The sequence below is a fragment of the Bordetella ansorpii genome, from assembly GCF_900078315.1.
GTDB lineage: Bacteria > Pseudomonadota > Gammaproteobacteria > Burkholderiales > Burkholderiaceae_B > Bordetella > Bordetella ansorpii.
In genome coordinates, this window is the sequence record NZ_FKBS01000013.1 from 283794 (window position 1) to 330129 (window position 46336).

Annotated in this window: 41 protein-coding genes; 29 read left to right on the plus strand and 12 right to left on the minus strand. The window is 67.8% G+C overall.

What is annotated here, in order from left to right:
- The first annotated feature begins 85 nt into the window (after positions 1 to 85).
- Both orn and A7W11_RS07425 read left to right on the plus strand, forming a co-directional pair.
- Positions 86 to 631, plus strand: coding sequence for an oligoribonuclease (gene orn, locus A7W11_RS07420; RefSeq protein WP_066410362.1), 546 nt, complete (start codon positions 86 to 88; stop codon positions 629 to 631).
- Between the two features lie 19 nt (positions 632 to 650).
- The gene (locus A7W11_RS07425; RefSeq protein WP_066410363.1) at positions 651 to 1283 is read left to right on the plus strand and encodes an NAD(P)H-hydrate epimerase; all 633 of its coding nucleotides are present in this window, start codon (positions 651 to 653) and stop codon (positions 1281 to 1283) included.
- Positions 1284 to 1337: 54 nt separating this feature from the next.
- On the opposite strand, the gene A7W11_RS07430 is transcribed toward A7W11_RS07425, so the two are convergent.
- Complete coding sequence (locus A7W11_RS07430) at positions 1338 to 1757, minus strand: GreA/GreB family elongation factor (RefSeq protein ID WP_066410364.1); 420 nt, start codon at positions 1755 to 1757, stop codon at positions 1338 to 1340.
- A gap of 454 nt (positions 1758 to 2211) precedes the next feature.
- The gene (gene paaX, locus A7W11_RS07435) at positions 2212 to 3171 is read right to left on the minus strand and encodes a phenylacetic acid degradation operon negative regulatory protein PaaX (RefSeq protein ID WP_066410365.1); all 960 of its coding nucleotides are present in this window, start codon (positions 3169 to 3171) and stop codon (positions 2212 to 2214) included.
- A 202-nt stretch (positions 3172 to 3373) separates the two neighbouring features.
- On the opposite strand from paaX, the gene paaA reads away from it, so the two are divergent.
- The 10 genes from paaA (at position 3374) to A7W11_RS07485 (ending at position 13861) form a co-directional block, all read left to right on the plus strand.
- Entirely contained in the window at positions 3374 to 4363 is a 990-nt protein-coding gene (paaA, locus tag A7W11_RS07440; RefSeq protein WP_066410366.1) for a 1,2-phenylacetyl-CoA epoxidase subunit PaaA, read from the plus strand.
- Positions 4364 to 4455: 92 nt separating this feature from the next.
- The gene (gene paaB, locus A7W11_RS07445; RefSeq protein ID WP_066126010.1) at positions 4456 to 4740 is read left to right on the plus strand and encodes a 1,2-phenylacetyl-CoA epoxidase subunit PaaB; all 285 of its coding nucleotides are present in this window, start codon (positions 4456 to 4458) and stop codon (positions 4738 to 4740) included.
- A 12-nt stretch (positions 4741 to 4752) separates the two neighbouring features.
- Complete coding sequence (paaC, locus tag A7W11_RS07450) at positions 4753 to 5517, plus strand: 1,2-phenylacetyl-CoA epoxidase subunit PaaC (RefSeq protein ID WP_066410367.1); 765 nt, start codon at positions 4753 to 4755, stop codon at positions 5515 to 5517.
- A 38-nt stretch (positions 5518 to 5555) separates the two neighbouring features.
- The gene (paaD, locus tag A7W11_RS07455; RefSeq protein ID WP_066410423.1) at positions 5556 to 6026 is read left to right on the plus strand and encodes a 1,2-phenylacetyl-CoA epoxidase subunit PaaD; all 471 of its coding nucleotides are present in this window, start codon (positions 5556 to 5558) and stop codon (positions 6024 to 6026) included.
- An 86-nt stretch (positions 6027 to 6112) separates the two neighbouring features.
- The gene (gene paaE, locus A7W11_RS07460; protein ID WP_066410368.1) at positions 6113 to 7201 is read left to right on the plus strand and encodes a 1,2-phenylacetyl-CoA epoxidase subunit PaaE; all 1089 of its coding nucleotides are present in this window, start codon (positions 6113 to 6115) and stop codon (positions 7199 to 7201) included.
- A 59-nt stretch (positions 7202 to 7260) separates the two neighbouring features.
- A complete protein-coding gene (gene paaN, locus A7W11_RS07465; RefSeq protein WP_066410369.1) occupies positions 7261 to 8925 on the plus strand; it encodes a phenylacetic acid degradation protein PaaN in 1665 nt (554 codons plus the stop codon).
- A 55-nt stretch (positions 8926 to 8980) separates the two neighbouring features.
- Positions 8981 to 9769, plus strand: a complete 789-nt coding sequence (gene paaG / locus A7W11_RS07470; protein ID WP_066410370.1) for a 2-(1,2-epoxy-1,2-dihydrophenyl)acetyl-CoA isomerase PaaG — start codon at positions 8981 to 8983, stop codon at positions 9767 to 9769.
- Complete coding sequence (gene paaI / locus A7W11_RS07475) at positions 9769 to 10251, plus strand: hydroxyphenylacetyl-CoA thioesterase PaaI (protein ID WP_066410424.1); 483 nt, start codon at positions 9769 to 9771, stop codon at positions 10249 to 10251. The genes paaG and paaI overlap by 1 nt, the downstream gene beginning before the upstream one ends.
- Before the next feature lie 102 nt (positions 10252 to 10353).
- Entirely contained in the window at positions 10354 to 11667 is a 1314-nt protein-coding gene (gene paaK, locus A7W11_RS07480; protein WP_066410371.1) for a phenylacetate--CoA ligase PaaK, read from the plus strand.
- Positions 11668 to 11869: 202 nt separating this feature from the next.
- Positions 11870 to 13861, plus strand: coding sequence for a phosphatase PAP2 family protein (locus A7W11_RS07485; protein ID WP_082887140.1), 1992 nt, complete (start codon positions 11870 to 11872; stop codon positions 13859 to 13861).
- A 78-nt stretch (positions 13862 to 13939) separates the two neighbouring features.
- Here the strand turns inward: A7W11_RS07485 and A7W11_RS07490 are convergent, their stop codons facing one another.
- The 3 genes from A7W11_RS07490 to A7W11_RS07500 are packed head-to-tail and all read right to left on the minus strand — an operon-like array spanning position 13940 to position 16761.
- Positions 13940 to 15217: a TRAP transporter large permease gene (locus A7W11_RS07490; RefSeq protein WP_066410372.1), complete on the minus strand. Its 1278-nt coding sequence runs from the start codon at positions 15215 to 15217 to the stop codon at positions 13940 to 13942.
- Positions 15218 to 15271: 54 nt separating this feature from the next.
- Positions 15272 to 15772 (minus strand): TRAP transporter small permease, encoded by a 501-nt coding sequence (locus A7W11_RS07495; RefSeq protein WP_066410373.1) that lies wholly within the window; start codon positions 15770 to 15772, stop codon positions 15272 to 15274.
- A gap of 14 nt (positions 15773 to 15786) precedes the next feature.
- Positions 15787 to 16761 carry a TRAP transporter substrate-binding protein gene (locus tag A7W11_RS07500; protein WP_066410374.1) on the minus strand — a complete coding sequence of 325 codons (975 nt, stop codon included), beginning with the start codon at positions 16759 to 16761 and terminating at the stop codon, positions 15787 to 15789.
- Between the two features lie 176 nt (positions 16762 to 16937).
- Between A7W11_RS07500 and A7W11_RS07505 the strand changes: the two genes are divergently transcribed.
- The 13 genes from A7W11_RS07505 to A7W11_RS07565 all read left to right on the plus strand — a co-directional run bounded on the left by A7W11_RS07505 (position 16938) and on the right by A7W11_RS07565 (position 29907).
- A complete protein-coding gene (locus tag A7W11_RS07505) occupies positions 16938 to 18116 on the plus strand; it encodes a CaiB/BaiF CoA transferase family protein (RefSeq protein WP_066410375.1) in 1179 nt (392 codons plus the stop codon).
- 38 nt (positions 18117 to 18154) lie between these two features.
- Positions 18155 to 18907 carry a FadR/GntR family transcriptional regulator gene (locus tag A7W11_RS07510; RefSeq protein ID WP_066410376.1) on the plus strand — a complete coding sequence of 251 codons (753 nt, stop codon included), beginning with the start codon at positions 18155 to 18157 and terminating at the stop codon, positions 18905 to 18907.
- Between the two features lie 20 nt (positions 18908 to 18927).
- Positions 18928 to 19743 (plus strand): enoyl-CoA hydratase, encoded by an 816-nt coding sequence (locus A7W11_RS07515; protein ID WP_066410377.1) that lies wholly within the window; start codon positions 18928 to 18930, stop codon positions 19741 to 19743.
- 130 nt (positions 19744 to 19873) lie between these two features.
- Entirely contained in the window at positions 19874 to 20848 is a 975-nt protein-coding gene (locus tag A7W11_RS07520; RefSeq protein WP_066410378.1) for a Bug family tripartite tricarboxylate transporter substrate binding protein, read from the plus strand.
- Positions 20849 to 20965: 117 nt separating this feature from the next.
- Entirely contained in the window at positions 20966 to 23500 is a 2535-nt protein-coding gene (locus A7W11_RS07525) for an ABC transporter permease (RefSeq protein WP_082887141.1), read from the plus strand.
- The gene (locus A7W11_RS07530) at positions 23500 to 23928 is read left to right on the plus strand and encodes a group II truncated hemoglobin (RefSeq protein WP_066410379.1); all 429 of its coding nucleotides are present in this window, start codon (positions 23500 to 23502) and stop codon (positions 23926 to 23928) included. Before A7W11_RS07525 ends, A7W11_RS07530 begins: the two co-directional genes overlap by 1 nt.
- Entirely contained in the window at positions 23918 to 24646 is a 729-nt protein-coding gene (locus A7W11_RS07535) for a 3-deoxy-D-manno-octulosonic acid kinase (protein ID WP_066410380.1), read from the plus strand. The genes A7W11_RS07530 and A7W11_RS07535 overlap by 11 nt, the downstream gene beginning before the upstream one ends.
- A 162-nt stretch (positions 24647 to 24808) precedes the next feature.
- Positions 24809 to 25933 (plus strand): polyamine ABC transporter substrate-binding protein, encoded by a 1125-nt coding sequence (locus A7W11_RS07540; protein ID WP_066410381.1) that lies wholly within the window; start codon positions 24809 to 24811, stop codon positions 25931 to 25933.
- Between the two features lie 5 nt (positions 25934 to 25938).
- Positions 25939 to 27066: an ABC transporter ATP-binding protein gene (locus A7W11_RS07545; protein WP_066410382.1), complete on the plus strand. Its 1128-nt coding sequence runs from the start codon at positions 25939 to 25941 to the stop codon at positions 27064 to 27066.
- On the plus strand, positions 27063 to 27980 hold the full coding sequence (locus A7W11_RS07550) for an ABC transporter permease subunit (protein ID WP_066410383.1): 918 nt from the start codon (positions 27063 to 27065) through the stop codon (positions 27978 to 27980). Before A7W11_RS07545 ends, A7W11_RS07550 begins: the two co-directional genes overlap by 4 nt.
- Positions 27977 to 28783, plus strand: coding sequence for an ABC transporter permease subunit (locus A7W11_RS07555; protein ID WP_066410384.1), 807 nt, complete (start codon positions 27977 to 27979; stop codon positions 28781 to 28783). Before A7W11_RS07550 ends, A7W11_RS07555 begins: the two co-directional genes overlap by 4 nt.
- Positions 28780 to 29136, plus strand: a complete 357-nt coding sequence (locus A7W11_RS07560) for an arsenate reductase (RefSeq protein WP_066410385.1) — start codon at positions 28780 to 28782, stop codon at positions 29134 to 29136. Before A7W11_RS07555 ends, A7W11_RS07560 begins: the two co-directional genes overlap by 4 nt.
- Before the next feature lie 60 nt (positions 29137 to 29196).
- Entirely contained in the window at positions 29197 to 29907 is a 711-nt protein-coding gene (locus A7W11_RS07565; protein ID WP_066410427.1) for a DNA-3-methyladenine glycosylase, read from the plus strand.
- A gap of 226 nt (positions 29908 to 30133) precedes the next feature.
- Here the strand turns inward: A7W11_RS07565 and A7W11_RS07570 are convergent, their stop codons facing one another.
- A complete protein-coding gene (locus tag A7W11_RS07570) occupies positions 30134 to 32266 on the minus strand; it encodes a bifunctional 2',3'-cyclic-nucleotide 2'-phosphodiesterase/3'-nucleotidase (protein ID WP_066410386.1) in 2133 nt (710 codons plus the stop codon).
- Between the two features lie 238 nt (positions 32267 to 32504).
- On the opposite strand from A7W11_RS07570, the gene A7W11_RS07575 reads away from it, so the two are divergent.
- A complete protein-coding gene (locus A7W11_RS07575; protein ID WP_412778710.1) occupies positions 32505 to 33872 on the plus strand; it encodes a DNA recombination protein RmuC in 1368 nt (455 codons plus the stop codon).
- A gap of 130 nt (positions 33873 to 34002) precedes the next feature.
- Complete coding sequence (locus A7W11_RS07580) at positions 34003 to 34689, plus strand: GntR family transcriptional regulator (RefSeq protein WP_066410388.1); 687 nt, start codon at positions 34003 to 34005, stop codon at positions 34687 to 34689.
- 254 nt (positions 34690 to 34943) lie between these two features.
- On the opposite strand, the gene A7W11_RS07585 is transcribed toward A7W11_RS07580, so the two are convergent.
- From A7W11_RS07585 to acnA, 6 genes are all read right to left on the minus strand, one after another.
- Entirely contained in the window at positions 34944 to 36350 is a 1407-nt protein-coding gene (locus tag A7W11_RS07585) for an FAD-dependent oxidoreductase (protein ID WP_066410389.1), read from the minus strand.
- 3 nt (positions 36351 to 36353) lie between these two features.
- Positions 36354 to 37364 (minus strand): Bug family tripartite tricarboxylate transporter substrate binding protein, encoded by a 1011-nt coding sequence (locus A7W11_RS07590; RefSeq protein ID WP_066410390.1) that lies wholly within the window; start codon positions 37362 to 37364, stop codon positions 36354 to 36356.
- 170 nt (positions 37365 to 37534) lie between these two features.
- Positions 37535 to 38608 (minus strand): CobW family GTP-binding protein, encoded by a 1074-nt coding sequence (locus A7W11_RS07595; protein WP_082887142.1) that lies wholly within the window; start codon positions 38606 to 38608, stop codon positions 37535 to 37537.
- Between the two features lie 12 nt (positions 38609 to 38620).
- Complete coding sequence (locus A7W11_RS07600; RefSeq protein ID WP_066410391.1) at positions 38621 to 39349, minus strand: isochorismatase family protein; 729 nt, start codon at positions 39347 to 39349, stop codon at positions 38621 to 38623.
- A gap of 35 nt (positions 39350 to 39384) precedes the next feature.
- The gene (locus tag A7W11_RS07605) at positions 39385 to 40746 is read right to left on the minus strand and encodes a dihydroorotase (protein WP_066410392.1); all 1362 of its coding nucleotides are present in this window, start codon (positions 40744 to 40746) and stop codon (positions 39385 to 39387) included.
- 40 nt (positions 40747 to 40786) lie between these two features.
- Positions 40787 to 43465: an aconitate hydratase AcnA gene (gene acnA, locus A7W11_RS07610; RefSeq protein ID WP_066410393.1), complete on the minus strand. Its 2679-nt coding sequence runs from the start codon at positions 43463 to 43465 to the stop codon at positions 40787 to 40789.
- 368 nt (positions 43466 to 43833) lie between these two features.
- On the opposite strand from acnA, the gene A7W11_RS07615 reads away from it, so the two are divergent.
- Positions 43834 to 44721, plus strand: a complete 888-nt coding sequence (locus A7W11_RS07615; protein WP_066410394.1) for an isocitrate lyase/PEP mutase family protein — start codon at positions 43834 to 43836, stop codon at positions 44719 to 44721.
- A 94-nt stretch (positions 44722 to 44815) separates the two neighbouring features.
- The coding region (locus tag A7W11_RS07620; RefSeq protein WP_066410395.1) for an acyl-CoA dehydrogenase family protein at positions 44816 to 46336 on the plus strand (1521 nt) is incomplete at its 3' end.

Here is a 46336-nt window from a genome sequence, read left to right on the forward strand (position 1 = left end):
CAGGAAGACGAAAAGCTGGGTAAACAGGGGCAGGGTGCTGGGCACGGCGTGTGAGAAAATGGCGCGTTTTCTAAAGGCAAATTATATGGCTGCGAACGAAAATCGCCTGGTCTGGCTCGACATGGAAATGACCGGGCTCGATCCCGAGAAGGAACGCATCATCGAGGTGGCCGTCGTCGTGACGGAACCCGACTTGACCATCGTGGCCGAGGGTCCGGTGCTGGTGATCCACCAGCCCGACAGCCTGCTGGACGCCATGGACAACTGGAACAAGTCCACCCACGGCAAGAGCGGCCTGATCGACAAGGTCAAGGCATCGACGATCTCCGAGGCGCAGGCCGAGACCGAGCTGATCGCCTTCCTGTCGCAGCACGTGCCGGCGGGCAAGTCGCCGCTGTGCGGCAACACCATCAGCCAGGACCGCCGTTTCATGTTCGCGTACATGCCGAACCTGGAGCGCTTCTTCCACTACCGCAACCTGGACGTCAGCACGCTGAAGGAACTGGCGCGCCGCTGGGCGCCGGCCGTGTACAAGGGTTTCGAGAAGAAGAGCCGCCACGAGGCGCTGGCCGACATCTACGAATCCATCGACGAACTGAAGTACTACCGCGAGCACATGCTCAAGATCTAGGCGCCAGGCGAGGATCGCGATGGAACTGCCTGTCCACGAGATCCGGCGCATCGAGCGCGAGGCGCTGGCCCGAGGCGTCGCCCTGATGCCGCGCGCGGGCCTCGCGGCTGCCCGTTTCGCGGCGGCCCGGTTGGCGCAGATGGGGCAAGCGAACCCGGCAGACCCCGTCCTTTCATTGCCCGTCCTGGCCCTGGCCGGGCCTGGCAACAATGGCGGTGACGCCCTGGTGGCGGCCACCTGGCTGCGCGCCTGGGGCCATCCCGTACAGGTCGTGCTGTATGCCGACCCCGACCGCCTGCCCGCCGATGCGCGCCTGGCCTACGACGGCTGGCGCCAGGCAGGCGGCTCGACGCTGTCCGACCTGCCTGCCAATCACCCCGCCCTGGCGCTGGACGGCCTGTTCGGCATCGGCCTGAACCGTCCCCTGGACGAGATCTGGCAGGCGCGGGTCGACACGATCAACGGCTGGAACATCCCCGTGCTGGCCCTGGACGTTCCAAGCGGGTTGGATGCGTCTTCCGGACGTGAGCTGGGCAGGGCGGTCAGGGCGGCCTGGACCTTGTCCTTCATCGCCTGCGCGCCGGGGCTGGGCAGCCCGGCCGGGCTTGGGGTATGCGGAGAGCGGCATCTCGATACCCTGGGGTTGGCGTGACGGGAAGTGCCGCGCTTTGCGGCGCGCGCTTCCCCGCACCGGCAATCCGAGCGCTCAGGTCCCGTAATCGCCCGCCGCTTCCGGCTGATAGTCGATGCCCGCCAGGATGGCCTCGTGCCGGATCCGGTCCGGACCTTGCCATTGCACGGATTGACCGGTTCGCTGTCCCAGCAGGCTCAAGCCCAGCGGCGACATCACGGAAATCTGCCCCGCGGCGGCATTGCTTTCAGACGGATAGGACAGCACCACGGCCATGTCCTGGCCATCGGCCGTCACCAACCTGACGCGCGTACGCATCGTCACGACGTTGGCGTCGATTTCCTGTGCGGGGACGGTAACGACCGAATCCAGCAGTTCCTGGGCGGTATCTTCCACGCCCGGCGGCAGGCCATCGGCCGACATGCGGGCCAACAGGCCGGTGAGGCGGGCGTGGTCGAGTTCGGTCAGGGTACGTTCCAGATCAGCAGTTTGCATGGGTGTCACTCCGAGGTGGCCGGGCTTGCGCAGGGGGCAAGCCACGGCGGTTGCGCGGGCTGGCCCGACGACCTGGGAAATGCGCTGATTGGGGGAAAAGAGGCGGTCGCCGGGCTCAGCCATGTGCGGCGAAGGCCGCGGCAGGTCCGGTCGTGCCCGGCCGGCTCAGGCGCGCGCGCGCGCCGGTGCGCCGCGGTGGGCGGCAACCGTGCTGCGTGGCCATGCGTCGGACCGAATGGGGCGTCATGAGTTGATTGTAGGCATGTCCCGGCGGATCACCAACCCGAAGGGCGCGCCGGACACGAGAAAACATGAGCCGGTGGCATGACGGAGAAGTCACGCCCGGAGCCCGAGAGGGCGAGGACGAGACTTCGCAGTTGTGCCTCCGGCGCTCAAGAACTCAGATCCCGCCCCAGCAAACCCACCCGTCCCATCCACGGCCGCCAGCCCGGAATCAGGCGGCGTCGCTTTGCGCGGCAGGCAAGGGCCGTCCGCCAAACCGCGCCAGCGCCTCGGGACGCAGCGCCCGATAGCCTTCGTTCTCGCGCCCGGCCAGCGCATCCAGGTGCGCCTCCGAGGCATCGAACAGCTTCCAGTACAGCCGTCCGCACAGTTCGCGCGCGGGATGCCCCGGCCAGTTGTCCGGCAGCATGGGGCCGGGCAATCGCGGGTCATGCAACACGATGCGCCGCCAACTATGCAGCAGCAGCACGCGCGCGGCGAAGGCCTGTTCGGGCGAGGCCGGGGCCTCGTCCAGCAGCTTTTCCAACGGCCCGAAGTTGCGGCTGAACTGGCGGTACTGCTCGGCCACGTCGTCCAGGTTCCAGCATTGGGTGGCCAGGCTGGCGATGGGCAGGCCGCCCGCGCCGGCCAGGTCGCGGGCCGACAGCACCAGCGCCTTGTCGGGGATGCCCAGCCTGTCCAGGATGGCGTGCGCCGCGCTGGCTTCCGTCTGCGGATGGGCGAACAGCCCAGGCGCCACCATGCCGAAGCCTTCCCACAGCAATTCGCGGCGCAGTTCGGCGCGCTCGGCCAGCCCGTTGTTGCCGACCCGGGGCAGGGCCACCAGCGTCCATTCGCCGTTCCATTCGCGCGCCGGCCCTTCGTAGATGCGCTGCGAGGCGCGTGCGGTGTCGCGCAGGCCGCGCTCGGTCATCAGGTACAGGCTGCGCCGGCCGTGGCGCTCGGCGCGCAGCCAGTCCTGCGCCACCAGGCGGAACACACTGGTGCGCAGCAGGCGCTCGTTGATGCCGACCGGCGCCAGCAGCTCGATCAGGTCACCCAGCCAGATGGCGCCGCCGTGCGGGCCCAGCGCATCGCCCAGCAGACTGACGCACAGCGACTTGGCGCGCGGCGGATCCTGCTTGAGCAAGCGGGCGATGAAGCGGTCCAGCGGGGAGGGGGCAGTGGCCATGAAACAGCCGGAAACCGGCGGGTGATGGGGACGGGACGCCGGGCGGGCGGCGCACGGTCCATGACATGATACATAAATCGAACGTGATACGGAATTTTGTTTGACAATCGTTTTTCTGTATTAAATAATGGATTCATCGAGCGGCAATCCGCCCGGGCGTTCCTCGCGCCCCCGCACAGCCGCCCCTCCCAGGAGACAAGCCATGTACGCGCAATTGGTCGAAACCGGCGTCAAGAAAGTCCGCGGCGTCGATGAACTGACCGGTCCCGAGCAGGCCTTCCAGCGCCGTATCGACGACGGCGTGCGCATCGAGGCCAAGGACTGGATGCCCGAGGCCTACCGCAAGACCCTCATCCGCCAGATCTCGCAGCACGCCCATTCCGAGATCGTCGGCATGCTGCCCGAAGGCAACTGGCTGACCCGCGCGCCGTCGCTCAAGCGCAAGGCCATCCTGCTGGCCAAGGTGCAGGACGAGGCCGGCCATGGCCTGTACCTGTACAGCGCCGCCGAAACCCTGGGCGTGTCGCGCGACCAACTGGTCGACGACCTGCATTCGGGCAAGGCTAAGTACTCCAGCATCTTCAACTACCCCACGCTGACCTGGGCCGACATCGGCATGATCGGCTGGCTGGTCGATGGCTCGGCCATCATCAACCAGATCCCGCTGTGCCGCTGTTCCTACGGCCCGTATGCGCGGGCCATGGTGCGCGTCTGTAAGGAAGAGTCCTTCCACCAGCGCCAGGGCTATGACCTGCTGATCGAGATGTGCCGCAACGGCACGCCCGAGCAGAAGGCCATGTGCCAGGAAGCGTTCAACCGCTGGTGGTGGCCCGCCCTGATGATGTTCGGTCCTCCGGACGGCGATTCGCCCAACAGCGCGCAGTCCATGCAATGGAAGATCAAGCTGTTCTCCAACGACGAACTGCGCCAGAAGATGGTCGACCAGAGCGTGCCGCAGGCCGAATACCTGGGCCTGACCGTGCCCGATCCCGACCTGAAGTGGAACGCCGAGCGCGGCCACTACGACTTCGGCGAGATCGACTGGAGCGAGTTCCACGCCGTGTTGAAGGGCAACGGCCCGTGCAACCGCGAGCGCCTGGCTGCGCGCGTCAAGGCGCACGAGGACGGCGCCTGGGTGCGCGACGCGCTGGTCGCCCACGCCGACAAGCAGGCCCGGCGCAAGGCCGCCTGAGCCGCACCGGTCTTTCCGACACGGCCGGCACGCACCTGCCGCCGGCCATCGACCTCCTTACTCGTGGGCGCCGCGCGCCCCAGGAACGCATCATGAGCAAAGAATGGCCCCTGTGGGAAGTCTTCATCCGCAGCCAGCACGGGCTGGCGCACAAGCACGTCGGCAGCCTGCACGCGCCCGACGCCGAGATGGCCATCAACAATGCGCGCGACGTCTATACGCGCCGCAATGAGGGCCTGAGCATCTGGGTGGTGCGCGCCGCCGACATCGTGGCCAGCAGCCCGTCGGATAAAGAACCGCTGTTCGAGCCGGCCAACAACAAGGTCTACCGGCATCCCACGTTCTTCCCGATGCCCGACGAAATCAAGCACATGTAAGGCGGGCGGCACATGGACAAATCCCTGTTCGAAACCCTGCTGCGCCTGGGCGACGGCAATCTGGTGCTGGCGCAGCGCCTGGTGGCGTGGACCGGCCACGGTCCCATCCTGGAAGAAGACCTGGCGCTGACCAATACCGCGCTGGACCTGCTGGGCCAGGCGCGCCTGTGGCTGACGCTGGCGGGCGAGGTCGAAGGCGCGGGCCGCGACGAGGACGCGCTGGCCTATCTGCGCGACGCGCCCGAGTTCCGCAATCCCCTGCTGGCCGAACGCCCCAACGGCAACTATGCCGACACCATGGCGCGCCAATATTTCTACGACGTCTGGCACTACTTCCTGCTGCAGAACCTGCAGCAGTCGAAGGATGAGCGCGTGGCCGCCATCGCTGCCAAGTCCATCAAGGAAGTCACCTACCACGTGCGCCGATCGGCCGACCTGGTGGTGCGCCTGGGGGACGGCACCGACGAAAGCCATGCCCGCATGCAGGCCGCCGTCGACGACGTCTGGCGATTCACCGGCGAGCTGTTCACCGACGACGACATCGATCGCGACGTGGCCGCGCGCGGCATCGGCTGTGAGCTGGCCTCGCTGCGCGAGCCCTGGCTGGCACACGTGCGCGAGGTGCTGGAAGAGGCCACGCTGACGGTTCCCGACGACGCGCAGTCGTTCCATGCCGCGCAGCGCGGCGGCCGGCAGGGCCGCCACACCGAAGAGCTGGGTTATGTGCTGGCCGAGATGCAGCATCTGCATCGCGCCTACCCCGGAGCGACGTGGTGAACACGAACGCCGCCGCCCACGTTCCCGAGGCCGAGGTCATGCATTGGCTGCAAGCCGTGCCCGATCCCGAGATCCCCGTGCTGTCGGTGGTGGATCTGGGCGTGGTGCGGCAGGTCGGCTGGGACGGCGAGACGTGCGTGGTCACCATCACGCCCACGTACTCGGGCTGTCCGGCCATGCGCGAGATCTCGCAGGACATCGAACGCACGCTGGCCGGCCATGGCGTGGCCAGCGTGCGCATCGAGACCCGCCTGGCGCCGGCCTGGACCACCGACTGGATGAGCGAGCGGGGCCGCCAGGCGCTGGCGCAATACGGCATCGCCGCGCCCGCGCAGCGCGCCGTGGACATCTCCGGCATCAGCCGGCGCGTCAGCCAGCCCGCCATTGCGTGCCCGCACTGCGGCTCGTCCAACACCCGGCTGGTCAGCAATTTCGGCTCGACGTCGTGCAAGGCGCTGTACCGCTGCAGCGCCTGCCGCGAACCGTTCGATTACTTCAAGACACACTAGACGGATCCGATGATGAGCACGCCGGACCGCTTCCCGTGTGATTCCTTCCTCGTGAAGGGGGCGCCAGGCGCCAAGAGGGCACAACAATGAACTCGACCGCATTCCATACGTTGAAAGTGGCGTCCGTGGCGCGCAACACGCGCGACGCCGTGGTGGTCACTTTCGACCTGCCGCAAGACCTGTCCGACGACTTCGCCTTTCGGCCCGGCCAATACCTGACGCTGCGCACGCAGTTGTCCGGCGAGGAGGTGCGCCGCTCGTATTCCATCTGTTCGGCGCCCGGCGACGGCGTGCTGCGCGTGGCCATCAAGAAGGTCGACGAGGGCGTGTTCTCCAGCTGGGCCAATCACCAGTTGCAGGCCGGCCAGACGCTGGAAGTGATGCCGCCCGCCGGCAATTTCACCATCGAATTCGACCCCACGCAGGCGCGCCGCTACGTGGCCTTCGCCGTGGGCAGCGGCATCACGCCCGTGCTGTCGCTGGTCAAGACGGCGCTGTCCACCGAACCCGACAGCCGCTTCACGCTGTTCTTCGGCAACCGCGCCTCGTCGTCGGTGCTGTTCCGCGAAGAGATCGAGGACCTGAAGAACCGCTACATGGAGCGCTTCTCGCTGGTCTACATCATGAGCCGCGAGGCGCAGGACATCGACCTGTTCAACGGCCGCCTGGACGGCGACAAGGTCGACCAGCTGCTGCGCGTGTGGATGCCGCCGGCGCAGATCGACTATGCCTTCGTGTGCGGCCCCCAGACCATGATCGAAAGCGTGGTCGAGCACTTGCAGGCGCAGGGCATCGCGAAGGACCGCATCAAGTTCGAGCTGTTCGGCGCGCCCAAGGGCCCGCGCGCCCTGCGTACCGGGCGCGAGGCCCTGGCCGCGCCCGGCAAGGGCCAGTGCGAAGTCACCGTGGTGCAGGACGGCCACAGCCGCACGTTCTTCATCGACAAGAACCAGGACAGCGTGCTCGATTCGGCGCTGGCCCAGGGCATCGAACTGCCGTATTCGTGCAAGGGCGGCGTGTGTTCCACCTGCCGCTGCAAGGTCATCGAGGGCGAGGTGGACATGGACGCCAACTTCGCGCTGGAAGACTATGAGGTGGCGCGCGGCTTCGTGCTCAGTTGCCAGAGTTTCCCGGTCAGCGACCGCCTGGTCATCGATTTCGACCAGGAAACCTGACCCTTATCCCATACACGCGCGGGCCGCGCAGGCGCCGCGCCAACCACTGGAGATTGCCCGTGTCTCAGGATTTCTTCGAACGCCACCAGGGCGTGCTGGAACAGGCGCAGCGCGCCGCCGCCGAACGCGGCTACTGGAGCCCGCACCCCGAATCGCCCAGCCCGCGCAACTATGGCGAAACCGCCGCGGCCGATGGCCAGGCCGCCTTCGAGGCGCTGCGCGGCAAGCCTTTCCCGATCGACCTGCCGCTGGCCGACGGCGCCGTCGGCGGCGAGGTGTCGCCCTTCGGTTTCGCCCTGGACATCACCTATCCCCGCGTGCGGCCCGATGCGCTGATCCAGGCCGCCGGGCGCGCGCTGGAATCCTGGCGCCGCGCCGGCCCGCGCGCGTGGGTGGGCGTGTCGCTGGAGATCCTGCAGCGCCTGAACAAGCTGAGTTTCGAGATCGCCAGCGCGGTGCAGCACACCACCGGCCAGGCCTTCATGATGGCCTTCCAGGCCGGCGGCCCGCACGCACAGGACCGCGGCCTGGAGGCCGTGACCTACGCCTGGCAGGAAATGGCCCGCGTGCCCGGCAGCGTCATCTGGGAAAAGCCGCAGGGCAAGAACGAGCCCATCCGCATGGAGAAGCGCTTCACCGTCGTGCCGCGCGGCGTGGCGCTGGTCATCGGCTGCTCCACGTTTCCCACCTGGAACGGCTATCCCGGCCTGTTCGCCAGCCTGGCGACCGGCAACACCGTCATCGTCAAGCCGCATCCCGGCGCGATCCTGCCGCTGGCCATCACGGTCAAGGTGGCGCGCGAGGTGCTGGCCGAGGCGGGCTTCGATCCCGACGTGGTGCAACTGGCGGCGCATGAAGCCGGCGACGACACCGCGCAAGACCTGGCGCTGCGCCCCGAAGTGAAGATTGTCGATTTCACGGGCAGCACCGCCAACGGCGACTGGCTGGAAGCCAACGCGCGCCAGGCCCTGGTCTACACCGAGAAGGCCGGCGTGAACCAGGTCATCATCGATTCGGCGCCCGACCTGAAGGGCGTGGTGCGCAACCTGGCGTTCTCGCTGTCGCTGTACTCGGGCCAGATGTGCACGGCGCCGCAGAACATCTACGTGCCGCGCGACGGCATCGAGACGGCCGACGGCCATGTCAGCTTCGACGACGTGGCCGCCGCGCTGGGCACCGCGCTGGACAAGCTGCTGGCCGATCCGGCCAAGGCCGTCGAGTTCACCGGCGCCATTCAAAGCGAGGCCACCGCCGCGCGTATCGAAAAGGCGCGCGCGCTGGGCCTGCCCGTGGTGGCCGACAGCCGCGAGCTGGCCCATCCGCAGTTCGAGGGCGCGCGCGTGCGCACGCCGCTGGTGCTGCGCGCCGACGCCGGCAACGACGCGCTGCGCCAGGAGTGGTTCGGCCCGATCGCCTTCGTGGTGGCCACTGACTCGACCGAGCACAGCATCGAGCTGGCGCGCGAGTCCGTGCGCGAGCACGGCGCGCTGACGCTGGCCGCGTACACGCGCGACGACGCCGTCGCCGCGCGCGTGCAGGACGCCGCCGAGGTGGCGGGCGTGTCGCTGTCGCTGAACCTGACCGGCGCGGTGTTCGTGAACCAGACCGCGGCCTTCAGCGATTTCCACGGCACGGGCGCCAACCCGGCCGCCAATGCCGCGCTGTCCGACGCGGCGTTCGTCGCCAACCGCTTCCGCGTCGTGCAGACGCGCTGGCACGTGTAAGCGCGCCGACACACCCGCGATCCGCCCGATAACGAATAACCCGAGACATCGTCGCATGGCCTACGAAGACATCCTGTTCTCCCTGGAAGGCGGCATCGCCCGCCTGACGCTGAACCGTCCCGACAAGCTCAACAGCTTCACCGCGCGCATGCACGGCGAAGTGGCCGACGCGCTGACTCGCGTCGAGACCGAAGGCGCGCGCGTGCTGGTGCTGACCGGCGCGGGCCGCGGCTTCTGCGCGGGCCAGGACCTGAGCGAACGCCGCCCCGCGGCCGACGGCTCGCCGCCCGACCTGGGCGAGACGGTCGAGAAGTATTACGCCCCGCTGGTCAAGCGCCTGCAGGCGCTGCCCATGCCGGTGGTGGTGGGGGTGAACGGGGTGGCGGCTGGCGCCGGCGCCAACCTGGCGTTCGCGGGCGACCTCGTCATCGCGAAAGAGTCGGCCAGCTTCATCCAGTCGTTCTGCAAGCTGGGCCTGATTCCGGACACGGGCGGCACCTACGCGCTGCCGCGTCTGGTGGGCCGCGCGCGCGCGCTGGGCCTGGCCCTGCTGGGCGACAAGCTCAGCGGGCGGCAGGCCGAGCAGTGGGGCCTGATCTGGCAATGCGTGGCCGACGAGGAGTTCGACGCCACGCTGGACAGGCTGGCCACGCACTTTGCGCAGGCGCCCACCAAGGGGCTGGCCTTCACCAAGCGCGCCCTCCAGCAGAGCCTGGGCAATGACCTGGCCACGCAGTTGGACCTGGAGCGCGACATGATGCGCGAACTGGGCAGAAGCGCCGACTACGCCGAAGGCGTGGCGGCCTTCCTGGACAAGCGCGCGCCGCAGTTCAAGGGGCAATGATGAACCGCAACGTTTCCGCAGACGTTTCCGTGACGGTGCCCACCGATCCCCAGGCGCTGGCCGAGGCCGTGCGTGAAACCATGTACGCCAACGACGCGGCCACGCAGGGCCTGGGCATGGAGGTCGTCTCCATCGCGCCGGGCCAGGCGCGCGTCACCATGCGTGTGCGCGGCGACATGCTCAACGGCCACAAGACCTGCCACGGCGGCTTCATCTTCTCGCTGGCCGACAGCGCGTTCGCCTTCGCGTGCAACTCGCGCAATGTCAGCACGGTGGCCTCGGGCTGCACCATCGATTTCCTGGCGCCGGGGTTCGAGGGCGACGTGCTGACCGCCGAGGCGCAGGAGCGCTCGCTGGCCGGCCGCACCGGCATCTACGACATCACCGTCAGCAACCAGGACGGCAAGCCGGTGGCGGTGTTCCGCGGCCGTTCGTACCGCATCAAGGGGCAGGTGGTGGGCGACGCGCCGGACGCCGCCTGACCTTGCGCACACCGAGCAGGATCGGGCCGCCGAGCCTGAGCAAAGCATCGCATTCCATCCGGGCGGCGCGCGCCGCCCGGTGATATTCCAGGAGAGAGACTCATGTCCAACACGATCAGCAAGCCCGGGCTGGACCCCATCGAGCATGCCAGCCGCGACGAGATCCAGGCGCTGCAGCTGGAACGGCTGAAGTGGACGCTGAACCACGCGTACCAGAACGTGCCGCACTACAAGCGCGCCTTCGACGAAAAAGGCGTGCATCCGGACGACTTGAAGCAGCTGTCGGACATCTCGAAATTCCCGTTCACGGTGAAGAAAGACCTGCGCGACAACTATCCGTTCGGTATGTTCGCCGTGCCGCGCGAGCGCGTGTCGCGCGTGCATGCGTCCAGCGGCACGACCGGCAAGCCGACGGTGGTGGGCTATACGTCGCAGGACCTGGACAACTGGGCCAACCTGGTGGCGCGCTCGATCCGCGCGGCGGGCGGCAAGGCGGGCGACATCATCCACGTGGCCTACGGCTACGGCCTGTTCACGGGCGGCCTGGGGGCGCATTACGGCGCCGAGCGGCTGGGTTGCACGGTCATCCCCATGTCGGGCGGACAGACCGAGAAGCAGGTGCAGCTGATCCAGGATTTCCAGCCCAGCATCATCATGGTGACGCCCTCCTATTTCTGCAACATTCTGGAGGAGCAGCGCCGGCAGGGTATTGATCCACGTCAAAGTTCGCTGCGCATCGGCATTTTCGGCGCCGAACCGTGGACGGGCCAGATGCGCGCCGACATCGAGTCGCAGGCCGGCATCGACGCGGTCGACATCTATGGCCTGTCCGAAGTGATGGGGCCGGGCGTGGCCAGCGAGTGCGTCGAATCGAAGGACGGCCCGGTGGTGTGGGAAGACCACTTCTACGCCGAGATCATCGATCCCGACACGGGCGAGCCGGTGGCCGATGGCGAAGAGGGCGAGCTGGTGTTCACCTCGCTGACCAAGGAAGCGATGCCCGTCATCCGCTACCGCACGCGCGACCTGACACGCCTGTTGCCGCCCACCTCGCGCAGCATGCGCCGCATCGGCAAGATCACCGGCCGCAGCGACGACATGCTGATCGTGCGCGGCGTGAACCTGTTTCCGACCCAGGTCGAGGAACTGGTGCTGAAGGTGGCCCAACTGGCGCCGCACTACCAACTGGTGCTGACCAAGAACGGCAACCTGGACGAGCTGGAGATTCTGACCGAAGTGCGTGGCGAGTTCGCCGGCCTGGGCGCCGACGAGCGCGAGGTCATCGGCCGCCAGTTGCAGGCGGCGGTGAAGGCCTACATCGGCATCAGCGCGCGCGTGAACGTGGCCGATTGCGGTTTCGTCGAACGCACGCTGACCGGCAAGGCGCGCCGCGTGATCGACAAGCGGCCGCGGTAAGCGCGGGCGTCCCGCGGGGCGCGTATCGAACGGGCGATTCTCGCAGGAGGGTCGCCCTTTTTTGTCGCCCGGCAGGCCCGGCCGTGCGCCGACACAAAGATACAAACTGATAATTATTATGAAATATGCTTAATTGTAATGCTTCATACACATTGGCCTCCTAGCATCCCGGGCTCTGTCAACCCACGTTTTTCTGAAAAACATGAGCCTTCAACAGCGATCCCTGGCCAACGGTCTGGGCACGTGCGCCGTGCGCGCCACCACTCTCGCCGTCTTGCTCGCGCTGGCCGCCTGCGGCAGCGACCATGACGACGACACCTCCGATTCGGGCAACCAGGAATCCGCCTACGTCGTGCCGGGACCGCCCGCCGGCCTGGGCACCACCGACGTCGCGCCGCTGCCCACGGCCAGCGCCTTCGTCGATTTCGCCTACAGCAACCAGCGCGGCGATGCGCGCTACGCCACGGTGGACACCAATGCCGGCGTGCGCGTGCTGAAGGGCTACCTCGACGTATGGACGCCCAGCACGCTGCTGGTCGACGCCGGCGTCAGCGCGGCCGCCGTCGACGGCTTTCCGGCCGTGGCCCAGTCGAACTGGAGCGGCATCCCCGGCGACGCCACCGACGGCACCGTGAAGAACGGCTCGGTGCACGCCGAGAACCTGGCGTTCTCGGTGCGCACCACCCTGGCGCGCACGCCCGAGCAGGCGGTGGCGGCCTATCTGGACGACCGCCGTGGCAAGAACTACAGCGTGACCGACGGCATGGGTCCGTTGACCAGCTACTGGCGCACCGCCGCGCAGCAGACCACCACGATCACCGACGTCGCCAGCGACGCCACGACCGTGAAATACGACGACGGCGGCAACAACACGGGCGTGTCCGGTTCGGCCAACCCCGAGTTCGGCGATGCCATCGCGTTCGTGCAGAAGATGGGCGACAACGCCTCGACCGAGCCGTCCAAGCGCTTCTACAAGTATGCCCGTCCGTGGCGCTGGACTTCGGCGGTCCAGATGCTGCCCACGCTGGAAATGGCCAAGAGCAGCACGCCGGCCACCGATGGCGGCTTCCCCAGCGGCCACACTGCCGAGGCCGTCCGCAACGCCGTCGCCATGGCCTATCTGGTGCCCGAGCGCTTCCAGGAAATGGTGGCGCGCGGTGTGGAGCTGGGCGAGAACCGCATCGTCGCGGGCATGCATTCGCCGCTGGACGTGATCGGCGGCCGCATCCTGGGCCAGGCCTCGGCCGTGGGCAACATCTATGCCGCCAGCCTGGACGAGCGCACGACGGCCTACACGCAGGCGCGCCAGACCCTGATGGCCGCCGTGGGCGCCGCCACGCCCGAGGCCTTCTACCAGTTCGCACATTCGCAGCCGCTGGCGCAGGACCGTTTCGCGGATCACGACGCCAACAAGCGCGAGTACCGCCGCCGCCTGACGTTCGATTTCGTGCAGATCGGCGACACCGGCGTGCCGGCCGTCGTGCCCAAGGGCGCGGAAACCGTGCTGGAAACCCGTCTTCCGTACCTGACCGCGGACCAGCGTCGCGTGGTTCTCAAGACGACCGCGCTGCCGTCGGGCTACCCGGTGATGAGCGATGACGAAGGCTTCGGCCGCCTGAACCTGTTCGATGCGGCCGACGGATACGGCGCTTTCAACGGCGACGTCGTGGTGTCCATGGATGCGAATCAGGGGGGCTTCAACGCCCTGGATACCTGGCGCAACGACATCTCGGGCGCGGGCAAGCTGACCAAGAACGGATCGGGCACGCTGGCGCTGGCCGGGCAGAACCTGTACACCGGCGGCACCGAGGTCGCGGGCGGTACGCTGCGCGTGGATTCGGCCAGCGCACTCGGCGCTGGCGCGGTCTACGTGGGCGGCGGCACGCTGGAAGTGGCGGCGGACGAAGCGGCGCAGGTGAAGTCGACCTACACGCAGACGGCCGCTGGCGCATTGCAGGTCAATGTGGATGCCGATGGCGCGGGTCAGTTGTCGGTGGCGTCCGATGCGGCGCTGGCCGGTGCGTTGACGGTCGATTTCCGTGACGGCTATACGCCGCAGGCGGGCGATACGCTGACGGTGATCTCCGCGGCCCGGGTCCATGGCACGTTCGACAGCGTGTCGGTGGCGGGCTTCAAGGCCACGCCGGTCTATGGCAGCGACAGCGTCCAGGTTCGTCTGGATGCCGTGCAGTAAGCCAGGCGCGGCAAGCGCCAGGTAACGAGGAAGGGGGCACCGTGTGCCCCCTTCCTCATTGCAGCCCCGGCGTGTTCTCTACCTCGCGTACACCAGGTCGCGCAATCCCAGCGACAGCCCCGGCCAGTACGTGATCACCATCAGGCACGCGATCACCACGCCCACGAAAGGCAGCAGCGGCCGTATCAGCCGCTCCAGCGGCAGCTTCGCCACGGCGCAGGCGGCGAACAGATTCACCCCGAACGGCGGCGTGATCATGCCCAGCGCCAGGTTCACCACCATGATGATGCCGAAGTGCACGGGATCGATGCCGAACTGCACCGCCACCGGCAGCAGCAGCGGGGCCAGCACCACCACGGACGCCGAGGTCTCGATGAACATGCCGATGATGAACAGCGCCGCGTTGACTCCCACCAGGAAGGTGAGCTTGTCATCGAACAGTTTCGCCAGCCCTTGGCCCAGCGCATCCGGAATCCCGGCGCGGTTGAGCAGGAAACTGAACACGCCCGCATTGGCGATCACGAACATGATGACCGCGGTGGATACCACCGTGCGGTTCAGCGCGCCCGACAGGTCGCGCAGCGCCAGCCTGCCGTAGACGAAGCGGCCCACCAGCACGGCATAGACCACCGCCACCACCGAGGCTTCGGTCGGCGTGAAGACGCCGCCATAGATGCCGCCCAGGATGATCGCCGGCATCAGCAGCGCCAGCCACGCGCGGCGCAAGGACGGCCACAGTGACAGGCGGCCTTCGCCATCGTGCTTGCCCAGGCCGTGGCGGCGCGCGTACAGCCACACGTACAGCATCAGCGACAGCCCGATCAATACGCCGGGCATGACGCCGGCGATGAACAGTTCGCCGGTGGAAGTGTCTGTGGACACCGCGAACAGGATCATCGGAATGGAGGGCGGAATGATGACGCCGAGCTCCGCCGCGCTGGCCTGCAGGGACGCGGCGAAGGGCGCGGGATAACCATGGCGGATCATGGCGGGGATCAGGATCGCACCGACCGCGAACGTGGTGGCCACGCTGGAGCCGGCCACCGCCGCGAAGATCATGCAGGTCAGCACGCAGGTGCAGGCCAGTCCGCCCTGCACGCCGCCCACCAGGCTCTTGGCGAAGTCGACCATGCGTTCGGAAATGCCGCCGGTTTCCATCAGGTTGCCGGCCAGGATGAAGAACGGAATGGCCACCAGCGGATACTTGTCCAGCGCGGCGTACAGCTGTTGCGCCATCACCAGCCATGGCAGACCGGCCACCGAGATGCCGCCCAGGCTGGCCAGCCCGATGGCCACGGCCACCGGCACCGACAGGCCGAAAAAGATCAGCATCGAGAGAATCATCAACTGCGACATGGAACCACCTGAATGTCGTCCGGCCGCGCCGGAAGCGTGAAGAGGAAGCTGAGGTCAGCCTTGCGCGTCGTTGCGCACGGGTTCGGGTTCATCCGGCCCGGCGGCCACGCGCGCCAGCACCGCGATCGCCGCCAGCGTGGCGCCTACCGGGATCGCCAGATAGATCCAGGAGATCGAGATGTCCAGGCTGGGTACGGTCTGGAACCGCACCCGCCAGGTCATCTGTCCGCCGATCCATGCCAGCAAGGCCAGGAACAGGACACAGATGGCGGCCAGCGCGTGCTGCAGCAGGCGCTGGGCACGGCCGCGCAGGCTGTTGCGCAACAGCTCCACGCTGATCATGGCGCCGTGGCGGAACGCCAGCGCCACGCCCAGCAGCACCGTCCAGATCAGCAGGGCGCGTGTCAGCACCTCGGTCCAGTCGGCGGGGGATTGCAGGACGAAGCGCGCGATCACCTGGTAGAAGGCAGCCGCCGCCGAGGCCACCAGCAGCAGCTGGGCCACGGCGGACACCAGCCGGAACAGGGCCGTCTCGGCCGTGCGCAAGGCGTGCATGATGGGCCGGCCTCTTACTTCACGTCGCGGATGGCGTCGATGAGCTTCTTGTCGAACTTCTTGTAGTACTCCTTGTAGGCCGGCTCGACCGCGGCGGCGAACGCGGCGCGATCCACCTGGTCGACCTGCATGCCTTCCTTCTTCAGCTGTTCGACGCCGGTCTTTTCGATGTTGTCGACGAAGCCGCGCATGGCCTGGGCGGAGTCCTTGCCCGCTTGGCGGAATGCAGCCTTCTGGGCGTCGGACAGGCCGTCGTAGACGCTGCCCGACATCAGGATCAACGCCGGGCCGTAGACGTGGCCGGTCAGTGACAGATACTTCTGCATCTGCGACAGCTTGGCCGACGTGATGACCGACAGCGGGTTCTCCTGGCCGTCGATGGTGCCTTGCTGCAGCGCCGTGGCCACCTCGGGCCAGGCCATGGGCGTGGGCAAAATGCCGATCTGGCGGAAGGCCGCGATGTGGATCGGGTTCTCGGTGGTGCGGATTTTCAGGCCCTTGGCGTCGGCAGGGGTGCGCACGGCCCGCACGTTGTTGGTCAGGTGGCGGAATCCCTGTTCGCCCCAGGCCAGCGCCACGATGCCGCGCGACGGGAACTTGGCCAGCATGTCCTGGCCGATCTGGCTGTCGAGCACCTTGCGGGCATGATCCAGGTCGCGCAGCAGGAAGGGGATGTCGAACACGCCCGTTTCGGGCACGAAGTTCAGGGTGGCACCCGTGGAGACGATGGCCAGGTCGATGGTGCCGATCTGCAGGCCCTCGATGACTTCGCGTTCACCGCCCAGCGCGCTGTTGGCGAACTGCTGGACCTTGAATTTTCCGCCGCCCGAGGCTTCGATCGATTTGGCGAAGGCATCCGCCCCGGCGCCGTAATGCGACGAGGTGGACAGGGCGTAGGCCATTTTCAGGGTGGTCTGGGCGGCTGCGGGCAGGGCGGCAGCGAGCATGCCGGACGCCAGCAAGGTGGCGGCGAGCCAGGACTTGCGCATGTTGTCTTCTCCGTTGTCTTCTGGAACTTGTCGTTCTTTGGCGGCTTTCCACCGCCTGGGCATGATAGCGGCATTCGTCACGCTGTCATGAGCAGGCAGGGTTTTCACGGGGTGGCCGCGAGACGATCCTAAAAGTAGGATGTCCAACATCCTACATATAAGAGACAAACCCAATCATGATCTACGCCCCATTGGACCGATTCATCGTCCTGGACCTGACCCGTGTCCGTTCCGGCCCGGCAGCCGTACGGCAGTTCGCGGATTGGGGCGCCGATGTCATCAAGATCGAGGAGCCTGCTCAGGCCAAGGACGACAAGCCCGGCGGCGCCGCGAAATTCAGCGATTACCAGAATACACATCGCAACAAACGCAGCCTTACGCTCAATCTGAAGCAACCGGACGGATTGGCCGTATTCATGGAGCTGGTCAAGCGAGCCGATGTGCTGGTCGAGAACTATCGGCCTTCCGTCAAAACCAAGTTGGGCATCGATTACGCCTCGCTGGCAAAAATCAACCCTCGCCTGGTTTACGCCAGCATTTCGGGTTTCGGCCAGGATGGGCCTTATGCCGACCGACCGGGCCTGGATCAGATCGCGCAGGGATTGGGAGGGCTGATGTCGGTGACGGGCGATGCCGACCGGCAGCCGATGCGCGCGGGGATTCCCGTCGCGGACCTCAGCGCGGGCCTGTTCGCTGCCATCGGCATCCTGACGGCGCTGCTGGAGCGCGAGCGCTCGGGACAAGGGCGATGGGTACAGACCTCGCTATTGCAGGCTCAGGTCTGGATGATGGATTTCCAGGCCACGCGCTGGTTGATCGATCGCGAAGTGCCCGCGCAGTCGGGCAATGACCACCCCACCAGTTCGCCGACCGGCGTGTACCCGACGGCCGACGGGTACATCAATATCGCGGCGATGGGCTCCAGCATGTTTGCCCGCCTGTGCGATGTGCTTGAGATGCCGGCGCTGAAAGAGGACGCACGCTTCGGCTCGGCCGGGTTGCGCGTGGAGCATCGCGCCGAACTCAACCGGGAAATCGTTGCCCGCACGCTCACCCGCGGCAGCGCCGACTGGATCGAGCGGCTGAACAACGCCGGCGTGCCATGTGGCCCAATTCTTTCGATGGATGCCGTTTTCGACAATGAACAGGTCCGGCATCTGGGCATGACACGGCCAGTCTCGCATCCCGAGCGCGGCAGCATCGACATCATGGCGCCTGCGGTGATTTTCGATGGCGTGCAGCCGCCTCCGGTTTCGCCTGCTCCTGAAACGGGGGGGCATACCGACGAGATTCTGGGCTGGCTGGGGCTGGATGAGGCAGCCCGCCAGCGTTTGCGCGCTACAGGCGGGGTGTGACACCATCGTGGCCCGTTCCGCCACTACGTAGATACCCCATGGCCAGCCCTGAAATCGTGTCCGATTCCCTGTTCGACAGTCTTGCGCGGCCGGACAATCTACCCGACGAGATTGCCTTGCAGATCCGGCAAAAGATCGTCAGTCAGGCGTTCGAGCCAGGCCAGCGTCTGCCTACCGAGCAGGAATTGGCCCAGCGCTTCGGCGTCAGCCGCAATGTCGTACGCGAGGCGATTGCGCGACTGAAATTGTCGGGTTACGTCGAGACCCGGCGTGGCGTCGGCAGCTTTGTCGCGGCTGAGGCAGGCCAACGTGCATTCGAGATATTGCCGGCTGATCTGCTGCGTGCGGATGCGCTCGAGCACGTGTATCAACTGCGTGTCGAGATCGAGGCCGGCGCGGCGGCGCTGGCGGCGCAGCATCGAACCGAAGCGCAACTGGTGCAGTTGCGCGAGGCGTTGCAGCGTGTCGATGCCGTTGGCGAGAACTGGCGCCAGGGGGCCGATCGGGCTCTGGATTTTCACATGGCAGTCTGTACGGCCGCCAACAATCCGTATTTCCTGCGGCTGCTGTCGCTGTTCGGGCGCGCGGTCGGGGACGCTGTACGCACACTGCGCTACAGCAGCACTGGCACCGACCGCATCGCGCAGATCGAGCAGGAGCACCACTGCATATTCGACGCCATCGCCGCGCGAGACAGCGACGCGGCACGGGCGGCAATGCGCGAACACCTGAGCAATGGCATGCAGCGCCGTCAGGCATTGCTGAAAGATCAACCTCCGCCCGTCCGTTAGCGGGCTCCCAGGACACCCCCATGACTGCCCAACGCATACTGCAAGACCGCATCACTGAAAACCTCGTCGTCGAGAAACGCGGCTCGGCGGGATGGATCACCTTCAACGATCCGGGGCGCCACAATGCGGTGTCGTATGCCATGTGGGAGGCCATTCCCCTGGCACTGGCCGAGTTCGATGCCGATCCCGCCATCCGAGTGGTGGTCCTGACGGGGGCGGGGGACCGGTCGTTCGTCAGTGGCGCTAATATTTCGCAGTTCGAGACGCTGCGCTCGGCGCAGGAGGACGTGCAGGCCTACGAGAAAGTGGCGGAGGCCGCGCAACTGGCACTGTATGAACATGCCAAGCCAACCTTGGCGCGCATCAAGGGTTATTGCATAGGCGGGGGCTTGAATATCGCCCTGTGCTGCGATCTGCGCGTGGCCAGCGACGACAGCAGCTTCTCCATTCCCGCCGGCAAGCTGGGCCTGGGCTACCGCATGACCGCGATTCGAAATCTGGTCAACGCCGCTGGCGCAGCCGGAGCGCTCGAGATATTCCTGACGGCCGCGCGCTACCGGGCCGATCAGGCGCACGAACGCGGCCTTGTCCACAAAGTGGTGCCGGCGGCCGAACTGGATCAGGCCCTGGACGAGTACGTCACGCAGATCTGCGCCAATGCGCCGCTCACGCTGAGCGCCGGCAAGAAGATGATCCGTGAAATCCAGAAGCTCGGTCCTGACGTCGACATGCAGGCCATGAGCCGCCTGGTGCTTGCATGTTTCGACAGCGACGACTATCGCGAAGGCAAACGCGCCTTCGCAGAGAAACGGGCGCCGGTGTTCACCGGCACCTGACCTTCCGCGCGCGCAGCGGTTTCCTTGCACCGATGTCTCTGCCGGCATGGCTTGTCCGGCGGGGGCTGCGTGCGCCCGCGCATCGCGGATTCCTTACCGCAGTACATAGCAAAAATCATGGAGACAAACGATGAAACGCATTCTGGCAGCCGTTACCGCTGCCGCGGCGCTGGCCTTTTCGGCCACAGGCGCTCACGCGGCCTATCCTCAGCAGCCCATTCGCCTGGTCGTCGGTTACGCGCCCGGCGGCACGACCGATATCCTGGCTCGAGCGCTGGGCGAAGCCCTGGGCCGTGCGCTCAAGCAAACGATCATCGTGGAGAACAAGGCCGGCGCGGCAGGCAACATCGCCGCGGCGGCGGTTCAGCAGGCCAATCCGGATGGCTACACGTTGCTGATGGCCACGGTTTCCAGCCACGGCATCAATCCGGCGTTGTACAAGAAGTCGCTGGGCTACGATCCCGTCGGTGGCTTCACGCCGGTGGGCATGGTGGCGTCGATCCCGCTGGTGCTGGTGGCCAGTCCGAAGATTGAGGTCAGGTCGGTGCAAGAGCTGGTTGCCTTGGCCCGCTCCCAGCCTGGCGCGCTGAACTACTCGTCCAGCGGTAACGGGTCGCCGGTACATCTGGCGGGGGCGATGTTCGCGCAGCAAGCCCATCTCGACCTGGTTCATGTGCCCTATCGCGGCGGGGCGCTCGCCAACACCGCCGTGATGACCGGTGAGGCGCAGCTCAGCTTCGCCACGTTGCCGGGCGCAATGTCGCAGGTCAAGGCCAACAATCTGCGGGCGCTCGCGGTTACGACCAAGGAGCGCTCCGCGCAGTTGCCGGATGTGCCTGCATTGGGCGAGATCGAGGGTTTCGAAGGTTACGAGATCAACACCTGGAACGCCCTGCTGGCTCCCAAGGGCACGCCCGCGGAGGTGGTGCAAACCCTTAATCAGGCCGTCGCCACGGCAATGCGTTCGCCCGCGTTGCGGCAAATGTTCGAGAGAGAGGGCGCGGTGCCCACCGGTAGCACGCCAGAGGAGCTGGCTGCCTTCATCGATGGCGAACTGGCTCGCTGGGCCAAGGTGGTCAGTTCGGTCAATATCCGGGTCGACTGAATGCAATCCCTGACGGCCGGTTGAACCTCCCGGTGCAATCACGGTCAGGTACAGTGCGGAACCCGGGCAGGGTGGGGGATGTCCCCCCGCCGGCCTTCGATTGGTTACGATTGGCCGATGATGCACGCGACTGCTGCCCGCCCCTCCCGCCAGGCCGGTTTCTTTTCCTCCTTGCGCCTGGGATTGCGCATGATGATGCGCGACGCACGCGCCGGCGAGTTGCGCCTGCTGGTGCTGGCGCTGGTGGTGGCCGTGGCGGCCATCACCAGCGTGGGCTTCCTGGCCGACCGCGTGTCCCGCGCGCTGGAGCGCGACGCCAGCCAGATGCTGGGCGCCGACCTGGTGCTGGAGGCCGACGAACCCATTCCCGCCCAGTTCCTCGACCGGGCCAGGCAGGACGGCCTAACGGTGGCCTCCTCGGTGCAGTTTCCGTCCATGGCCAGCGGCGGGGGCGGCGCGCAACTGGTGTCGCTGAAGGCCGTCGAGCCGGGCTATCCCCTGCGCGGCTCGCTGCGCGTGGCCGACGAGGCCTTCGGCCAGGATGCCGCCACGCGCGACGTGCCCGAACCGGGCAGCGTCTGGGTCGATCCCCAGTTGCTGTCGGCGCTGGGCATCAAGGTGGGCGACACGATCGGCCTGGGCGACGCGCGTTTCCGCGTGGCCAAGGTGCTGACCTACGAACCCGACCGCGGCATGCAGTTCGTCAACGTGGCGCCGCGCGCCATGATGCGGCTGTCCGACCTGCAGTCCACCGGCCTGGTCACGCTGGGCAGCCGGCTGGACTACATCATGCTGGTGGCCGGCCAGCCGCCCGAGGTGGCGGGCTATACCTCGTGGCTGAACCAGAACCTGCAGCGTGGCCAGAAGGTGGCGACGGTGGAATCGGGCCGGCCCGAGGTGCGCCGCACGATGGACCGCGCGCAGCGCTTCCTGTCGCTGGTGGCCATGCTGGCGGTGATGATCTCGGCGGTGGCCGTGGCGCTGGCCGCGGGCCGCTTCATGCTGCGCCATCGCGACGGTATCGCGGTGATGCGCTGCCTGGGTGCGCAGCAGGGCGAGATCGCGCGCATGCTGGTGGCCGAGTTCGCCATGATCGGGCTGCTGGCCTCCGCCGTGGGCGGGTTGATCGGCTTTGGCGTGCATGAGCTGATGGTGTCGGCGCTGGCCGGCCTGATCGAGACCGAGCTGCCGCATCCCTCCGTCATCCCGGCCTTGCAGGGCCTGTTGACGGGCGTGCTGATGCTACTGGGTTTCGCGCTGCCGTCGCTGGCGCAGTTGCGCCACGTGCCGCCGGCCCGCGTCCTGCGTCGCGATGCCGAGGGCCTGCGCCCGCGCAGCGCCGTGGGCTACGCGCTGGGGGCGGTGGGCCTGGCGCTGCTGATCTGGTGGTTCGCGGGCAACCTGCAGTTGGGCGCCGTGGTGTCGGGCGGCTTCCTGGGCGCCTTCCTGGTGTTCGCGCTGGTGGCCTGGGGCTGCGTGCAGGCGCTGGGGCGCGTGCGCCGCGCGGCCAACGGCATGCCGGCGCTGCGTTTCGCGCTGGCCGGCGTGGTGCGCCGGCGCACGGCCACCATCACCCAGGTGTGCGCGCTGGCCATCGGCATCATGGCCCTGCTGCTGCTGACGCTGACCCGCACCGACCTCATCGCCGGCTGGCGCGGCACCTTGCCCGACGACGCGCCCAACCGCTTCCTGATCAACGTGCAGCCCGACCAGCGCGAGGCCGTGGCCCGGCAGCTGGCCGCCGGCGGCCTGGAGAAAACCCAGCTGTGGCCCATGATCCGCGGCCGCCTGATCGCCATCAACGACCGGCAGGTCGGACCGGCGGACTACGAGGAACCGCGCGCCAAGCGCCTGGTCGACCGCGAATTCAACCTGTCCTATGGCGAGACCCTGCCCAGTTCCAACCGCATCGAGCAGGGCCGCTGGATGCCGCCCGACAGCAGGAACGAGGTCTCGATGGAGTCCGGCCTGGCGACCACGCTGGGCGTGAAGCTGGGCGACAAACTGAGCTTCGACGTGGCCGGGCAGACGGTGGACGTGTCCGTGACCAGCCTGCGCCGGGTCGACTGGGATTCGATGCAGGTCAACTTCTTCGCCATCCTGTCGCCGTCCGCGCTGGCGGACATGCCGCAAAGCTGGATCACCTCGTTCTATCTGCCGCCCGACAAGGCGCCGGTGCTGCGCGATCTGGTGCGGCAGTTCCCCAACCTGACGGTGTTCGACGTGGGCGCCATGCTGCAGCAGTTGCAGTCGGTACTGGACCAGGTGGCCAGCGCCGTGCAGATGCTGTTCCTGTTCACGCTGCTGGCCGGCGTGCTGGTGTTGGCCGCCGCGCTGACGGCCACGCGCGACGAACGCATGCGCGAGGCCGCCGTGCTGCGCGCCCTGGGCGCCACGCGGGGCCAGTTGGCGCGCGCGCAGCGCATCGAACTGCTGGCCGTGGGCGGCCTGGCCGGCCTGCTGGCCGCGGCGGGCGCGACGGCCGTGGCATGGGGCCTGGCGGCTTATGTGTTCAACTTCGCCATGACGTACAGCCTGTGGCCCTGGATCGCCGGTCCCGCGGCCGGCATGGCCGGCGCCTGGGCCGGCGGCGCGCTGGCCCTGCGCGGGGTGCTGCGCACGCCGCCCCTGGTTACCCTGAGAGAAGCCTGATGACCGCCACCACCCGGGTCGACCCGATTTTCGAACCGCTGGACACCAGCAAGACCCTGTTTGAACTGCTGGGCGGCGAGCCCGGCCTGCACGCGCTGGTCGAGCGCTTCTACGACCTGATGGACCTGGAACCCGATTTCCGCGAATTGCGCGCGGCCCACGGTCCCAGCCTGGACGAGGCGCGCCAGAAGCTGTTCTGGTTCCTGTGCGGCTACTTCGGGGGGCCCAACCACTACATCGAGCGCTTCGGCCATCCGCGCCTGCGCGCGCGCCACCTGCCGTTCTCCATCGGCGAGATCGAGCGCGACCAGTGGGTGGCCTGCATGGGCCGCGCCATGCAGGACCAGAACGTGCCGCCCGCGCTGCTGGACCGGATCCTGCACGCGTTCTACGGCACGGCCGACTGGATGCGCAACCGTGCCGGCTGACGCCATCCTGGACGCTACCCGTCACCAGGCGTGGCCGGCGCCCGCCGACGGCGCCATGCTCTGGAACGCGGCGCGGCTGGGCGATACGCCGCCCGCACGCTGGTTCGACCCCGAGTCCTACGGCGACCTGGCCAGCCCGGTCGCGGCCGGCGGCCGGCAGGCTGCCTGGATGGTGGCGGGGCAAGGCTGGCAGGGCGTGCTGCGCGGCTACCGCCGTGGCGGCCTGGTCGCGCGCATCAGCCGCGAATCCTATGCCTGGCGTAGCGAGGACGGCACGCGCAGCTTCCGCGAATACCGCCTGCTGGCGGCGCTGCATGCGCAGGGCCTGCGGGTGCCGATGCCGCTGGCGGCCGGCTACTGGCGGCGCGGCTGGAGCTACCGCGCCGCCATCCTGGTCGAGCGCATTCCCGACGTGCGTCCGCTGGCCCTCGCGCTGGACGCCTCGCCCGACGAGGTGGCCGGCGCCATCGCGCGCATGCACCGCGCCGGGGTCTGGCATGCCGACCTGAACGCCTTCAACATTCTGCTGGATGCCCAGGGGCATGCCTGGCTGATCGATTTCGACCGTGGCAAGGCCGGCGGCCTGAGCAGCCGCGCCCGGGCCGGCAACCTGCTGCGGCTGCGCCGCTCGTTGCGCAAGGTCGCGGGCGAGCAGGGCGAGGCCTGCTGGCAGGGTCTGCAGGCGGCGTACGCGCGGGCCTGGTCCGCCACGGCCTGACGGCGCGAAGGGCGAGGCAGGCGGATCGCGACGGGCCGGGGTGCCTGATTCGACGTTCAACTGCGCGATTTAGGGGTTAAACCGTCTGCATCCCCCTATGAAAAGGCTTTATCATTTTGCCTTTGGTTTTTTTCCATCACGCGTTTTGGCAAGGGGTACGCGATGACATTCATGGTGGGCGCGCGGCTGGCGCTGGGAACGGCGCTGGCGGTGGCGGGTATCGGGGCAACAGTCGTCGCAACGACGGCCGTCGCTCAGGACGGCAAGGTCGTCAATGTGTACAACTGGGCCGAATACACCGCGCCGGACACCATCCCCGGCTTCGAGAAGGAAACCGGCATTCGCGTCCGCTACGACGTGTATGACACCAACGATACGCTGCAGGCCAAGCTGCTGACCGGCAAGTCCGGCTACGACGTGGTGGTGCCGTCCACGCACTATGCCTCGCGCCAGATCGAGGCGGGCGTGTTCCAGAAGCTGGACAAGTCCAAAATCCCCAACTGGAAGTACCTGGATCCCGACCTGATGGCCCTGGTGGCCACCGTCGATCCGGGCAACCAGTACGTCATCCCGTGGGGCTACGGCACCAACGGCCTGGGCTACAACATCACCAAGGTCCGCGCCGCGCTGGGCGCCGACGCCGACCTGGGCAACTGGGACATGCTGTTCAAGCCCGAGAACGCCGCCAAGTTGCAAAGCTGCGGCATCTCGATGCTGGACGAGGCCGCGCAGGTCTTCCCGGCCGTGCTGCACTATCTGGGCAAGGATCCCAACAGCTCGAATCCCGACGACTACAAGGCCGCGCTGGAAGTGCTGAAGAAGATCCGGCCGTACATCCGCCAGTTCAGCTCGTCGGGCTACATCGACGAGCTGGCCTCGGGCGACCTGTGCATGGTCTACGGCTTCTCGGGCGACGTGATGATCGCGCGCCGCCGCGCGCAGGAAGCCAAGCGCACCGACGACATCAACTACTTCCTGCCCAAGGGCGGCGCGCCCGCCTGGTTCGACGTGATGGCCATCCCCAAGGACGCCCCGCACGTCGAATCCGCGCATGCGTTCATCAACTACATCGAGACGCCGCAGGTGCACGCGGCCATCACCAATCACATGTACTACCCGAACGCCAACAAAGAGGCGCGCAAGTACGTGACCAAGGAAGTGGCCGACAACCCCATGATCTATCCGCCGGCCGATGTCTCCAAGACGCTGTTCGTGATCAAGGCCCAGCCCTTGCCCGTGCAGCGCCTGCAGACGCGCATGTGGAACGAACTGAAGTCCGGACGATAAGCGCCATGAATGAAAGCCGGTACTCGGCGCCCGCGGGCGGCGACGCGGACGCGTTCGTCCAGGTGATCGACGTCGTCAAGATCTTCGGCGACACGGTCGCCGTGCAATCCACCAGCCTGACGGTCCGCCGCAACGAGATCTTCGCGTTGCTGGGCAGCTCGGGTTGCGGCAAGTCCACGCTGCTGCGCATGCTGGCGGGGTTCGAAGAGCCCACCTCGGGCCGCATCCTGCTGGACGACCAGGACATCACGGCCGTGCCGCCGCACCGCCGGCCGGTCAACATGATGTTCCAGTCGTACGCGCTGTTCCCGCACATGACGGTCGAGGCCAACGTGGCCTTCGGGCTGAAGCAGGAGGGCGTGGCCGCCAACGAGATCCACGAGCGCGTGTTCGAGGCGCTCGACCTGGTGCAGATGGCCGGCTATTCGCGGCGCAAGCCGCACCAGCTGTCGGGCGGCCAGCAGCAGCGCGTGGCGCTGGCGCGCAGCCTGGTCAAGGGCCCGAAGCTGCTGCTGCTGGACGAGCCCATGTCCGCGCTGGACAAGCAGATCCGCCAGAAGACGCAGATCGAACTGGTGAAGATCCTGGAGAAAGTGGGCGTGACCTGCATCATGGTCACCCACGACCAGGAAGAGGCCATGACCATGGCGCACCGCCTGGCCGTCATGACCGAAGGCCAGATCGTGCAGAGCGGCACGCCGCAGGATGTCTACAACTTTCCGAACTCGCGCTTCGTGGCGGGATTCATCGGCAGCACCAACCTGTTCACCGGCACCATCGTGGTGGACGAGGCCGACCATGTGGCCATCGAGTGCGCAGACCTGGCCCGCCCGCTGTACGTCAACCACGGCGTCAGCGAGCCCCTGGGCATGGAGGTGCACGTCTCGCTGCGTCCCGAGCGCCTGCGCATCTGGCGCGAGCAGCCGCAAAGCGACTACAACTGGGCGCGCGGCGTGGTCAGCCACGTGGCCTGGATGGGCGGCTACGCGCTCTACCAGATCCGCCTGGACTCGGGCAAATCCATCGAGACCAGCGTGCCCGGCATGGTGCTGGCCCGCATCGATGCCCCCGGCGTGGACGAAGAGGTCTTCGTCAGCTGGGATGCCGACAGCCCCACGGTGCTGGCGTCATGATCCGGTTGCCGTTGCGCCGCTGGACGCCCTCTGGGCGCGCGCTGGCGATCATCCCGCCTTACGCCTGGCTGGTGCTGTTCCTGCTGGTGCCGTTCCTGCTGGTGCTCAAGATCAGCTTTGCCGAACTGGAGTTCGGCATTCCACCCTACACGCCGCTGGCCAGGTTCGAGGACGAGGCGCTGCAGCTCAGCCTGAACCTGCGCGGCTACATCCTGCTGTTCACCGACAGCCTGTACCTGGCGACCTACCTGAACTCGGTGAAGATGGCGGCCATCACCACCGTATGCTGCATCCTCATCGGCTATCCGATGGCGTACTACATCGCGCGTTCGTCGCCGGCGGTGCGCAACCTGCTGCTGCTGGGCGTGATCCTGCCGTTCTGGACCTCGCTGCTGCTGCGCGTGTATGCCTGGGTGGGCATCCTGCGCAACGACGGCCTGTTGAACAAGGCGCTGATGGGGCTGGGGCTGATCGCCTCGCCGCTTGAAATCTACCGCACCGATATCGCCGTGTACATCGGCATGGTCTATGCCTACCTGCCGTTCTTCATCCTGCCGCTGTACGCCAACCTGGTGAAGATGGACCTGCGCCTGCTGGAAGCCGCCTACGACCTCGGCGCGCGCCCGTGGCAGGCGTTCTGCCGCATCACGGTGCCGCTGTCCATGCCCGGCGTCATCGCGGGCGCCATGCTGGTGTTCATTCCGTGCGTGGGCGAGTACGTCATCCCCGAGATGCTGGGCGGCGCCAACACGCTGATGATGGGCCGCGTCATGTGGAACGAGTTCTTCAACAACGCCGACTGGCCCATGGCCAGCGCCGTCACTTGCGTGATGGTGCTGCTGCTGCTGGTGCCGCTGGCCCTGTTCCAGTACAACCAGATGCATAATCAGGCGCCCGCCAGGGGGCGCGGATGAAGGGGCCGAACAAGACCGCGCGCGGTATCGCGTTGGGGCTGGGCTATGCCTTCCTGTACGTGCCCATCCTGAGCCTGATGGTGTTCTCGTTCAACGACTCGGCCATGGTCACCACCTGGAGCGGCTTTTCGTTCCGCTGGTACGGCCAGTTGTTCCAGGACGACGCGCTGCTGTCGGCGGCCTGGCTGTCGCTGAAGATCGCCGTGATGACCGCCACGGCGGCCGCCGTCCTGGGCACCTGGGCGGGCTACGTGCTGGCGCGCATGCGGCGCTTTCGCGGCCTGACGCTGTACGTCGGCATGCTCAGCGCGCCGCTGGTCATCCCGGAGGTGGTGCTGGGCATTTCGTTGCTGTTGATGTTCGTCGAACTGCGCGGCGCGCTGGGCTTTCCGGCCGAGAACGGCATGTTCACCATCTGGATCGGGCACGTCACGCTGTGCATGGCCTTCGTGTCGGTGGTCATCCAGTCGCGCGTGCGCGACCTGGACCGCTCGCTGGAAGAGGCCGCGCTCGACCTGGGCGCCACGCCGGCCCGCGTGTTCTTCAGCATCACGCTGCCGCTGATCGCGCCGGCCGTGGTGTCGGGTTGGCTGCTGGCGTTCACGCTGTCGCTGGACGACGTGGTCATCGCATCGTTCCTGTCCGGGCCGGGTTCCACCACGCTGCCCATGGAAGTCTTCTCTCGCGTGCGCCTGGGCCTGAAGCCCGAGGTCAATGCCCTGGCCACGCTGTTCATCCTGGCCGTCGGCACCTGCGTGATCGTGGCCAACCGCATGCAGTGGCGCAAGGAGGCCCGCAAATGACCCAACCCACCCTGTACGGCCTGGCCAAGTGCAGCACCTGCGTCAAGGCGCGCGACTGGCTCGACGCCAAGGGCGTCGCGCACACTTTCGTCGACTACCGTGACAACCCCGTGCCGGCCGCCACGCTGAAGGAATGGGCGGACAAGGTGGGCGGCTGGGAGAAGCTGGTCAACCGCGCTTCCATGACCTGGCGAGGCCTGACCGACGAGCAGAAAGCCGCGTCCACCGATAAGCAATGGTCGGCGCTGATCGCCGAGTATCCCGCGCTGGTGCGCCGTCCCGTCACCGTCACGCCGGATGGCGAGGTGACGGCCGGCTTTTCCGAAAAGCGCTACGGCGAGCGTTTCGCCTGAGGCCGGCTGGGGCTGAGCGGCATGGCGGGCAACAAGGCGGCGGGCGCGGGGCAGGGGGCAATGCGGCCTGCCGGCGCAGCCGCCGCCGGCCCTCCCGCCTTGCCCGACAGTTTCTTCGATCGCGACGCCTGCCTGCTGGCGCGCGAGCTCATCGGCAAGATCATCCGCCGCCGCCTGGGCGGCCTGTGGCTGGCGGCGCGCATCATCGAGACCGAGGCCTATTACCAGGCCGAAAAAGGCAGCCACGCCTCGCTGGGCTACACCCACAAGCGCCGCGCCCTGTTCATGGATGGCGGCACGATCTACATGTACTACGCGCGCGGCGGCGACTCGCTGAACTTCAGCGCGGCCGGGCCGGGCAATGCGGTGCTGATCAAGTCGGGCCATCCGTGGGTGGATGAATTCTCGGGACCTGACGCGCTGGCGTGCATGCAGCAGTTGAATCCCGATGCGCGAGGCGGCTTGCGGCCGCCCGCCAGATTATGCGCGGGCCAGACGCTGCTGTGCAGGTCGCTGGGATTGAAGGTGCCCGAATGGGACGCCCAGCGTTTCGATCCCGAGCGCTTGTTCGTCCAGGACATCGGCGCCTCGCCCGACCGTCTCGTCTGCGCGCCCAGGCTGGGCATTCCCGCGGGGCGCGACGAGCATCTGTTCTACCGGTACGTCGACCCGGCCTATGCGGCCTTCTGCACGCGCAATCCACTGCGGCGAGGGCAGGTTCCCGGCCAGGATTATGTGTGGGTGGATCGCGGCGGGGCGGTGATCGTCTAGCCGCCTCATGGGGCGCAGCGGCACCCCTGGCCCGCTTCCGCAGCTTCGCCCAGCCGAGCCGCGCCGCTCGATGACCCGTTCCGGAGCGATCGGGCGCGGCGCATCGGCATCCGTGAAATCCCGCGCGCGGCATCGATCCTCCAAAGGCAATCGCCCCGCCAGGCACGCCGTGCCTGGCGGGGCGATCCGTTGCGTTGCCCCTTTGAGGGGGCGCCGGCAAGATGCCTTACGGCACCGGGTTCAGGTCGATCTGGTAGACCGCGCGGCCTTCGCCCAGGTCATCCGCATCGGCGGTCAGGCTGACGTTGGTGATGCCGGCGGCCGTGGCCACGGATTGCGCGTTCTGGCCCGTCTTGAACAGCACGCGGCCCGCGGTCGTGACCGGGGTGAAGCGCCAACTGCGCGACGAACCGTTGGCGGCGCGGGTCACCGCCGGATTCTCCTTGATGTAGTTGATCACCACGTCGCGGTTCGCGTCCGGCGAGGCATAGACGATGTCGAACGCGTTGCCAGGGCCCAGGATGTACTGCGCGCTGCTTTCCGCACGGTAATTGTTGGTGGCGACGATGAAGTCCATGCCGTCGACCGGATTGCCCATGTACGTCAGGTTCTTGATGCGGCTGTTTTCCGCCGCGGTCACGTCGATCTCGTATTGCAGATCGGGCGTGGTGAACATGTCGAAGTTGTAGCCCGCGAACGCCGACTGGCCGGCGGGAACCTTGCCGGTCTTGGTGTCCTTGATCAGCCACTGGTCGGCCGTGGCCGCCGGGTCGATGCGGTTGAAGCGCTTGGCCGCGTTCTCCAGCCACAGCTTCAACTGCGCGCCCGTCACCTTCACCGCGTACACGGTGTTGGGGTACAGGTACAGGTCGGCCGCGTTGAAGATGGCCAGGTCGCCGGCGGCCACGTCGGTGTAATCCGTGGCGCTGCTGAAGCCGGCCTTGAACGGCGCGCTGATCGACAGCACCGGGATGCCGCTGTATTCCGGCAGGTTGGCGTCGATGTAGCTCTTCACGTAGGTCTGCTGCGCCTGGTTGACCAACTGGATCGCGCCCGGATCGCCCACGTCGGCGAACAGCGTGCTCATGCGGAAGTCGGTCTGGCCGATGGGTTCCTTCACGTAGGTGACGGCGGCTTCGTGCTGGGTTTCGACCGCGTCGACCACGGCGCTGTCCGAAGCGACGTACTGCGTCGTACCGGCGTCATCCTCGAACTGGGTGGTGCGCACCTCGACCGTGGTCTGGGCCTGGTCGACCTGCCAGGCGCGGCCGTCCCACTTCAGCGAGTAATCGATCACGCCCATGGCCTTGCCCCACAGGCTGGGCATGACGGCGGGCACGCCGGCGACCGTGCCGGCGGTGTTGTCCACCACGTCGTCCGACTGGTAGGCCGGGCTGGCGCCGCGGTCCGGGAAAGTGTTGTGCTGGTGGCCCATGATCAGGCCGTCGATGCCTTCGACCTGGGCAACGAAGCGGCCCGGATTCTCCATCATCGGGCTCTGGGTGGCGTCCATGCCGCCATGCAGCAGCACGAACACCAGGTCGGCGCCGTTGGCGCGCGCTTCGGCCACGTACTTCTCGGCCGATGCGACGCCGTCCTGCACCTCGACCTTGCCGTCCAGGTAGCGCTTGTCCCAGTTCATGATGCCGGGCGTGGTGACGCCCACGATGCCGACCTTGATCGGCAGCTTGACCCGGGTGCCGTCTTCCTGCGTGGCGTCGATCTCGCGGTCGAGGATGACGTAGGGCTCGAGCAGCGGCTGGCCGCTCTTGACGCTCGTCACGTTGGCCACGGTGACGGGGAAGCCGGGGCCGGCGCACTTCAGGCTGCCGTCCACGCCGTCGACGTCCATGCCGCCGCCCAGCACCTGGTTCAGGAAGGGCAGGCCGTAGTTGAATTCGTGGTTGCCCACCGTGCCCGCATCGAAGTTCAGTTCGGACATGGCCTTGTACATCGTCAACTGCTGCGAGCACGGGATCGGCGCGACCTGGGCTTCGTAGTCGGCCAGCGCGGTGCCCTGGATGGTGTCGCCGTTGTCGACCAGCAGCGTGTTGGCGAATTCCTTGCGCGCGTCGCGGATCAGCGTCGCGGTGCGCTCGAAGCCGTAGGTCTTGTCCTCGGCGAGCTTGAAGTAGTCGTAGCTGCGCGCGTTGTAGTGCAGGTCGGTGGTCGACAGCAGCGCCAGTTCGGCGGTGGCGGGCTTTTGTTCCACCACGGGCGGCGTCGAGGTGTCGTCGTCGTCATCATCGTCGTGGCCGCCGCACGCGGCCAGCGTGCAGGCCAGGGCAACGGCCAGCGCGGCGTACACGGCGCGCGGGCGGATAGTGCGGGGGTCGAAAGTCGATGCGGGGAAAGACATCGCGGCTCCTCGGTGGGGCTATGGGAAAGAGCAGCGATTATTTCGGCGAGGGTTGACTGACACATTACTTAAAATATTTCGTGACATATCAATTTAAGCTTGAGTGTTGCAAAACATTTACGCCAGCTTCGTATGCTGCCAGAGCAATGCGCACGTGATAACCGCGCGCGCCCGGTGGTCGGCTGGAGCGTCCCGTCACCTATAGAATCTGCGTTTTGCGGAGATGCGCTTGGATTCGATGATTCTGCTGTGGACGGCCGCGGGCGCGGCGGTCGCGGCCCTGCTGGTCAGCCTGGCCGTGCTGCTGCGCCAGCCGCGCGGGGGCGAGGGCGTTGCCGACGAGATGGCCGAACTGCTGGCGCGCCTGGAGCGCACGATGCGCGCCGACCTGGCCGACAGCCAGCGCGGCCTGCGCGATGAACTGTCGGACTCGGTGCGCGCGCTGCGCGACGAACTGGCCCAGCGCCATGAAGACCTGCGCGGCGCGCTGGCGCGCGATGCCAGCGCGTCGCGCACCGAGCATGGCGAATCGCTGGCGCGTTTCGCCAGCCAGTTCGGCGAGCGCCTGCAAGGCCTGGTCGAGCTGAACGACCGCCGCATGGGCGAGGTGCGGCTGACGGTGGACCAACGCCTGCAGGCGCTGCAGGCCGACAACGGCCAGCGCCTGGAGGCCATGCGGCGCACGGTGGACGAACAGCTGCATGCGACGCTGGAACAGCGCCTGGGCGATTCGTTCCGCCTGGTGTCCGAACGCCTGGAAGCCGTGCACAAGGGCCTGGGCGAAATGCAGACGCTGGCCGCGGGCGTGGGCGACTTGAAGCGCGTGCTGACCAACGTGAAGTCGCGCGGCACCTGGGGCGAAGTGCAGTTGGCCCGCCTGATCGAGGATGCGATGACGCCCGAGCAGTATGGCCGCAACATCAAGCCCGTGCCGGACAGCGAGGCCATCGTCGAGTTCGCCATCCGCCTGCCGGGACGCGCGCCGGACAGCACGCCGGTCTGGCTGCCCATCGACGCCAAGTTCCCCAAGGAAGAGTACGAACGCCTGATCGAGGCGCAGGAGGCCGCCGATCCCGAGGGCGCGCGGGCCGCCGCGCAGGCCCTGGGCCGCGCCGTCGAGACGCAGGCCAGGCTGATTGCGTCGAAGTACGTGGCGCCCCCGCACACCACCGACTTCGCCATCATGTTCCTGCCCACCGAGGGCCTGTATGCCGAAGTGCTGCGCCTGCCGGGCCTGCATGACCGCCTGCAGGCGCTGCGCATCAGCGTGGCGGGGCCGGGCAACCTGGCGGCCATGCTGAACAGCCTGCAGATGGGCTTTCGCACGCTGGCCATCGAGCAGCGTTCGTCCGAAGTGTGGCAGGTGCTGCGCGCGGTGAAGACCGAGTTCGGCAAGTTCGGCGCCTCGCTGGCCAGCGTGCGCAAGACGCTGGACAGCGCCAGCAGCAAGATCGGACAGACCGAGGTGCGCACGCGCGCCATGCTGCGCAATCTGCGTGACGTGGAGGAAATGTCCGAGGCGCAGGCGGCCCGGCTGCTCGGCGATTCGGAGGGGGAGTTGCCCGCGTTGCCGGACGAACCTTTGGCTGCGCCCGACGATCGTTGACACTTTTCGGAAGTGGCTTGAATTTTCCCCTAAAACCCGCGAAATTCCCGCGATTTACGCCAAAAAGAGTTGACACTTTTTTGCCCGCATTGGTAGCCTAGCCGCTATCCCAAGCTGTAATGGAGGGCGCGTGGCGACCCGCAAAGAAGATTCCGAAGGCCCTTTGGCCAACCAGGTGTTCGATCACCTGCTCGAAGCCATTTATCAGGGCAGGCTGCTGCCCGGCAGCGTGATCAATGAGGTCGCGCTGGCGCAAGAGTTCGGCGTCAGCCGCGGCCCGGTGCGCGAGGCCGTGCGGCGCCTGCAGGGCATTCAGCTGATCACGCGCGAGCCCTATCTGAAAGCCCGCGTCGTGTCCCTGTCGGCCGAATCGGCGCTGGAACTGTTCCAGATGCGCATGGCGCTGGAAGGCGTGGCCTGTAGCCTGGCCGCGCGCTACATGAGCGACGAAGAGATCTCGGTGCTGCTGTCCGAGCTAGAGCAGGACCGCCAGGCGCGTCTGCCCGGCGCCTCTCCCAGTCCGCATCCGCGCATCTTCGACTTCCACGAACGCATCGTGCGCGCCAGCCGCAACCAGCGCATCATCAATACGCTGTGCGGCGATCTCTATCACCTGCTGCGCGTCTACCGCCGCCATTCCGGCACCGTGCTCGAACGCAAGGACGACGCCTATGCCGAGCACTGGCAGATCCTGCGCGCCATCAAGGCGCGCGACGCCTCGCTGGCCGAGTCGCTGATGCGCTCGCACATCGAGCGCGCGGCCAATCACCTGTTCGAAAACCTGATCGAGAATCCGGCGCGGGCGCAACTGGCCTGAAAGGGCTTCCTGGCCATCCCGGCTACCGGCCTGGTGTTTCTGCCATCGCGCTGGCCGCTTGTTGAAAATGGCCCCCGGACCACCGCCGCTTTCTATGAAGCGCCGATGGCCCGGGTGTTGCGGCCGGTGTCCGGCGCCGGCATGCCTGCCTGCTCCGAACGGCATGGTGTCCAGGGGACACCAGACTGGAGCACCTTCGCCGTACTTGCCCAGTCCTTGCTGCTTCAGGCCCGCGGGGCGCGGGCCTGGATGTGTCAGGCCCGCATGTCCCACGCGGCGGCCCGGCCGGCCAGATAGCCCAGCCCCAATGCCGCCAGCAGGCCATTGCCCGACATATACCCTTTGCTGCCCTGGTTGCCGCTGATGCCGGCCGCGGCGCCGCCGCCCGCATACAGCCCGGGGATGGCCGAGCCGTCCGCGCGCAGCACGCGGCCGTCGTCGTCGACGCGCAACCCGCCCTGCGTGTGGAACAGCGCCGGGCCGATGCGGGTGGCCGTGTAGGGCGCCTGCAAGGCGCCCAGGCCCCAGTGCGTACGGCCGAAGGCGTCGGCCTGGTCGCCGCGCGCCGCCGAGGCGGCGTCCCGCAGCGTGGCCGCCAGCGCATCGGCCGGCAGGCCCAGCCTGGCGGCCAGCGACGCGGCATCCTCTGCGTGCAGCACGCCGTTGTGCCGCACCAGTTCCGCGTATTCTTCCTGGCCCGCCGCCGTGGCGTCGCGCACGCGGGCGTCGGCCACCACGTAGAACGGACCGGCGCGGTCCAGTTCCAGCGCGGCGAAGGCCGAGTACCCCATGCTTTCGTCGCCGAAGCGCCGGCCCTGGCCGTCCACGACGATGCCGCCTTTCTCGACCACGGTCCACGTGACCAGCGAACCATGCGGATCCGCCAGGCTGGCATGCGCCTGGTAGGCGCCCATGTTGGACAGCGCCGCGCCCAGGGCCTCGCCCCAGATCACCGCTTCGCCTTCGCTGCCGGTAGCCCCGCCGTACGGAGCGGCCGACAATTCTGGGCAGAACCGCGAGATCAGTTGCCGGTTGGCGCCGAAGCCGTTGGTGGACAGGATCACCGCGCGGGCCGCGATGACGGTGCGCGTGCCGTCCGGCGTCTGCGTGACCGCGCCCAGTACCGAACCGTCCGGTCCGGCCAGCAGCTCGACGGCAGGATTGCCGAATGCCAGCGGGATGCCGCGCTCGTCCAGGGTGCGCGCCAGGTCGTCCATCAGATCCGCGCCGCGCCGCGAGGGCGGCGAGTGCAGGCGGTACTGGCGATGGCCGATATGCTTGTAGGTCTCGACCAGCGTCAGCGTCGCGTGGGCGCGGTCCACCAGCCATTCGACCAATTCCGCCGAGACGTCCGCCAGGCGTTCCGTCAGGCCGGGCATCTCGTGCGTGCCCGCGATGCGGCGCAGGTCTTCGATGAAGTTGCCGGCGCTGTCGTCCAGGCCGGCCTGGCGCTGCATGCGCGTGCCGGCCGCGGGAATCGACCCGCTGGACAGCATGGTGTTGCCCTGCAGGCGATCGGCCTTCTCGACCACGGCGATCGACAGGGCCGGGTTGGCATCATGCGCCGCCAGGGCCGCGGCCAGGCCGCAGCCCCCCGCGCCGATGACCAGCACGTCGAACTCGGCGTCCGGCACGGCCGTATCCGCTGCGGTGATCGTCATGGCTCAGTCGACCTGCGCGCCCGACAGTTTCACGGCCTCGCGCCACTGGTCGATCTGCTTGGCCAGGAAAGCGGCGAACTCCTGCGAGGTGGTCGGCTGTACTTCCAGGCCGAGCTTGTTCATCTTGTCCTTCACGTCGGCCTGGCCCAGCACCGCGGCCAGGTCGGCCGACATCTTGTCGACCAGCGGGCGGGGCGTGCCCTTGGGCGCGAAGATGCCCGAAAAGGCCGCGGTATCGAAACCGGCGAAGCCCTGGCTGGCGATCGTGGGATAGTTGTTGCCGCTGTAGTCGCGCGCCGAGGTGATGGCGAGCAGCTTCAATTTGCCGGACGCCAGGTAGGGCTGCGCCGAGGGCAGGCCGGTGATGCCCACCGGCACGGTGCCGCCCAGCAGGTCGTTGAGCAGCGGCGCGCTGCCCTTGTACGGGATGTGCGTCATCTCGAACTTGCCCTGGGCCTTGACCAGTTCCATCGACAGGTGGCTGGCGGCGCCGTTGCCGTCCGAACCGTAGCTGTACTTGGTGGGCTCTTTCCTGGCCAGCGCGATCAGTTCCTGCAGGGTATTGGCGGGCACGCTAGGGTTGGCCAGGATGGCGTTGGCGTAGATGGCGGCCATGCCGATCGGCTCGAAGTCCTTCTGCGGATCGTAGGGCAGGTTCTTGTACAGCCACTTGTTGATCGCGTGCGAACCCGTGACGCCCAGCACCAGGGTGTAGCCATCGGGCGCGGCCTTGGCGACCATGGCCGAGCCGATGTTGCCGCCCGCGCCGGGGCGGTTCTCGATGATGACGGGCTGGCCCCACTTCTTGGACAGGGCCTCGCCGATGATGCGGCCGGTCAGGTCGGTCGGGCCGCCGGGGGTGTAGGGCACCACCAGCGTGACGGCATGCTTGGGAAAGCCGGCGGCGGCATCCTGCGCCCAGGCGGTGCCGAAGGGGGCGAGGACCACGGCGGCCAGGCCGGTCAGGAGGGCCGTGCGACGGGCCGTGGAGAGAGCGGTGCTGCGGAACGTCATGGAAAAATCCCCCTTGTATTTAAGTGTCAACACTATAGGTCGAAGACACACATCAGTAAATGCCAAATCGTTGTCTGGTAGCCTGAAAATCGAGAAATACGGGTAATTACTGGCAAGAGTGAAGACGGTTTATGCGCTGCTACCGGCTTCAAGGTTGAACTGTTGACAAATTAGCGATCCGATTGCAAGGGCTCCAAGGACGCGGCCACTTCTTCGGCCGACATGTCCTGAGCGATCACCACGATGGCCCGTTCGGGGGCGGCCGGGTCCGCCGGGCCCAACGCGTGCGGCGGGCTGAACAGGTGCCGCACGCCGTGGATGGCATAGCGCTCGCCGTCGGCGAAATCCAGGATGGCCTTGACGCGCAGGACGCGTTCGCCGCCGTGGCGTTGCAGGTACGCGACCCAGCGCGCATAACCGCCCCAGCTCACGGGCCGGTCCACGTGCAGGATGTACGACGCGATGCCGTAGCGCAGCACGTGCGCCAGCGGCGTGGCCGGCGGCTGGCCCGGCGCGGGGACGGGCAGCCTTTCGCTGGCGTGGAGGCCGTCGAAGAAACGGTCCTCGCCATCGGACGACTCGGCGCTGGCCAGCCGCACCTGCGCGGTCGCGTTCAGGGTGGCCAGGGCCTGGCGCACCTGCGCGAGCTGTCCGGCATCGCACAGGTCGGTCTTGGTGACGATCAGCACGTCGGCCACGGCCGCCTGCGCCGAGGCCTCGCGGTAGGCATCCAGCGTGGCCAGGCCGTGCACGGCGTCGATCGTGGTGATGACGCCGGCGAAGCGGTAGTGCCGCGCCACCGAGGCGTCGCCCGCCAGCGTGTTGATCAGCGGCGCGGGATCGGCCAGGCCCGAGGTCTCGACCACCATGCGCGTGTACGGCGGGATCTCGCCGCGCAGGCGCCGGTAGTACAGCGATTCCAGGCCGTCCTGCAGCGAGCTGTTCAGCGCGCAGCACAGGCAGCCCGAGTCCAGCAGCACGGTGTCCTCGTCGCTGGCACGGCCCAGCAGGCGATGGTCGAGCCCGACCTGGCCGAACTCGTTGATGATGACGGCCGTGTCGGCGAACGCCGCGCTGCGCACCAGCCTGGACAGCAGCGTGGTCTTGCCGCTGCCCAGGAAACCGGTCAGCAGATAGACCGGGATGGGACCCGCGCCAGCCGCCGCGCCAGCCGCCGCGCCAGCCGCCGCGCCAGCCGCCGCGCCAGCCGCCGCGCTAGCCGCCGCGCCTTGCGTGTTCGCCATGGCCGTCCTGCCTTACTCGGCCTTCGCGGCGGCCGGGGCCGGCAGGCTCGCCAGGTAGTCGCCGACTTCCTTGCTGGGAATCACGTCGGCGTACTTGCAGTTCAGGTCGAACAGGTTGATGGCGTGGCTGGCCTGGAAACGGTCGAACGCCGCTTCCTCGGGGATGATGACCTTGAAGTTGTACGAGTACGCATCCACGGCCGTGGCGCGCAGGCAGCCCGAGCTGGTGCAGCCCACCAGGATCAGCGTGTCCACGTCCAGGAAGTTCAGGTGGCTCATGAAGATGGTGCCGAAGAAGCAGGACGGCTTCTGCTTGGAGATGCGGATGTCCTGCGGGCGCGGCGCCAGAGGTTCGACGGTCTGCGTGGCGTGCGTGTTGGCCACCACGGTCTTCTCGCCGCCGCGGTGGTTCTTGCCCACCTGCACGCCGCTGTCCAGCAGGTCGGGGCGGCGGCCGCTTTCGGTGTAGAACACCGGGATGTTCTTCTCGCGGGCCATTTCCAGCAGCGGCACCATGTGGGCCACGGCGTCCCAGGCTTCCTTGCCGCAGTGCGTGCGGTACTGCTTCAGGCCTTCGAGGATGTCCTCGGGCGTGTCGCCGCAGAAGTTGTACTGCACGTCGATGATGAACAGCGCGGGCCGCTTGCCGAAGCCGCCGCGCTTGCCATAGCCGGCCTGCGCCAGGACCAGCTTGTCGCGTTCGGTCAGAAAGTCGTCCCAGATTCGTTTGTTTTCGCTCATGGCATTGCCTCTTCAGATAATCGGTGCGGCGGGGTTCAGCGGCGCAGGAAACGGCCGCCGGGATGGGCGCGCGCGTCGTCGGTGATGCGGCCGTCCTGCATGACGGTGCGGCCGCGCACCAGCGTGCGGACGGGCCAGCCCTTCAGGGTCATGCCTTCGTACGGCGAGTAGTCGGCATGCGACTCCAGCTCGGCGGGATTCACGGTGCGTTCGAGGTCGGGATCGACGATCAGCAGATCGGCGTCGCGGCCCACCACGATGCCGCCCTTGGACGGCATGTTGTAGATGCGGGCGGACGTGGCCGAGGCGATTTCGACCAGGCGCTCCAGCGGCACGCCGCGGCGGTGATAGCCCTCGTGCAGCAGGATCGGCAGGATCATGCCCGTGCCGGGGAAGCCGTTGCTGGCCGCCCAGATGTCCTTGTCCTTGGTCTCGCGCTTGCGCGGCACGTGGTCGGAGCCCACGGTGGTGATGGAGCCGTCCAGCACGCCTTCCCACATGGCCTCGACGTCGTCCTGGCCGCGCACGGGCGGATTCACCTTGGCGTAGGGGCCGGCGGGCGATTCGTCGTTCAGGAACAGGTAGTGCGGGCAGGTTTCCACATAGATGGGGTCCGTGCCGCGGCGGCGGTGGCGGCGCACTTCGTCCAGGGCCTCGCGGCTGCTCAGGTGGACGATGTTGACGGGCGTGTGCGTCTTCGAGGCGAAGTAGCACACGCGGTGCACGTTCTCGGCCTCAAGGAAGTCCGGGCTCTGTTCGTTCCAGGCCTTCAGGTCGTCGCGGCCGGCCGCGCGCAGCGGATCGCGCAGCACGGGGATCACTTCGACGTTCTCGCAGTGCACGCCCAGGATGGCGCCCGGGATGCGCGCGGTGGCGCGCAGCGCCTCGAACAGCAGGCCGTCGTCGATGTCGGTGAAGCCCTTGGACAGGCCCGCCGCGCCCTTGTACATCATGTACAGCTTGTACGAGTTCACGCCGAACTGGCTGGAGATCTCTTCCAGGGTTTCGACGTGCAGCTGGCTGGTGATGCCGAAGTGAAAGCCGAAGTCGATGCAGCTCTGGCGCTCGCCACGGTCGCGCGCGGCGTCGCAGGATTCGCGGATGTCCTTCGAGCGGTGGAACGACAGCACCGAGGTCGTGCCGCCCAATGCCGCGGTGCGCGCCTCGGTCTCGAAGTCGGTTTCGGGCGAGCCGAAGCCGAAGTGCACGTGCGGGTCGATCACGCCGGGCAGCACCCACAGCCCGCCGCAATCGATGGTCTGGGCGGCGGCGCCGAGGTCGGCGCCGTGGGCGGCGATGATGGCGATGCGGCCGTTCTTCACACCCAGCGTGCCGAGGGTCAGGCCCTGTCCGGGCAGCATCAGTTGGGCGTTGGTCAGTACGAGATCCAGGGACATGGGGTTCCGGTTTGCGCGCGAGGGTTGATGTGGAAAAGACTCAGGCCGTGGCTTGCGCGCCTTCGGCCAGGAAATGCCTGAGCACCTGGGCAGGGATGCCGCCATCGGCCAGCAGTTCGCGTTCGGCCTGCGTCAGCACCTGCGGCACGGCCTCGAACTCGATGCGGCCCTGCTCGCCGTCGGCCACGACGCGCACCGGCGTGCCTTGGCGCAAGGCCTGTTCCACGCCGCTCATGGTGTAGGTCTCGGCGCCGGTCAGGCCAAGCTGGCGCCAGCCCTGGCCGGGCAGGAAGGCCAGCGGCAGGATGCCCATGCCGATCAGGTTGGCGCGGTGGATGCGTTCGAACGATTCGGCGATCACGGCGCGCACGCCCAGCAGCGCCGAGCCCTTGGCGGCCCAGTCGCGGCTGCTGCCCGTGCCGTATTCCTTGCCGGCCAGCACGATGGTGCTGACGCCCTCGGCCTCGTAGGCGCGCGAGGCGTCGAAGATGCTCATCTGCGCGCCATCGGGGAAGTGGCGCGTGACGCCGCCCTCGACCTCGGGCACCAGCAGGTTCTTCACGCGGATGTTGGCGAAGGTCGCGCGCGTCATCACTTCGAAGTTGCAGCGGCGCGCCACGTAGGTGTTGAAGTCGCGCGGCGCGATGCCCGCGTCCATCAGGTAGCGGCCCGCCGGCGAGTCCTGCGGGATTTCACCGCCCGGAGAGATGTGGTCGGTGGTCAGCGAATCGCCGAACGCGGCCAGCACGCGCGTGCCGCGCAACTGCTTTGCCAGGCGCGCCAGGGCGTCGCCGTCGCCAGCCTGTTTGAAGAAGGGCGGCTCGATCAGGTAGTGCGAATCCGGATCCCACGGGAAGCGCAGGCCTTCGGGTGCCTGCATCTGGCGCCACAACTGCGACTCGTCGCCGCCGGCATCGCCTTCGTAGATGCGCAGGAAGGCCTCGCGGTTCTGCGCCAGCGGCAGCAGCGCGGCGATCTCTTCGGGCGCGGGCCAGATGTCGCGCAGATACACCGGTGCGCCGGACGCGTCGGCGCCCAGGGGTTCGGTTTCCAGGTCCAGGTCGATACGGCCGGCCAGCGCGTACGCCACCACCATGGGCGGCGAGGTGATGTAGTTGGCGCGGATCAGCTTGTGGATGCGGCCTTCGAAATTACGGTTGCCCGACAGCACGGCGGCCGCGACCAGCTCGCCCGACTCGATGGCCTGGGGCACGCCCTCGGCCAGCGGACCGGACTTGCCGCCACAGGTGGTGCAGCCGTAGCCGATCACGTAGAAGCCCAGGGCTTCCAGCGCAGGCAGCAGGCCGGCGTCGCGCAGATAACCGGTGACCACGCGCGAGCCCGGCGCCAGCGAGGTCTTGACCCACGCCGCCGGCTTCAGGCCGCGCGCCACCGCCTTCTGCGCCACCAGGCCGGCGGCCAGCATGACGGCGGGGTTCGAGGTGTTGGTGCACGAAGTGATGGCGGCCAGTACGACCGAGCCGTGGCGCAGCGGGCCGGCGCTGCGGGCGGGATCGACACCGAAGCCGCCTTCCTTCAGCGGCAGCGGCAGACGCTCGGCGAAGTCGGCGGGCACGCGGCTGATCGGCATGCGGTCCTGCGGGCGGCGCGGGCCGGCCACGCTGGGACGGGCCGCGGACAGGTCGATCTCCACCACGCGCGAATACGTGGGGTCGGGTGCGCCCGGTTCGCGCAGCAGGCTGTTGGCGCGGCAATACGCTTCGATCAGCGCGGTCTGTTCGGGACTGCGGTCGGTGTGGCGCAGGTAGGCCAGCGTGCCCGCGTCCACCGGGAAGAAACCACAGGTGGCGCCGTATTCGGGCGACATGTTGGCGATGGTGGCGCGCTCGGGCACGCCCAGGCCGGCGATGGCCGGACCGAAGAACTCGACCATGCAGCCGGCCACGTTCGCGCGGCGCAAGGTCTCGGTGATCAGCAGCGCCGCATCGGTGGTGACGGCCGGTGCGGCAATGCTGCCCACCAGGCGCACGCCCACCACTTCGGGCACGGGGAAGGTGTAGGCCTGGCCCAGCAGGGCGGCTTCGGCGTCGATGCCGCCCACGCCCCAGCCCAGCACGCCCAGCGCGTTGACCATCGGCGTGTGCGAATCGCCGCCGATCACGAAATCGGGATAGGCCCAGGTTTCGCCGCCGCGCTCGGCGCGCACCACCACCGGCGCGATGTGCTCGAGATTGACCTGGTGGATGATGCCGGTGCCCGGCGGAAACACGCGCAGGCCCTGGAACGCCTGCTGCGCCCACTTCAGGAAGCGGTAGCGCTCGGCGTTGCGCTCGAATTCGCGCTTCAGGTTGCCCGCCACCGCCTGGTCGCTGCCCCAGTGGTCCACCTGCAGCGAGTGGTCGACGATCAGGTCGACTGGCAACTGGGTATTGACGGCGGCGGGGTCGCCGCCCTGTTGCGCCACGGCGTCGCGCAGCGCCGCCAGGTCCTGCAGCACCGGCAGGCCGCTGGAGTCGGGCAGGATGACGCGCGCCACGCGCAGCGGCAGGTCGGCCCCCGTGCGCTCGCGCCATTGCGCCACGGCGCCGATCTCGGCGTCCGCCACGGGCAGGCCCCATTGCTGGCTGCGGCCCAGGTTTTCCCACAGCACGCGGATGACGTACGGCAAGGCCGCGAGATCCACCGCATGGCCGCGGGCCGCGGCGGCGATGTCGAAGTAGCGGATGGGGGTGCCGGAGAGCGGGAATACAGAGGGCATCGAGTCGGATAGCGGAGAGGAAGCGGCTTGATGATGGTATGGCCGCGAGTTTTTACTGTCAACACTTGTTCCAAGGCATCAGGGTAATCACCAATGCTTGAAATGCTTCCGAAGCGTGCCTCGGAAGCAAGGGGTTTGTGCTGACGATTCCCTTTATACCAGGCACTTGCTGCATAAGGTGGGACGCTGAGGGGAGGGGGGAGGCCGCTTCCCAAGCATAGTCGCCTGGCGGGCCGTCAATCTTGGGTGTTACGCAAAAGAGTTGACACTTTTGTCGGCGCCTTGATAGGCTAGTGCACCTTACGGTTGTTGGCCGCGGCATTGGCGCCGTCGTCCCGCGCCAGGCTTTCCCTATTGGAGTAACAGCAATGACCACCAGTGCCCAGAAATTCCGCCAACTGCTGCAGAGCGGCGAATTCATCGTCTCGCCTGGCGTGTACGACGGCTACAGCATCCGCCTGGCGGAAGCGGCGGGTTTCAAGACCGCCTGCACCAGCGGCGCGGCCATGTCCAATGCGCTGCTGGGCGTGCCCGACATCGGCGTCATGGGCCTGACCGAAAACGTCAACCACTGCCGCAACCTGGCCCGCTCTGTGTCGATTCCGCTGACGGCCGATGCCGACACCGGTTACGGCAACCCGGTCAACGTGTTCCACACGGTGCGCATGTTCGAAGAGGCCGGCATCGCCGGCGTCAACCTCGAAGACCAGGTCAGCCCGAAGCGCTGCGGCCACATGCCCGGCAAGGACGTGATCGAGCAGGAAGAAATGGTGCTGAAGATCGCCGCGGCCTGCCAGGCGCGCCGCGACGACGCCTTCGTCATCGTCGCGCGCACCGACGCGCTGGCCGTGGAAGGCATCGAAGGCGCGGTGCGCCGCGCCAAGGCCTACGCGGCCGCCGGCGCCGACATGCTGTTCCCCGACGCCGTGCGCACCCCCGACGACATCAAGCGCATCGTCGACGCGGCGGGCATTCCCGTCACGATCAACATGGGCTTCGGCATCCGCAACCGTCCCACCACGCCGCTGATCCCGCTGCCCGAGCTGAAGGCCCTGGGCGTGCGCCGCATCAGCCTGCCGCGCATGTTGCCCGCCGCCGCCATCCACGCCATGACGCAGGCGCTGAAGGTGATGCGCGAAGTCATGGAAACCGGCGTGCCCGCCGACCGTCCCGACCTGCTGGCCAGCATCGAGGACATCATGGAACTGATGGGCTACAAGGAAGCGCGCGCGCTGGAGGCGCGCCTGCTGAACTGAGCCCGCGCGCGGCGCTTGCCTGACGGCGGGTGCTGCTGCTAGCGTAGTGTCTCGAAGCCGGCGCGCGAACGCCGTCCGGCCCAGGGAGACCGGCATGCAGGCATTCAGCACGCATCAGGTGGCCAACCAGGTGGCGCCGCTCGAAGACTATTCGCTGTACGACACCGACCCGGTGCTGCGCGAGGCCGTGGCCCGCGAAGGCGCGGGCGCCTGGCAGGACGAACTGCGCGAGCACGGCGCCTGGCTGGGCCGCGCGCAGACCTTGCAGGCGGCCGAACTGGCCAACCGCCACGGTCCCATCCTGCATGCCTATGACCACGCGGGCCACCGCGTGGATCGCATCGAGTTCCATCCCGCCTGGGCGCAACTGATGGGCGGCATCGTCGCCCGCGGCCTGCACAGCAATGCCTGGCTGCGCCGCAAGCCCGGCGCGCAGGCGGCGCGTGCCGCCGCCTATCTGATGCAGGGCCAGGCCGAGGCCGGCACGCTGTGCCCCACCACCATGACCCATGCCGCCGTGCCGCTGCTGATGCGCGAACCGGCGGGCGACCTCGACTATGCGCGTGACTGGCTTCCCGCGCTGTACGCGCGCGAATTCGACGGCGCCGACGCGCCCTTGGCCCGCAAGCGCGGCGCACTGATCGGCATGGGCCTGACCGAGAAGCAGGGCGGCTCCGACCTGCGCGCCGTGGCCACCAGCGCGGCGCCGGTGGGGGCGGGCGGCCGGGGCCGCGCGTATCTGCTGACAGGCCACAAATGGTTCTTCTCCGTTCCGCAGGCCGACGCGCATCTCGTGCTGGCGCGGGTGGACGCGGGACCCTCCTGCTTTCTCGTGCCGCGCTGGATTCCCGACGGGCCGCGCAATGCCGTGCGCGTGCGGCGCCTGAAGGACAAGGTGGGCAACCGCAGCAACGCCAGCGCGGAAGTGGAGTTCGAGCAGGCCTGGGGCGTGATGCTGGGCGAGCCGGGCCGGGGCATGGCCGTGCTGCTGGAGATGGCCGCCGCCACCCGCCTGGATTGCGTGCTGGGCAGCGCCGCGCTGCTGCGCCAGGCGCTGGCGCAGGCGCTGCATCACGCGGCGCATCGCCAGGCCTTCGGCCGCCGCCTGCTGGACCAGCCCGTCATGCGTGGCGTGCTGGCCGACCTGGCCCTGGAAAGCGAGGCCGCCACGATGTTGGCGATGCGCCTGGCGCGCGCCGCCGACCATGCCGATCTGCCGGACGAACGTGCCTTGCTGCGCGTGGGCACGCCGGCGGCCAAGCTGTGGGTGTGCAAGCGGGCCGTCGCCGCGTCGGCCGAGGCCATGGAGGCGCTGGGCGGCAACGGCTATGTGGAAGAGGGGCCGCTGGCCCGCATCTACCGCGAGGCGCCCGTCAACTCCATCTGGGAGGGCTCGGGCAACATCATGGCGCTGGACGTGCTGCGCGCATTGGGCCGCGAGGCCAACGCCTTGCCGGCCCTGCGTGCCGAACTGGATCCGGCGCGCGGCGTGCTGCCGGGCTACGACAGGGCGCTGGACGCGTGGCTGGCCCTGTCGCAGGATTCCGCGAACGCGGAGCCGCGCGCCCGCCAGGCCGCGGCGGGGCTGGCGCGCCTGTGGCAGGGGGGGCCGGTG

Coding starts and splice junctions, on each gene's coding strand:
- orn (WP_066410362.1), top strand. CDS start 86: ATGGCTGCGAACGAAAATCGCCTGGTCTGGCTCGACATGGAAATGACC.
- A7W11_RS07425 (WP_066410363.1), top strand. CDS start 651: ATGGAACTGCCTGTCCACGAGATCCGGCGCATCGAGCGCGAGGCGCTG.
- A7W11_RS07430 (WP_066410364.1), bottom strand. CDS start 1,757: ATGCAAACTGCTGATCTGGAACGTACCCTGACCGAACTCGACCACGCC.
- paaX (WP_066410365.1), bottom strand. CDS start 3,171: ATGGCCACTGCCCCCTCCCCGCTGGACCGCTTCATCGCCCGCTTGCTC.
- paaA (WP_066410366.1), top strand. CDS start 3,374: ATGTACGCGCAATTGGTCGAAACCGGCGTCAAGAAAGTCCGCGGCGTC.
- paaB (WP_066126010.1), top strand. CDS start 4,456: ATGAGCAAAGAATGGCCCCTGTGGGAAGTCTTCATCCGCAGCCAGCAC.
- paaC (WP_066410367.1), top strand. CDS start 4,753: ATGGACAAATCCCTGTTCGAAACCCTGCTGCGCCTGGGCGACGGCAAT.
- paaD (WP_066410423.1), top strand. CDS start 5,556: ATGCATTGGCTGCAAGCCGTGCCCGATCCCGAGATCCCCGTGCTGTCG.
- paaE (WP_066410368.1), top strand. CDS start 6,113: ATGAACTCGACCGCATTCCATACGTTGAAAGTGGCGTCCGTGGCGCGC.
- paaG (WP_066410370.1), top strand. CDS start 8,981: ATGGCCTACGAAGACATCCTGTTCTCCCTGGAAGGCGGCATCGCCCGC.
- paaI (WP_066410424.1), top strand. CDS start 9,769: ATGAACCGCAACGTTTCCGCAGACGTTTCCGTGACGGTGCCCACCGAT.
- paaK (WP_066410371.1), top strand. CDS start 10,354: ATGTCCAACACGATCAGCAAGCCCGGGCTGGACCCCATCGAGCATGCC.
- A7W11_RS07485 (WP_082887140.1), top strand. CDS start 11,870: ATGAGCCTTCAACAGCGATCCCTGGCCAACGGTCTGGGCACGTGCGCC.
- A7W11_RS07490 (WP_066410372.1), bottom strand. CDS start 15,217: ATGTCGCAGTTGATGATTCTCTCGATGCTGATCTTTTTCGGCCTGTCG.
- A7W11_RS07495 (WP_066410373.1), bottom strand. CDS start 15,772: ATGCACGCCTTGCGCACGGCCGAGACGGCCCTGTTCCGGCTGGTGTCC.
- A7W11_RS07500 (WP_066410374.1), bottom strand. CDS start 16,761: ATGCGCAAGTCCTGGCTCGCCGCCACCTTGCTGGCGTCCGGCATGCTC.
- A7W11_RS07505 (WP_066410375.1), top strand. CDS start 16,938: ATGATCTACGCCCCATTGGACCGATTCATCGTCCTGGACCTGACCCGT.
- A7W11_RS07510 (WP_066410376.1), top strand. CDS start 18,155: ATGGCCAGCCCTGAAATCGTGTCCGATTCCCTGTTCGACAGTCTTGCG.
- A7W11_RS07515 (WP_066410377.1), top strand. CDS start 18,928: ATGACTGCCCAACGCATACTGCAAGACCGCATCACTGAAAACCTCGTC.
- A7W11_RS07520 (WP_066410378.1), top strand. CDS start 19,874: ATGAAACGCATTCTGGCAGCCGTTACCGCTGCCGCGGCGCTGGCCTTT.
- A7W11_RS07525 (WP_082887141.1), top strand. CDS start 20,966: ATGATGCACGCGACTGCTGCCCGCCCCTCCCGCCAGGCCGGTTTCTTT.
- A7W11_RS07530 (WP_066410379.1), top strand. CDS start 23,500: ATGACCGCCACCACCCGGGTCGACCCGATTTTCGAACCGCTGGACACC.
- A7W11_RS07540 (WP_066410381.1), top strand. CDS start 24,809: ATGACATTCATGGTGGGCGCGCGGCTGGCGCTGGGAACGGCGCTGGCG.
- A7W11_RS07545 (WP_066410382.1), top strand. CDS start 25,939: ATGAATGAAAGCCGGTACTCGGCGCCCGCGGGCGGCGACGCGGACGCG.
- A7W11_RS07550 (WP_066410383.1), top strand. CDS start 27,063: ATGATCCGGTTGCCGTTGCGCCGCTGGACGCCCTCTGGGCGCGCGCTG.
- A7W11_RS07555 (WP_066410384.1), top strand. CDS start 27,977: ATGAAGGGGCCGAACAAGACCGCGCGCGGTATCGCGTTGGGGCTGGGC.
- A7W11_RS07560 (WP_066410385.1), top strand. CDS start 28,780: ATGACCCAACCCACCCTGTACGGCCTGGCCAAGTGCAGCACCTGCGTC.
- A7W11_RS07565 (WP_066410427.1), top strand. CDS start 29,197: ATGCGGCCTGCCGGCGCAGCCGCCGCCGGCCCTCCCGCCTTGCCCGAC.
- A7W11_RS07570 (WP_066410386.1), bottom strand. CDS start 32,266: ATGTCTTTCCCCGCATCGACTTTCGACCCCCGCACTATCCGCCCGCGC.
- A7W11_RS07575 (WP_412778710.1), top strand. CDS start 32,505: ATGATTCTGCTGTGGACGGCCGCGGGCGCGGCGGTCGCGGCCCTGCTG.
- A7W11_RS07585 (WP_066410389.1), bottom strand. CDS start 36,350: ATGACGATCACCGCAGCGGATACGGCCGTGCCGGACGCCGAGTTCGAC.
- A7W11_RS07590 (WP_066410390.1), bottom strand. CDS start 37,364: ATGACGTTCCGCAGCACCGCTCTCTCCACGGCCCGTCGCACGGCCCTC.
- A7W11_RS07595 (WP_082887142.1), bottom strand. CDS start 38,608: ATGGCGAACACGCAAGGCGCGGCGGCTAGCGCGGCGGCTGGCGCGGCG.
- A7W11_RS07600 (WP_066410391.1), bottom strand. CDS start 39,349: ATGAGCGAAAACAAACGAATCTGGGACGACTTTCTGACCGAACGCGAC.
- A7W11_RS07605 (WP_066410392.1), bottom strand. CDS start 40,746: ATGTCCCTGGATCTCGTACTGACCAACGCCCAACTGATGCTGCCCGGA.
- acnA (WP_066410393.1), bottom strand. CDS start 43,465: ATGCCCTCTGTATTCCCGCTCTCCGGCACCCCCATCCGCTACTTCGAC.
- A7W11_RS07615 (WP_066410394.1), top strand. CDS start 43,834: ATGACCACCAGTGCCCAGAAATTCCGCCAACTGCTGCAGAGCGGCGAA.